Below are 45,341 nucleotides of genomic sequence, written 5' to 3' on the forward strand. Positions count from 1 at the left end.
GAGTCCCCCATCGCCCCGCCTCCAGGACGCGACGCGTCCCCACCATGCCTCGGCGCAGCACCGGCGGGTGGCGTGTCTCCGCCGGGCCTTCCTCGCGGAGGTTCGTCCGGCGCGGCGGCTCCGGGGGTCCAGCCCTGGGTCAGGGCCCAGTCGGTGAGGGCGGGGCCGCGGGCGACGGCCTCCAGGCAACCGTGGCCGCCGCAACCGCAGCGCGGCCCGCCCACCGGCTCGACCACCACGTGGCCGATGTGCCCGGCGTTGCCCGTCCTGCCGTTCACCAGCCTGCCGTTCAGGACGAGCCCGCCCCCCACCCCGGTCGAGACGACCATGCCCAGCATGTCGGCGACGCCCCGCCCGGCCCCTTTCCAGTGTTCCGCCACGGCCAGGCAGATCGCGTCGTTGTGGAGGCGTACCGGTAAATCGGGGAAGCACGCGGCCAGCCGGGCGCGCAGGGGGAAGCCGCGCCAGCCGGGGATGTTGAGCGGCGAGACCTCGCCCTCGGGCCAGCGCATCGGCCCGCCGCACCCCACCCCCACTCCTTCGGCCCGCTGCGACAGCGGCTCGATGAGGTCCACGAGGGTCTTCCACAGGGTGCCGGCGTCCGTGTCCTGCGGGGTGGCGGCGCGCCGGGCCTCGACTACCGTGCCGTCGTGGGCGACCAAACCCGCGGCCATCTTGGTGCCGCCCACATCGATCGCGAGGATCACCGGCGGCCCGCCGTACCCGGGTGGCTCATGGCCCGCCCGCTGTGGTGGAAAACACCAGGACGGAGGCGGTGAAGCCGTGCACGTGGTTGTGGCCCGCGACGGGCCCGACCTCGCCGGCCGCGAAGAAGCCCGCCACGCCGATGGGCCCCAGCGTGTCGCGCAGGGCGACCGGGTCGTGGTCGGCGGTGCCGAACATGGCCGAGCCCCGGCCGTTGCAGGAGAACAGCAACGCCCCGTCCACCTTGCCGATCTCCTCGCGGTGGGCGTCGAGCAGGTCGTACAGGTCCTCGTCGGCGGTGGCCGCGTCGCGCACCTGGAAGCGCACGGTCCTGCCGATCTCCACGATGTCGCCGATGGCCACGGCCTCGCGTTCGGGATCGATGCCGATGACCCCTCTGATGAGGAAGTCGCCGCGTTCGTGGCGCTCGGCGTATTCGTCCATCGCCACGCCGATCTGCAACCCGGAGGCGACCAGCTCGCGGTCGTCCTCGTCCAGCTCGCTGACGATGTCCTCGAGCCGGGCCAGCGCGGGCTGCCCGGCCAGTTCGAGCAGCAAGTTCTCTTCGGCCGCTGTGACCACCATGCTGGGGCCGATCGGGCGGCAGCCCTGGCTCACCACGGTGCTGATCTCGACCTGCCCGCTGATCAGCACGCCGATCGCGCCCTCGGAGTAGATCTCTCCGTCGGCGAACAACCGTACGGAGCCCCGGCCCTGCAGCCCGTTGGCGAGCCCGCCGATCAACGGCAGGTCACCCAGCACGTCGGCCGAGCGCTCGACGAAGGCGTCGGTCGGGAACGTGTACGGATCGGCCAGCAGGATCGCCACATGGTCGTCCCCGTTGCGCTCCGGCAGCCCGACCACCACGAACCTGTCCTCGGCGGCCAGCGTCTCCAGTGCGAACGTGGTCAGTCTCGCCCCGTCCAGGGTCGCGACCCAGGCGCTCACGGAGGGCGTCAGCTCCACTCCCTGCCCGTCGCCGATCACTCCCGTGGCGCTGCATCCGATCACGTGTGCTTCGGGCGCGAGCTTCATCGCGGCCTCGCCGGCGCGTGCGACGTCGTCAGGGTCGTCGCCGCAGATGAAGAAGCAGACCAAGTCGGCTTGGCCGCTGAGCCTCGACAGTGCCCGGCCGACGGCACTCTCCGCGGCCTCCACCAGGTCGGAACCCACGGCGAGGCCGTCGGCGAAGCGGCTTGTCATCAAGGCCACGCGTCTCGCCTCCCCTCGACATGTCCAAGTTCCCTAGGCCCGATTCTCCCCACTAAAGGGACAAGCACGCGCACGAACCGTCACGCAATAGTCAAGATCCGAAATCTCCGCCAGATGCGAAAGACTCTGCCGCATTCCCCGCGGGGGACGTAGTCTCGATCCCGTGCATCAGCCACGTATTCTCCGCACGTTGCGAGAGAGCGGCCACGTTCATCGCACCGTCAAAGCCGAGGTCCGGGAAAATCTGCTGGCCAAGCTGCGGGCGGGTGAGACCCGCTTCCCTGGCATCGTGGGCTTCGACGACTCCGTGCTCCCCCATCTCGAACGGGCCCTGCTGGCCGGCCACGATCTGGTCCTGCTCGGCGAGCGCGGCCAGGGCAAGACCCGGCTCATCCGCACCGTCACCGGGCTGCTCGACGAGTGGACGCCGGTCGTCGAGGGCTGCGAGATCAACGACCATCCGTACGCACCGGCCTGCACACGCTGCCAAACGCTGGCGCGCGAGCTGGGCGACGAGCTGCCGGTCGCGTGGAAACACCGGGACGAGCGCTACGGCGAGAAGCTCGCCACACCCGACACCTCCGTGGGCGACCTGATCGGCGACGTCGACCCGATCAAGATCGCCGAGGGACGCACGCTCGGCGATCCGGAGACGGTCCACTACGGCCTGGTCCCGCGCACCAACCGCGGCGTGTTCTCCGTCAACGAGCTGCCCGACCTGGCCGAGCGCATCCAGGTGTCGCTGCTCAACGTGCTGGAGGAGCGCGACATCCAGGTCCGCGGCTACAACCTGCGGCTGCCGCTCGACATCCTGCTCATCGCCAGCGCCAACCCCGAGGACTACACCAACAGGGGCCGGATCATCACGCCGCTGAAAGACCGGTTCGGCGCCGAGATCCGCACCCACTACCCGCTGACGGTCGAGGACGAGCTGACGCTGATCCGCCAGGAGTCCATGCCCGACATCGGGGCCGACATCCCCGAGCACCTGGTCGAGGTGATCGCCAGGTTCACCCGGCTGGTCCGCGAGTCGACCGCGGTCGACGCCCGATCCGGCGTGTCCGCGCGTTTCTCGATCGCGGCCGCCGAGACCGCGGCGGCCTCGGCGGTGCGCAGGGCGGCTCTCGCGGGCGAGGAGCAGGCCGTCACGCGCGTGGTCGACCTGTCCTGCGTGGTGCACAGCCTGCGGGGCAAGGTGGAGTTCGAGGTCAGCGAGGAGGGCCGGGAGACCGAGATCCTGGCCCACCTGTTGCGCAGGGCGACGGCGGAGACGTTCAGGAGCCGGCTGGGCGGCATGGACCTGTCGCCGGTGACCGACAAGTTCGCCGAGGGCAACCAGGTCGAGTCGGGCGAGCTGGTCTCCGCCGGGGAGTTGTTGCACCGGATCGGGCCGGTCACCGGGCTGGCGAAGGTCATGTCGAGGCTGGGCATGGGCGCGGGCGAGGAGTCGCCGGGTCATGCGGCGGCGGCCCTGGAGTTCGCGCTCGAAGGCCTTTACCTCATGCGCCGCCTGTCCAAGGAAGATCTTGACGGAGTGACCGTCTACCGGACGTGAACATCTGGGCGGTCTCCCGCGTCTTACGTGATAGCAGCTCACGACGTCGGGGAGACCGTCCATGCGCCCGCTTGCCTGTGCCACCGCAGCCGCTCTCGCTCTCAGCGGCATCGCCGCGCCCGCCGAAGCCGCCACCACCGCCACCGTTCACGGGTACGCGTGGTCCGACGGCCAGGGCCGCCTGCGCATCACTCCCCGATCCGCCTCGTTCGTGAAGCGGAAGGGTTTCCTGGGCTACCGGCTCAAGACGGCCCCGGGCGCCAAGGAGCTCAGGCTCGACTACTCCCGGGCCGCCTACGGGCGGATCACGGTCGCCTGCGACCTGAAGGAGACCGAGGGCCGGGTGGCCCTCGACCGCAAGGGGCTCGGGCGCACCAGGTGCTCGCCCCGCGACCTGTCCACCGAACTGGGTCGCGGCCCCGTGCCGGTGCGGGTCGAGCACCACAGGGGCAAGGCCACCAGGGTCAACGAGTTCGTCGTCGCCGACCGGCCCGACCAGCGCTCCGCGCGCGGCACGATCAAGCGGATCGACGACACCACCGTCGTGTTCGCGTCCGGCGGGAAGAAGATCAAGCTGGGCTACACGTACGCCACGAGCTTCTCCCGCACCACCGCCCAGTGCGGGAGCGGCTGGCTCGCGGGCCGGCCGGTCAACGCGGACGCGAACGGCCTGGGCACGAAGCCGTGCACCCCGGCCCATCTGACGAAGGCGCTCAGGACGGTCCGCCACCCCGTGCTGGTAAGGATCGAGTACACACCCGGAGCCGACTCCCTCGACCAGGTGTGGGAGGTTTTCGGGGACGCGTGACCGCACTTCTGGGGTTAGCGTGGTGTCGTGATGGCCTTTCGCTATGGCGAGTACCACGATGGCCCCGATCCCCTGGCCCCGCCCTACGACGTGCGGGCGGCCCTCGACGAGATGGGCGATGCGATCCTGTCGGGCTCGACGCCCGTCCACGCGCTGCGCGACCTGCTCAAGCGCGGTCTGCCCGGCGCGCAGGACCGCCGGGGCCTCGACGACATGCTCAAGCAGGTCCGCAGGCGCCGCCGTGACCTGCGCGAGCGGGGGCGGCTCGACGGCACGCTGGAGAAGGCACGGGCGCTGCTGGACAAGGCCATCGGGCAGGAGCGGGCCGAGTTGTTCCCCGACCCCTCCGACGAGGCGCGGCTGCGGGAGGCGGGGCTCGACGCGCTGCCCGAGGACACCGCCGCCGCCATCCAGGAGCTGAGCACGTACGAGTGGCGTTCGGCCGCCGCGCGCCAGACGTTCGAGGAACTGCGTGACCTGCTGCGGCGGGAGGTGCTCGACAGCCAGTTCAGGGGCCTGCGCGACGCGCTCGCGAACCCGGACCCCGAGGCGATGGAACGTGTCCGCCAGATGATGTCGGACCTGAACGACATGCTCGACAAGGACGCCCGTGGCGAGCACACCCAGGCCGACTTCGACGCCTTCATGGCCAAATATGGCGACTTGTTCCCTGAGAAGCCGCGCAATCTGGAAGAGCTCGTCGACATCCTGGCCCGCCGCGCCGCCGCCACGCAGCGCATGCTGGCCTCGATGACGCCCCGCCAGCGCGAAGAGCTCGCCGGCCTCATCAACCAGACCCTCGACCAGGCCGGGCTGGCCGAGCAGATGCGCCGCCTCGGCGAAGCCCTCCACGCCCGCCGCCCCGACCTCGCCTGGAACGCCCCTGAACGCCTCACCGGCGAGGAGCCGCTGGGCATGGGCGACGCCGTCACCGCCCTGGAGGAGCTGGCCGACCTCACCCAGTTGGAGACCGCACTGCGCCAGGACTACCCGGGCGCGCGGCTCGACGACATCGACGAGGCCGCCGTACGCCGTGCTCTGGGCCGCTCCGCGGTCGACGACCTGGAGGCGCTCAAGCGCATCGAACGCGAGCTGGAGGAGCAGGGCTACCTCCTGCGCCGGCGCGGCAAGCTGGAGCTCACCCCGAAGGCGGTGCGGCGGCTCGGCGAGACGGCCCTGCGCCGCGTCTTCTCCTCACTCGACGCGGGCCGTCGGGGCGACCACGACCAGCACGACGCGGGCTCGGCCGGTGAGCTCACCGGTTCGTCGCGGCCGTGGCGCTTCGGCGACGAGCAGCCTATCGACGTGGTCCGCACCCTGGTCAACGGCGTCCGCAGCGGCGGCGTCGCGATCCGTCCCGGCCAGGAGAACGCGCGGACCGGACAGGCCGGTGGGCGGGCGGGCGTGCGGCTGTCGGTGGACGACTTCGAGGTGGCCGAGACCGAGCGGCGCAGCGCGGCGGCCGTGTGCCTGCTCGTCGACCTGTCCTACTCGATGGCCTTGCGCGGCACCTGGGCCGCCGCCAAGCAGACGGCGCTGGCCCTCCAGGCGCTGGTGGCCTCCAAGTTCCCGCAGGACGCCGTGCAGATCATCGGCTTCTCCAACTACGCCAGGGTGCTGCAGCCCGACGAGCTGGCGGGCCTCGACTGGGACATGGTCCAGGGCACCAACCTGCACCACGCACTCCTGATCGCCGGCCGCCACCTCGACCGTCACCCCGACTTCGAGCCCGTGGTGCTGGTGGTCACCGACGGTGAGCCCACCGCGCACCTGATGCGCAACGGCAGGTCGGCGTTCGAGTGGCCGCCGTCGAGCGAGACGCTGGAGCTCACGCTGTCCGAGGTCGACAAGATGACCCGGCGGCGGGCCACCCTCAACGTCTTCATGCTGGCGGCGGACGACCGGCTGAAGGAGTTCGTGGACGAGGTGGCCCGCAGGAACGGCGGCCGCGTCTTCTCTCCCAGCGCCGAGCGGCTGGGCGAATACGTGGTCAGCGACTTCCTCCGGCTGCGCCGGGCCCGCTGAACTGTCGGTGCTCTCTGCCACACTCGCAGACCATGAGCGAAGACGTGCACCTGCGCGACGTGGAGACGGCCGACCTCCAGGTGTTCCTGGCCCACGAGCACGATCCTGAGGCCGCGCGGCGGTCCAGGTTCGTGCCCAGGGAGCGAGAGGCGTTCATGCGCCACTGGACCACGCGGGTCCTCGGCGACCCGGCCGTCCTCGTCCAGGCGGTCACCGTCGACGGCGACCTGGCGGGCAATCTCGTGGCCTGGTGGGAGGATGACAGGCGCTTCATCGGTTACTGGTTCGGCCGGGAGTTCTGGGGCCGGGGCATCGGCAGCCGGGCCATGGAGCTCTTCCTGCGCCAGGAGCGCATCCGCCCGCTCCACGCCGACCCCTTCCACGCCAACACCGGTTCGGTCCGGCTGCTGGAGAAACACGGTTTCCAGCGCACGGGCACGGTCAGGCACGGCGACGACGAGCACATCCTGCTCGTCCTCCACACCCCGCCGGCGCCGCTCTGACGGCCCCTGCGCCTCCCGGCCCCGACCGGTGGGGCGTAGCGGCACACCCTGGGTCACCGGCTCACGCCGACCGGTTGACCAGGTTCCTGAGCGGTCAGGCGTCGACGAGGCGGCAGTAGAAGTCGAGGGCGACGTCGAACCCGTCGCGGCAGTTGCGGTGCGAGCGGTAGCACGGCCGCCAGGCCGAGCTGGCCCCCACGCCTGCCCTGGCGTCGCTGAGCGCCGACGGCACCCGCTCAGGCTTGGGCAGCAGCCCGTGGCCCAGATAGCGCGCCCCGGCCAGCTCGCTGTGCAGGCCCGGCCCGCCGGAGACGAAGGTGCCGAGGCGCCAGCCGCTCTCTTCGTCCCAGACCAGCGCGCTCCCGTCGGCCAGCTTCAGCGTGACGTCACGCGGGTCGCACGGGCCCTCCCACCAGTCGGCCACCTCTGATCCCAGCACGTCGATGACCTGCTGCACATAGCTGACCGGCTGCTGCAGCCACTCGTCGGTATACGGCTCGACATGCCTGATGGCCACGGACGGCACCCCCTTGTGCCCTTGCGGTAAGAAAAAACGAACGGTGACCAACCATACCCGCGCTGAACTTATTCCGTTGCAGGCTCGTCTAGTCATTACGGACGATATTTACGGTCCAGACGGGGAAGGAGGAGGTTCCATGATTGCGGTTCTCCTCATCGTGCTTATGGTCGTCGCCATCGTGATGACCGAGCTGGTCATGCGTTGTGCGGAAGACGGCAAAGAGAGTGTCGACTCCCCGGCCGAGATCGCCGGGGACTAGTCTCTCCCGCATGTCGTCCCTGCTTCTCTGGTTGCACATCGGATTCTCGATCTTCACGATCGGCCCGATCACCGCCGCGACGATGGCCGCTCCGCGCGTCATCCGCACCAAGAACGTGCCCGTGCTGCAGAACATCCAGCGCATGACGAGGGTTTACAGCCTCGGCAGCCTGGGCGTCTTCGTGTTCGGGCTGATCCTCGGCATCGTCCTGGGCAACGGGCTGCTCGGCCGGTGGTATATGACGGCGTCGATGACGCTGTTCATCGTGGCCGCCGTGCTGCTCGTCATCATCGACCGCGACCTGCGCACCGCCGTCCGCGCGCTCTCCAGCGAGGGCACGGACGACGACGCGCAGGTGCAGAACGGCCGGATCGCCGCGATCAGCGGGCTGCTGTCGGTGATCTGGCTGGTCATCCTCTTCCTGATGGTGGTGCCCGGCTAACCGAGCGCCTGGGTGAGGTCGGCCAGCAGGTCGTCGGCGGTCTCGATGCCGACCGACAGCCGCACCAGGTCGGCGGGCACCTCGAGTGGCGACCCGGCCGCCGAGGCGTGGGTCATCCGGCCGGGGTGCTCGATGAGCGACTCGACGCCGCCGAGCGACTCTCCCAGCGTGAAGAGCTTGGCCCTGTCGCACACCGCCACAGCCTCCGCCTCGCCTCCGGCGACGCGGAACGACACCATGCCCCCGAACCTCTTCATCTGCTTGACCGCGACCTCGTGCCCGGCGTGCTCGGGGAGACCCGGGTAGAGCACGCCGGTGACGCGCGGGTGGGCGAGCAGCAGGTGGACGATGCGCTCGGCGTTGTCGCAGTGGCGGTCCATGCGTACGCCGAGGGTCTTGAGCCCGCGCAGCGTCAGCCAGGCGTCGAACGGCCCGGCCACGGCGCCGATCGCGTTCTGGTGGTAGGCGAGCTCCTCGCCGAGCCCTCTCTCGGCCGCGATCAGAGCTCCGCCGACCACGTCGGAGTGGCCGCCGACGTATTTCGTGGTCGAGTGCACGACGACGTCGGCGCCGAGCGACAACGGCTGCTGCAGGTAGGGCGAGGCGAAGGTGTTGTCGACCACCAGCAGCGAACCGTTGTCATGGGCCAGCTGCGCCAGCGCGGCGATGTCGGCGATGCCGAGCAGCGGGTTGGTGGGCGTCTCGACCCAGACGATCTTCGTCTTCTGCGTCATGGCCGAGGCCACGGCGTCGAGGTTGTGCAGCGGGACCGGGTCGTAGTGGAGGTCCCAGCGCTCGTTGACCTTGGCGAACAGCCGGTAGGTGCCGCCGTAGGCGTCGTTGGGGATGATCACGTGGTCCTGCGGCTTGCACACCGTGCGCAGCAGGGTGTCCTCGGCGGCCAGACCCGAGGCGAACGCGAGCCCGCGCGCCCCGCCTTCCACCGCCGCCAGCGCCTCTTCGAGCGCGGTCCTCGTGGGGTTGGCGGAACGGCTGTACTCATATCCAGAACGCAGGCCGCCCACGCCGTCCTGCTTGTAGGTGGACGTGGCGTAGATCGGCGGCACGACCGCGCCGGTCAGCGGGTCGGGCTCTTGACCTGCGTGGATGGCCAGGGTCTCAAAACCGTTGCTCATACAGGCCACGTTAACGGAAGTCGGCCCGCGATCCGTTCCCCTCCGGATCGCGGGCCGCCGACGGGACGCCGTCCCCAAAGGGCTCCCGTCGAGACTCACGCACCATGCCCGCGCGAGCCACGGATGGGTCAGGCGGCCCTGGGCTCCTGACGGTCCCCGCCTGAACGGGGCGGGAGCCGTACCACGTCCGCCTTGACGAACCGGCCGCTGCCGCCCTCCGCGTGCTCCCCATTGATGCGGGAGAGCAGCACGGGGTCGGCCAGTGCGAGCAGCACCCCGACGACCAGCCCGATACCCAGCAGTGCGAACCCGATTGCCACCATTTCCTGTCCCCTTCCGACATCTCCAGCATCGGCGACGGGCTCGGCTTCCGCCTCCGCTGAAGGGCTGGTCTCGTACGCGGCCGCTCGGCCGAACGGCTGATACGACCTGTCCGACTTGCGGCTTAGGCTCGGGGCGTGGGGGATTCCAAGCGCATCGTGTACTGGGTCCGCCGGCTGAGCGAGGTCGCGATGCTCGGCTGGCTCGGCCTGATGTGGATGATCGACCTGGTGCTCGCCTATTCCATCGGGGGGTTCCAGTGGCTGGTCCCCGTCTGCGGTGCGGCCGGCATGGCGGCCGTGCTGCTGCGGCGCCGCTACCGCCTGCGGGGCTTCTGCGTCATGCTGGCCACGTCGTTCGGCGCCTCGCTGACGATCGGCGCCACGGGGCTCGCGGGCGTGCCCGGCATGGCGGAGACCGGGTCGCTGCTCATCCTGCTCATCGGCGTGCTACGGCACGTGGAGCCGGTGCGGCGGGCGGCGGTTCTGGCGTGCGTGGCGCTGGTCGTCCTGATGTCGGAGGCCGCCGGGCGCGACTACAACAGCTCAGGGCTGGCGTTCTCGTTCCTGCTGTTCGCGGGCTGGTCGATGGCCGCCGGCGTCGGCGGCTACCTCCGCTTCCAGCAGGAGCGCCGCGTGGAGGCGGTCCATTCGGTACGCAGGGCCGAACGCCTGGAGCTGGCCAGGGAGCTGCACGACCTGGTCGCCCACTACATCACCGGCATCGTGGTCCAGGCCCAGGCCGCCAGGACGGTCGCCCAGACCAGTCCTGAGGCGGTGGCGCCCGCGCTGGACGCGATCGCCACGGCCGGTTCGGAGGCGCTGACCTCGATGCGGCGCATGGTGACGGTGCTGCGCACGGAGGACGACCCGTCCCGCAAACCCGGCGTCGCGCTGGCTGACCTGCGGATGCTGACCGAGACGTTCTCCTCCGACGGGCCGAAGGTGGCGTTCGAGATCGGCCAGGGGATCGACGATCACACGCTGCCTCCCGAGGTGATGACCACCCTGCACCGGGTGTTGCAGGAGTCGCTCACGAACGTGCGCAAGCACGCATCCCGCGCCGCCTGGGTGGAGGCCGACTTACGGCGGCATGCGAAGGTGGTGACGCTGCGGGTGCGCAACTTCGGGGCGGCCTCGGATCCGCGGGTCGCCCGCCTCGGCGGCGGGTTCGGGCTGGTCGGGATGGCCGAGCGGGTCGAGGCTCTGGGCGGCAGGCTCTATGCGGGCCCCTCCCCCGAGGGGGCGTGGACGGTAATCGCCGAGTTCCCGCTGCCCTGAGCCGGCCTTGTCGAACCCGCCTCGGGCCGCCGTCCGGACGGCGGCCCGAGGAAAGAGGGTCAGTGGTTGGCGAGGAAGGAGAGCAGATCGTGCCTGGTGATCAGGCCGGCGGGCTTGCCGTCTTCCAGCACGACGGCCGCATCGGCCTTCTCCAGCGCTTCGACCGCACGCGCCACAGGTTCACCGCTGCCGATCGTGGGTAGCGGCGCTGACATGTGATCGGCGATGGTGTCGTCGGAGGAGAGCCGGCCGTGGTAAAGGGCTTCGAGGAGATCGCGTTCGACGATGGAGCCGACCACCTCGGCCGCCATGACGGGTGGCTCCTCCTTCATCACGGGAAGCTGCGACACCGAGTATTCGCGCATGATCGCGATGACCGTGCTGACCGACTCGTACGGATGCGCGTGCACGAACTCCGGCAGCCCCGCCCCCTTGCGCGCCAGCACGTCGCCGACCAGCCCTTCCTCGGACGACGTGGTCAGGAAACCGTAGTCGGCCATCCAGTCGTCGTTGAAGATCTTGGACAGGTAGCCGCGGCCGCCGTCGGGCAGCAGCACGACGATCATGTCGTCGGGCGCGGCGGTGGCCGCCACCCGCAGCGCCGCCACCACGGCCATCCCGCAGGAGCCGCCGACCAGCAGCCCTTCCTCGCGGGCGAGCCTGCGGGTCATGTTGAACGACTCCTTGTCGGTGACCGCGATGACCTCGTCGCAGATCTTGGTGTCGTACGTGGCCGGCCAGATGTCCTCCCCGACCCCCTCCACGAGGTAGGGACGCCCGGACCCGCCCGAGTAGACCGACCCCTCGGGATCGGCTCCGATGATCTGCACCCGGCCGCCGGACACCTCCTTGAGGTAGCGCCCCGTGCCGCTGATCGTGCCCCCGGTGCCGATGCCGGCCACGAAGTGGGTGACCCGGCCGTCGGTCTGCTCCCAGATCTCGGGACCGGTCGAGTGGTAGTGGGAGTCGGGGTTGTTGACGTTGGTGTACTGGTTCGGCTTCCAGGCGTTGGGCACCTCGCGGGCCAGCCGGTCGGAGACCGAGTAGTAGGAGTCGGGGTGGTCGGGCGAGACGGCGGTCGGGCAGACGACGACCTCGGCCCCGTAGGCGCGCAGCACGGAGATCTTGTCCTGGGCCACCTTGTCGGGCACCACGAACAGGCACCGGTAGCCCTTCTGCTGCGCCACGATGGCCAGGCCCACGCCGGTGTTGCCGGACGTCGGCTCGACGATGACGCCTCCGGGACGCAGCTCGCCGGACGCTTCGGCGGCCTCGATCATGCGTGCCGCGATGCGGTCCTTGACCGAACCGCCGGGGTTGAAGTATTCGACCTTCGCGACCACCTGGGCGGGCACTCCCGCGGTGACTTTGTGCAGCCGGACGAGCGGAGTGTTCCCCATCAGATCGACCAGGGAATCGTAAACGCGCACCGAGGTGTTCACCTTCTTTGCCGAAGCTTGATCAGCTTGCCTGTGGCCGAGGTCCCAAGGGGGTGGCGGGGCCTCGGTTAGTTTTCAAGGCAAACGCTACCGCCGAGTTCGACCGGGGAGGTCACGCACGTGGTGTGGGCAGCTGGCGTGGCGCGCGCGGCGCGGAGGATCGCGACGGCGGCGGCTCTCGGAGGTGGCGGGCTGACCGCCCTGGGAGCGACGGCATACGGGCTGCTGATCGCCGAGGGGTTGCTCGCGCGCAAGGTCATCGGGCAGCCGCACGGCCTGGACGGCCCGGTCTCCGACGGCACGTACGGCGACTTCCCCGGCGTGCCGCTCAACCTGGCCATGCTCGGCGACTCCACGTCCATGGGGCTCGGGGTGAGCGCGCCCAGCCACACCCCCGGCGTCCTGCTGGCGAACGGCCTGGCCGCGGTGGCGGAGCGGCCGGTACGCCTTCTCGTGGCCGGCAAGTCGGGCACCCCGTCGGCCGAGCTGGGCGAGCAGGTCGACGCCGCCCTGGCCATGGGCCCCGACGTGGCGGTGATCTTCGTGGGGGCGAACGACATCATCACGCAGACGCCGCCCGCGGTGGCCGTACGCCATCTGACCAAGGCCGTGCGGCGGCTGCGGGACGCGGGGGCGGAGGTGGTCGTGGGCACGTGCCCCGACCTCGGCACGGTGCGGCCGATCGCGCAGCCGCTGCGCTGGGTGACGCGGCGGTGGAGCCGGCAGCTCGCGGCGGCGCAGACGGTGGCGGTGGTGGACGCGGGCGGTCGTACGGTGGCGTTCGCCGACGTCCTGGGGCCAGAGTTCGCGACAAATCCGACAGAAATGTTCGGACCGGATCGATTCCATCCATCTGACCGAGGTTACGCACAGGCCGCTTACGCGGTGCTACCGTCAGTGTGCGCTGCGTTGGGGCTGTGGCCTGAGCCCAGACCCGCACGTGGCGAAGCACTGCAACCGATTTACCTTGCGGCGGCTACGGCCGCGGAGGAGCCTGGCGCCGAGGTCACCGCGACCCGGGTCGACGGGCGGGCGACGGGCCTGCACGGCAAGTGGGTGACGTTGCTCCGCCGGCGGCTCGGCGAGCCGCTCAACGACGGCTGACCATGGTCACCCTCCGAGCCTGAGCCGTCACTCTCCGTCCATTTTGGAGTGAATTGCCTGTGCTCCGGCCCTTGTGGAAATCGTCTATCGCCCTCGCGGGAATCCTCGCCGCGACCGCATGCTCCGGCAGCGACGCGGCCACGACGAGCTTCCCGACCTGGCACAACGCCGACGTCAACGCCGTCAGCCGGATGGCGGTGGCCGGCGGGGTCGTCGCGACCACGTCGCTGAAGTCCGGCGGCACGCTCGAGACCGTCGCCATCGGCCTGCGCGACGGCAAGCGCCTGTGGACCTACCCCTCCACGATGGCCGGCCGCCTGCCCGGCATGGGCGTCTCCACCCCCGCGGTCGTGGAGACCTCCGAGGGGCAGAGCGTGGTCGTCGCCCTCGACCCCGCCAAGAAGGGCGGCTGGAACGCGACCCTCGTCGCCCGCGACGCCTACTCCGGGGTACGCAAGTGGACCAGGCCGGTGCACTCGACGTTCGGGCCGCAGCGCTGCGGCCCCTACGTCTGCCTGTCCGAGCACACCGCCCTGGCCAAGGCCCGCATGGTGGTGCTCGACCCGGCCACGGGCAAACAACTGTGGAAGCTGCCCGGCATCGCCGAAGTGGAGTGGTCGGACGCGCACCGGGTCCTGCTGCTCCGGCTGTCCGCCAACCCCATGATCGAGTCGTATGAGCTCAAGTCCGGCAAACTCCAGTGGCAGCAGCCGATCGAGCAGGCGCTCGGCCCCGGCATCGACATGTCGGGCGGGTGGGCGTTCGGCTCGACGGGCGGCAACCTCGTCGGCTACGTCGCCCCCTACACCAACCCACGGACCAAGAAGATCTCCACGTTCGGGCTGTTCTCCATCGAGATCAGCGACGGAACGATCAACTGGATGCGGCCCTCTGTGGTGCGTGTCTATCCCAGCGGCAACCCCGGCTACGCCCCGGTCGTCCGCCCGGTCGACCGCCAGGGCGCCTATGGCGGTTTCGCCCGGCTCGACTCGGAGACCGGGCGGGTGGTCGGCCAGATCACGGCGGCCGACGTGCCCGGCTCCGGCTGGTGGCTGGCCTTCCCCAACCAGATGGACAAACTCGGCTTCCTCCAGCACAACGCCAAGGGCTCGGCCTTCGACCTCGCCACCGGCAAGCAGGTGCCCGTGGAGGAGCAGCGCGGGTGGTCGTTCTGCGTCACCGACCCCAAGCCGCTCACGCTGCGCGGGCAGGCGCCGGGCTTCTACTCGACGGCCGCCGTCTGCCAATACGACCTCGGCACCGGCAAGCGCGTCTCGCCCGCGTCCGCGCCGCCGGCCTGGTTCACGGGCAGCCAGGACGGGTGGCGGTTGTGGCGCGACGAGAAGGGGGCGATCCACGCCGTGAACGACCACACCGCCACGGCTCCGGGAATGTATGGATAACCGGGGGCCACTCGGGGCTTGCGCGCAGAACTGGAATATAGTTCTACTATTAGCGCCGAAAAAGGAGGGGCCATGCCCGAGGCAGTCATCGTCGCAACCGCGCGTTCCCCCATCGGACGAGCCTTCAAAGGGTCGCTCAAGGAGATCCGGCCCGACGACCTGACCGTGCAGATGATCCAGGCGGCGCTGGCCAAGGTGCCCCAGCTCGATCCCACGTCCATCGACGACATCATGCTCGGGTGCGGGCTGCCCGGCGGCGAGCAGGGGTTCAACATGGCCCGGGTGGTGGCGGTGATGCTCGGGCTCGACAACGTGCCCGGCACCACCGTGACGCGCTACTGCTCCTCTTCCCTGCAGACCACCAGGATGGCCTTCCACGCGATCAAGGCGGGCGAGGGCGACGTGTTCGTGTCCGCCGGGGTCGAGACCGTGTCGCGCTTCACCAAGGGCAACTCCGACTCACTCCCCGACACCCACAATCCGGTCTTCCTCGACGCGCTGGCCCGTACGAAAGCCTTCACCGAGGGCGGACGCGAGTGGCACGACCCGCGCGAGGACGGCGAGGTGCCCGACATCTACATCGCGATGGGGCAGACGGCCGAGAACCTCGCCCAGCTCAAGGGGGTCACCCGCCAGGACCAGGACGAGTTCGGCGTACGCTCACAAAACCTCGCTGAGAAGGCTCTGGCCGACGGGTTCTGGCAGAAGGACATCACGCCCGTGACCCTGCCGGACGGCACCGTGGTCGGCAAGGACGACGGCCCGCGCCCTGGCACCACCTACGAGAAGGTCTCGACCCTGGCGCCGGTGTTCCGTCCTGACGGCACCGTCACGGCGGGCAACTGCTGCCCGCTGAACGACGGCGCCGCCGCCCTCGTCGTGATGAGCGACGTCAAGGCGGCCGAGCTCGGCATCACGCCGCTGGCCAGGATCGTGTCCACCGGCGTCACCGGGCTGTCGCCGGAGATCATGGGCCTCGGACCGGTGGAGGCCTCGAAGCAGGCGCTGTCCAGGGCCGGGATGGCGATCGACGACATCGACCTGGTGGAGATCAACGAGGCGTTCGCCGCGCAGGTGATCCCGTCATACCGTGACCTCGGCATCGACCTCGACCGGCTCAACGTCAACGGCGGGGCGATCGCCGTGGGGCATCCGTTCGGGATGACGGGGGCCCGGATCGCGTCCACGCTGATCAACAGCCTGCAGCACCACGACAAGAACATCGGGCTCGAGACCATGTGCGTAGGCGGCGGGCAGGGTATGGCGATGGTCCTGGAGCGCCTGTCCTGATCTCGTCCGTACGGCAGGCGGCGGTTCTCCAACCGCCGCACGTGGCCGGGCGCCTCCAGGGAAACGGCCGCTGACCGGATGACGGTGGCCCGCCGTGACGCGAGCCTCCGTCGCCCGGTCGCCGTGGCCGGCCCCTCGGGCCGCCGCCTGACCGTGCCGAACTGGGCCTTACTGTGCCGAACTAGGCCTAACCATGCCTAAACGTGCCTAACCGTGACGGTCGGGGCCGGCGTCGGTGGGGGCGATGCGGAGGATGACGCGGCGTTCGCGGATCATGGCGTCGCGATAGTCATCCCAGTCGGGGTGTTCGCCTGAGATTTCGCGGTAATAGGCGATCAGGTGGTCCATGGCCTCGGGCAGCGAGATGACCTCGGCCGTGCCGCCCACCTGGATCCACTCGCCGTAGAAGCGGTCCGTGAAGGCGCACAACGAGACGTTGGGATCGCGGCGGGCGTTGTGCACCTTGGTCGCCGTCTCCCTGGTGCTGATGACGACATGGCCGTCCTGAACCCCGGCCAGCACCGGCGACATCTGCGGACGCCCGTCTCGGTGCCTGGTGAGGAGGATGGCGTGATGGTGGGTGCGGAGGAAGGCGAGTGCCTTGTCGACGTCCATCCCCTCATGATGGCGCGCCCGTGTTCAGAACACGGGCGCGGGGTTGGTAGGGCTTAGACAAAGCCCATGCGGTTACGGCGGTGCCGCTCGTGCTCGTGTACGATCGCGGCGGCGTAGCCGTGGGTCAGCCCGTGCTCGTCCGCGAGCCAATTGGCCCGTTCGTCGCACCTGAGGAAAGCCGGGCCGTTGTCGATGGCTTGGAACCACTCTGGGAGTTCGCGTCCCGTTATGGACGGGACTCTTGCGATCAGCTTCGTCTGCGTCTCCGGTGAGTGGTTCAAGGACATGGGCACCTCCGCGGATAAGGGTCCTTTCGTTGACACTGCAACACCATCGTGCGAATGGCAAGCCCTAAGTCAGGCATCATTTTGTGACGGCGGGTAGATTTTCGGTCGCACACAGAGAGGGCCCCGCCTGAACGGCGGGGCCCTCTCGGTGACGACGGGGTGAACGATCAGTCGCTGCTGGAGAAGTAGCTGACGAACCGCAGCACCTCAAGGTAGATCCACACCAGGCTGAGCGTCAGCCCGAACACGCACTGCCAGGCGAACTTCTCCGGGGCGCCCTGCTTGACGCCCTGCTCGATCGAGTCGAAGTCGAGGAGCAGGAAGAAGCAGCCGATCAAGATCATGACGATGCTGAAGGCCCAGCCGATCGGGCTGTCGGTGCGCAGGCCGAGCCCGCCGTCATTGAACAGGCCGACGAGCAGGTTGACGAGCAGCAGGCCGATGGCCGCGATGGCGGCGGCGATGCCGAACTTCACGAGCTTGGGTGTGACGCGGACGATGCGCAACGAATAGACGGTCAGCACCGCGCCGAACGCGAATGCCGTCCCCAGCACCGCTTGGAGCACGATGCCGCTGATGGCGCCCTCGAACACGGCGCTGATCTTGCCGAGGAAGATGCCCTCGAACACCGCGTAGCCCAGGATGAGCGCCGGGTTGGTGCTCATCGTGAACGAGGCGATCAAGCCGATGATCAGTGCGATGACGGCCGCGCCGATGGCGACCATGGGTGGGACGTTGAGGACCCAGGCCGCGGCAGCGGCCAGGACGAGCACCCCGAGCGTGAGGAACCCGCGCACCACGACGTCATCGAGGGTCATGGTCCGGTGTGCGGGCCTGGCCGGCGGTGCGTACGACGGGGCGTCGTACATGTTCTGCAACTGGTCGGGGGACGGGGTTGGACCGCCCCAGCCCGCGGCCTGCTGCCGCGACCTGCTAAATACGGGGTTCTTGCTCTCCATCGCTGCCTCCTGTGACGCCGAGCCTACGGGGCCTGGCGGCACCTTGGTCAACTGACACGTCAGATCGATGTTCGTTCGGGACTTCGGCAGCGTTGACAACGAACGTGCCAGGCGCCGAGTTCCCGAGGCTGGCCACCAGCTCGCGAGATCATCCCGGCCCAGCCGGAGGGAGCTCTCCCGCGGGGTCCGTGACGGAGCGCTTCCGGTGCGTGATGACCTTTTTCAAGGAGAAAAGGGCGACCGGTTGTATTCCGTAGTCAACCATTCACACTAAGAAACTCCGGCGGGCCTGGAAAGCAGAAGGCGGGCGGTTTGTCAATATGGCCGCGGCGGCTTGGAGAGTTTCCAGGGAGGCAAACGCGGACCCGGGTCCGCGGGTGGGATCGCCTGCCCCAGGACAGGGCCTCCACCAGCGGTGGAGCGCCGGTAACGCGACAAATCCATAACAAGTCGATATCGACCGGGAAACAACCGCAGGGGCCCGTTCGACGATCGCGGTGAACCTCCAGGTCAGAGCCCTAAAGGCGGCGAAAGATGGCAGTGCCCCCGGCGGGATTCGAACCCGCACGTCAACCCTTTTAAGGGGTTTGCCTCTGCCATTGGGCTACGGGGGCGCCGCAATCATACGAAACGGACCATGCTTCCGAGGAGCACAACTTCGCATCAGGCGTCACAACTGTGATGACTGCGGTGAAGTGATAGTGCTCCCACCACTCTGTCCAAGAAGAGTAGACCGTCCAGATGGTCCAGTTGGTGCTGAATGCAACGGGCTTCCACGGCATCCGCCTCGATGGTGACCGGATCGCCCGTGCCTGGCAAATGCCCATGTACGGTGATGCGCGTCGCACGACGTACGTCGGCGATGAGCCCGGGGACGGACACACACCCCTCACGCAGATGGTCCCAGCGGGCGGCCGTCGCGAGCCGTGGATTGGCCACGACGAGCTCTCCGGTGCACGACCGGCTCCTGGGGTGGCGCCCGGCGTCAAAGGCGATCAGCCGCCAGCTCAGGCCGATCTGGGGGGCTGCCAGGCCGGTCGTGGAGGGCTCGTGGCGCAGGGTGGCCAGCAGATCGGCGGCGGCGGCCACGACCCCGGGGTCGGTCGGGTCCACCGGCTCGGCGGCGGTGGACAGCAGCGGGTGCGGGGCGTCGATCACCTCGCGGGGCATTCCGTCCGCCGGCCGGGTCACAACAGATCCGGTTCGACGGGTCGAAACGTTATCTCGGAGTCGAGTCCGGCGCCGACCGCGGCGAGCCTGCGCATGAGCGCCGCCACGTCCACCTCCTTCGGCAGCTCGACGTCGGCGATCAGCACGTAGAGCCGCCCGGTGAGCCGGGTGCTCATGCCGGTGATGTTGCCGCCGTCGGCCGCGAGCACGGCGCTGATGGCGGAGACGATGCCGGGCCTGTCGGGACCGTGGACGGTCAGCACGTAGCCGAGGCCGCCGCCGTCGTCGCAGAAGTGGCGGCGCGCCTCGATCGCCGAGGCGGTCACCACGAGGTCGGGTGCGCACAGGCGCTTGCTCAGTTCGGCCGCGTCCACCTCGCCCGACACGAGCAGCATCATCGCCACGTGGCCGCCGAGGAGCGTCATGGTCGAGTCCTGGATGTTCGCCCCGCAGTCGGCGAGCGAACCGGTGACCGCGGCGATCACGCCGGGCCGGTCCACTCCGAGCACGGTCACCGCTGAGAGCCCCACCCGTGGTTCCCCTTCCGCTCATGCGACCAGGGGCGCCGCACGCCCCGGCGAGGCTCACCGGGGCGCTGCCGTTCCCGGGCTAGCGGCGAGCCGTCGCCACCGCGGCCCTGAAGCCCTCTCGCGGGTGCTCCATCTCACCCAGCGAGATCGTCTCCCGCTTGAAGAACAGGGCCAGGGTCCAGTCGACGACGACGCGGACCTTGCGGTTCAGCGTCGGCACCCGCGACAGATGGTAAGTGCGGTGCATGAACCATGCAGGGAATCCGCGAAGCTTGACGCCATAGACGTTCGCGACGCCTTGGTGCAGGCCCAGCCCCGCTACCGATCCGACATACTTGTGGCGATATTGCGCCAGTTGCTGCCCACGCAGATACCGCACGATGTTGTCGGCCAGCACCTTGGCCTGGCGCACGGCGTGCTGGGCGTTCGGCGCGCAGTATTGACCGGGGTTGGTCACGTCGGGGACCCCGGCCGCGTCGCCGGCCGCGAAGGCGCCTTCCGTGCCCGCGACGGTCAGCATGGCCGTGGCCTTGATCCGGCCGCGCTCGTCGAGCGGCAGGTCGCTGTCGTTGACCACCGTGCTCGGCTTGACGCCCGCCGTCCACACGAGGGTCTCGGCGTCGAACTCCGAGCCGTCGGAGAGCACCACGTGGCCGCCCTCGCACGACTCCAGACGGGTCTCGAGCCTGACGTCGATGCCGCGCTCGCGCAGCTGCTCCAGGGTCCACTTGCCCATCTCGGGGCCGACTTCGGGCAGCACCCGGCCGGTGGCCTCGACGAGCAACCAGCGCAGGTCCGACGGCTTGATGTTGCGGTAGTAGCGCGTCGAGTGCCTGGCCATGTCCTCCAGCTCGGCCAGCGCCTCCACGCCCGCGAAGCCCGCGCCGACCACGACGAAGGTGAGCGCCCTGCGCCGCACCTCGGGGTCGTCGGCCGACTCGGCCACGTCGAGCAGGTGCAGCACGCGGTTGCGCAGCGCGATGGCCTCGCCCACGGTCTTGAACCCGATGCCGATGTCGGTCAGCCCGGGGATGGGCAGCGTGCGGGAGATCGACCCGGCGGCCATGACGATCACGTCGTAGGCCACCTGCCGCGGCTCGCCCTCGGCGGGCTGGAAGGTGACGGTGCGCTCGGCGTGGTCCACCTTGGTGACCGTGCCGTTGAGGATGTGCACCTTCGGCAGCACGCGCCGCAGCGGCGCGACCATGTGCCGGGGGGAGAGGTTGCCGGCCGCCGCCTCGGGGAGGAACGGCTGGTAGGTCATGTAGGACTGGGGATCGATGATCGTGATGCGCGCCTCACCGCTGCGCAGCTCACGGTGGAGTTTGCGCTGCAGCCTGAGCGCTGTGTAGAGGCCGACGTATCCTCCGCCGACGATGAGAATGTGCTGGTTCATCCTGAGGCCACATCCCTCGTGGAGTGCTTGTGAAAGCATTCACAAGCCTACGCCAAGGGGGTTCGATGAAGCCATTCCTGGCATGGTGCGACGCGTCACACAGCCAGTGACCTGGCACGGGTGAAGAGATCGTCCAGCATCTGGGCGGTGACGCGGCCGGTGAACGTGTTCTGCTGGCTCGGGTGGTAGCAGCCGAGCAGCGTGACGGGCGCGCCGTCGTACGCGATCTCGACCTCCGCCCCGTGCCCGAACGGCGGCCTGCTGCGCGGCAGCGTATAGCCCGTGTCCTTCAGCGCGGGCCACACCGCCTGCCAGGCGTAGCCGCCGAGCGCCACCACCACCCGCACGTCCTGCGCGACCAGCGCCAGCTCCCGCGCCATCCACGGGAAACACGCGCTCTTCTCCTCCGGCGTCGGCTTGTTCGCCGGCGGGGCGCAGCGCACCGGCGCCACCACCCGCGCGCCGATGAGCCGCTGCCCGTCGCCCGCGTGCGTGCTCGTCTCCTGCGTGGCCAGGCCGGTGCGGTGCAACGCGGCGAACAACCAGTCGCCGCTGCGGTCGCCGGTGAAGATCCGGCCGGTCCTGTTGCCGCCGTGGGCGGCCGGCGCGAGCCCCACGATCAGGATCCTCGGATGCTCGTCACCCCAGCCGGGGACGGGACGGCCCCAGTACGTCTCGTCCGCGAACGCGCGCCGACGCACCCTGGCGACCTCCTCGCGCCACTCCACCAGGCGGGGGCAGGCCCGGCAGACGGACTGCCTGGCCGTGAGCTCCGCGAGGGTGTCGCTGGTGGCGGCCAGGCGGCGCACGTCCGCGGCGTCGAGCGCGACGGGAGTGTCAGGGGTCGCCGGGTCGCCGGGCCATCCGGTGCCGGGAGGTACGAAGCTCATGACACCGATGGTGCCCGATCAGCCCGTCGCCTCGGGACTCGGCGTCGCCCTGGGCGTCGATTCTTGATCGGCGGACGACGGGGTGGCGCTCGGCGCCGGATCGGCGCAGGAGGGCGACGGCGACGGCGAGCCCGTGCTGGAGAAGTCCGGTCTGGTCAGCGGCAGCGGGTAGCGGTTGAGTATCGGCTCGCCGCACGACCGGTCGACCGTGTAGCCGTATCTCTCGGGGTCGGTGGTGAGCGGGCTGCCGTCCTGGTCGTAGAGGTAGACGTCGGTCAGCGGGGTGCCGTCCTTGGCGTACGGCTTGATGTTGTAGACGCCGTCCGACGACGCGTTGCGCACCCACGTGGGCTCGGCCATGTAGACCGACCTGGGGTCGGGCGACGGCGACTGCGCGACCATCGTGCCGAACAACACCAGCCCCGCCACCGTGTTGGCGGCCACCGCGAGCAGCACGACAAGCCTGCCCCTGCGCCTCCTGCCGAACCACACAGAGGCGAGGACGCAGGCCACGACCACGGCCCAGTTGGCGGCGGTCGCCGGAGCGAGCCTGCCGTCGCCGGCCATCGACACCAGGACCATGGCCAGCACGTAGCCGCGCAGCACCCACCATCCCGGCCGCAGCTCCGGCAGGAAGCCCACAAGGCTCCTGTAGGGCGTATATCCCATAAGGAAGGCATGCGCCCTCAGCGCCTGCTCCCACGGGCCGCGACGGCGCCTAGGCTGGCGCTCAGGGCGCTCTCCGTAGGCCGCGGCCAGTTCGTCGGCGTAGGCGGCGGGCGGCCCCAGCCGGTCTTCCAGCGGCATACCGGACTCCGCCGCGATCTCGGCCAGATGGTCGTCGAGATCGTCGAGCAGCTCCTCCCGCTCCGGATGATCGGCCAGAGCATCGCGTACGGCCTGCGCGTATTCTTCTGGAGTCATTCTTGGCCCTCCTTGAGCAGGGATGCCATGGTCTCCGAGAAGGAGGACCAGGTCTTCGCCGAGGCGGCGTACATGCTCAGGCCGACCTCATTGAGCCCGTAGTACTTACGGTGCGGGCCCTCGTCGGACGCCATCACATATGAGGTCAGCGCACCGGCCTTGAACAGGCGGCGCAGTGTCCCGTAGACCGAGGCGTCGCCCACCTCGTGGAGACCCGCCTCCCTGAGCCTGCGCACGATGTCGTAGCCGTAGCCGTCGCGCTCCTTGAGCACGGCCAGCACGGCCAGGTCGAGCACGCCTTTGAGCAGCTGGCTGCTATCCACGCCATGAACACTACTGTGCAAAGCGTAATAGCGGCAACAAGAAACCGGGTGGCGCCAGGAGGCACCACCCGGTTCTTCGTTCAGTCGCTCACTTGGACGGGTTCTCCGCGACCGGGACCGAAGGCACCGGTGACGGCGAAGCGGTCGGCACCGCCTTGGAGGCCGGGAACTCCGACGTGCAGGGCGCGTAGCCACTCGTGGAGGAGTCGCTGTTGTTCGGGCCCGTGACCGACAGCGTCACGTTGCCACCCTTCGCGTGCCGGCCCGTCAGCTTGTCCGCGGCGAACGAGACACTCTCGGAGCCGCCGTGACGGCCGAACGTGGCCACACCACTGGACACGGTCGCACCGTTGAGCGTCCAGCTCCACTTCACCCGGGCGGCGCCGGTCGAGCGGATGGTGCCGGAGGCGCTCAGCGAGCACGCGTTCGTGGTCGACGCCGAGCTGGACGCGCTCACCTTGGCGTGGGAGTCAGGCACGGGCGCCGGAGCCTTGTCCTTGCACCAGACCTTGTAGTAGGCGCGGTTGGAGTAGGTGGCGTCCGGACGGAGCACCTGCAGCTGCGCCCAGCCACGCTGGCTGTGACGCGGAGCGAAGCTGAAGCCGACCTTGCGCGCGTCGTAGACCTTGACCTTGCCGTAGTCGACGACGTCACCGTTGAGGACCCAGCGGTAACGCACCCACGTCGGGCGGTCGGTCTTGATGACGCCGGCGACGCCGATCCTGTCACCGGGAGTGCAGGAGCCGACGTACCTGCTGGGGTTGACCCAGGCACGCGCCGACACCGACCGGTCGAGGTGCGTACGCACCTCCTTCAGCTTCTCCTCCTTCTCACAGGAGACGGAGAAGTAGCCCTTCTTCGAGGTGACCTTCTTCGGGCCGAGGACCTGGACGGCCTCCCAGCCCTTCTTGATGTCGTCCTTGAAGGTGATGGACTGCTTGACGGTGACCGTCTTGGTGCCCTTGCCCTTGAGCGTGATCGTCTTGACCTTGCCCTTGGACCCGTCGCCGTGCAGCCAGCGGTAGGCCAGCTTCGTCTTGCCCTTGACAGGCACCTTGACCCGGGCCGAGAAGGTGATCTTGACCGGGCAGGAACCTTCGTAGTTGCGGGTGGAGGCCTTCGGCCGCGCAACCGTGACCTTGGAACCCGCCTTCGCCTTGGCAGCGGCGGCCGTGGCCGTGGTCGCCGCCTGCGCGGGGCTGGAGGCCAGGCCCGCGGCCAAGGCGGCCAGCACCGCGGCCGACGCACCGATCGCCGCCGCCTTACGTGCTAACCCAACAGACATCATGTGAGAGTGCTCCATTCCTTGAGGGAAGAGGCGCGCTCGGGAACGGTCGCCACGCCGGCACCTTCCGTGCACAGCGATATGGCAAAGCCCCCGTATGCACCTTTACTCAAGCACAATACTGATCGCGCCCTCAACTCGATGCATAGACCGGAAATGTCCGGATTTCTTCAGCTATGCGGCGATAGACCACGCAATACCGTCAAGGATGTCATGCTCACTAACAACGACCTGCGAAAATGCGAAACGGCGTACGATCCGGTCGAGAATAAGCGCTCCCGCGCCAATGACATCCACGCGCCCCGGATGCATGACCGGAACAGCGGCACGATCACCATGCGTCATGGCGAGCAACCGCCGCGTCACGTCGTGCACCTGCTCGGCGGAGATCCGCGAATGGTGGATGCGGGACGGGTCGTAGGCGGGCAGATCGAGCGCCATGCCCGCCACCGTCGTCACCGAGCCCGCCAGGCCCACGAGCGTATGCGCCCGGCGCACCGGCACCGCCGCCTCGACCCGGTCGAGCGCCGCCTCGATGTCGGCCACCACGGCCTCCAGAGCGGGCGCCGCCGGCGGGTCACCGGCATCACGCAGGTGCCGCTCGGTGAGGCGCACGCAGCCGATGTCCACCGACAGCGCCGCCTCGGCGTGCTCGGAGCCGACCACGAACTCCGTGGACCCGCCGCCGATGTCCACCACCAGGTAGGGGGGCAGCGGCCCCTGCGGCACCTCGGTCTCGGGCGACAACCTGACCAGGCCCCTGGTCGCGCCCGTGAACGACAGCTCGGCCTCCTCGTCGCCCGTCACGACCTCCGGCTCCACCCCGAAGATCTCGCGCACGCCGACCACGAACTCCTGCCGGTTGGCCGCGTCTCTGGTGGCGCTCGTGGCCACCACACGGGTCGCGGTCGCGCCGTGCCTGTCGATCAGCTCGCGGTAGGCGCGCATCGCCTTGAACGTACGCTCCAGCGCGTCGGGGGCCAGCCTGCCGGTGCGGTCGACCCCCTGCCCCAGGCGGACGATCTCCATCCGCCGCTCGACGTCGTCCAGCACGTCGTCGCCGGCGTCGGCGATGAGCAGGCGTACGGAATTGGTGCCGCAGTCGACGGCGGCTACACGCATGGTCCGTCACTCCACCATTCGGGGAGGGCGTCGAGCGCCTCCCTGCCGATCGGGTTGACGCCGGGCACCGCCAGCTCGTGAGCGACGAGCGCGTGCAGGCACTTGACCCGCCGCGGCATGCCGCCCGTGCTCTGCATGTCGCGCGGCAACGGATCCAGACCCTGCTCACGCGCGGCCTGGTCACGCCTGGCGACGTAGTCGTCGTGCGCGGCCTGGTAGGCCTCCGCCAGCTCGGGCTCGGTGGCCAGCCTCGCCTGCATCTCGCGCATCAGGCCGGAGCCTTCCAGTGTGCCGATGGCCGAGGCCGCCTTCGGGCAGGTCAGGTAGTAGAGAGTTGGGAACGGCGAGCCGTCGGGTAGCCGCGGCGCGGTCTCCACCACGTCGGGGTTGCCGCACGGGCAGCGGTGCGCCACCTCACGCAGCCCTCTGGGCGGCCGCCCGAGCTGCCGGCGTACGACCTCGGCGTCTTTACCGTCCAACACTCTCCTTCCCGGTGACCGCCCGGCGCCCGGTGCCCTTGTCGGTGGCCTCGACGGACTCCCAGAGCGTTTGATACCACGGCGGCACCGCCGCGGGCTGCTTCACTTGCGTCTGCTCCTTGCCCCGGTCGGGCGCCATCACGACGTAGCACTTCTCGCCCGGGCCGCAGTAGTGCAGCCGTTCCTTGGCAGTCTTCTTGATCCAGTTGGGATCGTTGCTCTGCTGGTCACGGGCCAGCAGGGCCTGCTTCTCCGCCTCGACCCTGGCCTTCTCCTCGCGCAGCTCCGAGATGCTGCGGCGCAGGCTGATGTATTCGCGGACGGGGTAGGCCAGGCTCATCGCGATCGCGCACACCACGACGGCCAGGATGGCGGCCCGCCCGGTCAGCTGCGGTCTCTTCGCCATGTGCTGCACCCCCTGCTCGTCGCCTCACCTCGGGAGGCGGCTCGGTCGCCGTGCGGAGCCGCCACCCCGGGCTTCGGTGTTCCTCGCTCGAAACTAGCGCCGGAAACGCGGGAAAGCCGCGCGACCCGCGTAACGGGCGGCGTCGTCCAGAAGCTCCTCGATGCGCAGCAGCTGGTTGTATTTCGCGACCCGGTCGGAACGGGCAGGGGCGCCGGTCTTGATCTGACCGCAGTTGACCGCCACCGCGAGGTCGGCGATCGTCGTGTCCTCGGTCTCGCCGGAACGGTGGCTCATCATGCACCGGTAGCCGCTGCGGTGGGCCAGGTCGACCGCGTCGAGCGTCTCCGACAGCGTGCCGATCTGGTTGACCTTGACCAGCAGGGCGTTGGCCGTGCCCTCCTTGATGCCGCGCTCCAGCCGCTCCGGGTTGGTGACGAACAGGTCGTCGCCGACGATCTGCACCTTGTCGCCGAGCGCCTCGGTGATGGCCTTCCAGCCCGCCCAGTCCTCCTCGTCGAGCGGGTCCTCGATCGAGACGAGCGGGTAGCCGGCCACCAGGTCGGCGTAGAACTCGATGAGCTCCTGCGCCGACAGGCCCTTGCCGTCGATCGTGTAGACGCCGTCCTTGTGGAACTCGGAGGCGGCCACGTCGAGCGCCAGCGCGACGTCCTCGCCCGGCACGTAGCCGGCCCGCTCGATCGCGACCAGGATCAGGTCGAGCGCGTCGCGGTTGGACGGCAGGTTGGGTGCGAAGCCGCCCTCGTCGCCCAGCCCCGTGGCGTAGCCCTTCTCCTTGAGCACGCCCTTGAGCGCGTGGTAGACCTCGGTGCCCACGCGCACCGCCTCGCGGAACGTCTCGGCACCGATCGGCGCGATCATGAACTCCTGGATGTCGACGTTGGTGTCGGCGTGGGCTCCGCCGTTGAGGATGTTCATCATCGGGACGGGCAGCACATGGGCGTTGGGGCCGCCGACGTAGCGGAAGAGCGGCAGGTCGGCGCTGTCGGCGGCGGCCTTGGCGACGGCCAGCGAGACGCCCAGGACGGCGTTGGCGCCCAGCTTGGCCTTGTTGGGAGTGCGGTCCAGGTCGATCATGATCTGGTCGATGATGCGCTGGTCCTCGGCCTCGACCCCGTTGATCTCCTCGAAGATCTCGTCGGTCACGGCGAGCACGGCCTTCTCGACGCCCTTGCCGCCGTAACGTTTGCCGCCGTCACGCAGCTCGACCGCCTCGAACTGGCCGGTGGACGCCCCGCTCGGCACGGCCGCACGGCCACTGCTGGCGTCGTCGAGCACGACCTCGACCTCGACCGTCGGGTTGCCCCGGGAGTCGAGGATCTCGCGGGCGTATACGACCTCGATGGTAGCCACGGGATGCGCTCCTAAATCGAAAGGCAATATGCCATCAGAGCCTATCGGTACGCCCGCTCAGCGGGACGACTCCCACGTGCGTACCCGGTCTCGGTAGGTGCGGGCGGCGGCCCGCAGCTCGGCCTCGGCGTCGAGCCCGGCCTCCACCGTCCTGCGCACGAGGTCGAACAGCTCCCTGGCCACTCCCTGGCCGACGGCCGCCGACAGCGCCCCGGGCGCCCCCGCGCGCTCGGCCCTGCGCAGGAGCTGGGCGGCGAGCGACAGCGCCGGCTGGCCCATGGGCACGCCGTCGAGCGCCGACTCGCTGCCCTTGGCCGCCCGCTCCGCCGCCTTGATCGTCTCCCAGTTGTCGTTCACCTCGTCGGCGCTCTCCGCCCGCACCGAGCCGAACACGTGGGGGTGGCGGCGTACGAGCTTGCCGACGATGCCCTCGGCGACGTCGTCCATGTCGAAGCCTTCGGCCACCCGCGCGTGGAAGACCACCTGCAGCAGCAGGTCACCGAGCTCCTCGCGGAGCGCGGGGTAGTCGCCCTGCTCGATCGTCTCCAGCACCTCGTAGGCCTCTTCGAGGAGGTACGGCACCAGCGACTCGTGCGTCTGCTTACGATCCCACGGGCACTCGGTGCGCAGCCGGTCCATCACCGCGACCAGGTCGAGCACCCGCGCCCCCGGCAGGTCGTAGGACCCCGGCACCACCTCGATCAGCGGCGGCTCGTCGAGCTCGATGGCCGCGTTGCCCACCGCCCGCATGAAGGCCTCGTCGTCCTCGGCCAGCCACACGACCGTCTCGGCGACCGCCCTGACGGCCAGCTCCCGCGCGCCGGGCTCGACGACCTCGACCTCGATGCCGGCTTCGGCCAGGTAGGGGAGCTGGGGATGCGCGGCGGAGCCGGTCAGCACCGGACCCGAGCGCAACGCCTGCCAGGCCTGGTGGCTCAGCAGGCCCGGCGGGACCCTGGGCGAGGTGGTGACGACGATCAGCGGCACGGGCTAGCCCTGCTGCTGCTGCGGCGGCGGCTGCTGCTGCTGCTCGGCGACCTTGCCGAACCTGCCGTTGTCGACGAACATCGCCGGGTTCTGCTGCGAGCGCTGGGGGTTGAGCGTGCCGTAACGGGGGCTGTAGACGACCTTCACCGCGTTCAGCTCCTGGTTGAGCCGATCCGCCCCGCTCTGGCCGCTGCCGAACTGCTGGCGCAGCTTCGCCAGGCCGGCCACCGCCAGGCCGTAGTCGCGCGCGTTCTGGGGCGCGATGGCGGCGCTGCCGAGCAACAGGTTGAGCTCGGCGGACGGATATTGGCCGGGGTCCTTGAGCACGCCTTCGATCTCCGACGGGCTCACCTGCACGTTGTAACGCTCTAGGAGCTGCTTGGTCGCGCTGACCTCGGCCATGCGCCGCAACACGCGCTGGCTGGCCGGTGTGCCCTGCTCCTGCTCCAGCGCCTCTTCCAGGCTCCTGCCGGCGAGTGCGGCCTCGAGTTCCGGAGGCAGCTTGGCGTTCCGCAAGGCGGCGGAGTAGGCCCGCGTCTCCTCATTCAGCCGGCTCGCGGAGATGCGCTCGTTGCCCACCACGGCGGCGGCGCCGGCCTGCATGGGCGAGGAGCAGGCGGTCAGCGCGATGCCCGCCGCCGCGGCGGCCGCAGCCACTCGTATCGACTTCACGTACGTCCCTTTCCGACCGTAAACCGCCGCTAGCTTACCCGTGCGGGCTCGAGGAACATCGCCTCGACCAGATCGCCACACCATTTGAGCAGGTCGAGATCGCGCAGCGGCTGCCCTCCCAGCGGCTTGGTCTTGGGAACCGGGACCAGCAGAGTCTCCGCCGCCTGCTTGTATATCGCCTTCTTGTAGAGCCGGTCGAGCCGGACCTGCTGCGACTCCTGCAGACGTACCGGCCCGAACTTGATGTTCTGGCCCTGCAGCGTGACGTCCGTCAGCCCGGCCGAGCGCGCCTTGATGCGGAACCTGGCCACCTCCAGGAGGTTCTCGACCTCCATCGGCGGCCTGCCGTAGCGGTCGGTGAGCTCGTCGCGCACCTCGTCGATGTTGACGGGCGAGGCGATGGCCGCGATCCGTTTGTACGCCTCCAGGCGCAGCCGCTCGGAGGTGACGTAGTCGTGCGGGATGTGGGCGTTGATCGGCAGCTCGACCTTGACGTCGTGCTGCTCCTCCGGTGCCTCGGCGCCCGACAGCTTGGCCTTCTGCTCCTGCACGGCCTCGGCCATCAGGCGTACGTAGAGGTCGAACCCGACGCCCGCGATGAACCCGGACTGCTCGGCGCCGAGCACGTTGCCGGCGCCGCGGATCTCGAGGTCCTTCATCGCGACGTACATGCCCGCGCCCATCTCGGTGTGCTGCGAGATCGTGGCGAGCCGCTCGTGCGCGGTCTCGGTCAGCGGCTTCTCCGGCGGATAGAGGAAGTAGGCGTAGCCGCGCTCCCTGCCTCGCCCGACCCGCCCTCTGAGCTGGTGGAGCTGCGACAGGCCGTAGTTGTCGGCCCGGTCGACGATCAGCGTGTTGGCGTTGGGCACGTCGAGCCCGGACTCCACGATCGTGGTGGAGACGAGCAGGTCGTATTCGCGTTCCCAGAAGCCGACCATGATCTTCTCGAGCTGGTGCTCGTTCATCTGCCCGTGGGCCACCGCGATGCGCGCCTCGGGAACCAGCTCGCGCAGCCGCGCGGCGACGCGGTTGATCGAGGCCACCCGGTTGTGCACGAAGAAGATCTGGCCGTCGCGCATCAGCTCGCGCCTGATCGCCGCCCCGATCTGCTTTTCTTCGTACGGCCCCACGAACGTGAGGATCGGGTGCCGCTCCTCCGGCGGCGTGAGGATCGTCGACATCTCGCGGATGCCGGTCAGCCCCATCTCCAGCGTGCGCGGGATCGGCGTGGCCGACATGGCCAGCACGTCGACCTGCGTGCGGAGGTGTTTCATCGCCTCCTTGTGCTCGACGCCGAACCGCTGCTCCTCGTCGATGATGATCAGACCGAGATCCTTGAACCTGACCTCAGGGCTGAGCAGCCGGTGCGTGCCGATCACCACGTCGACGGCTCCGGTCCTGAGCCCTTCGAGGGTGCCCTTGACCTCGCCGTCGGTCTGGAAGCGCGAGACGGCCCTGATCGCGACGGGGAAGCTGGAGAACCGCTCGGCGAACGTCGACATGTGCTGCTGCACCAGCAGCGTCGTCGGCACCAGCACCGCCACCTGCTTGCCGTCCTGCACCGCCTTGAACACCGCCCGCACCGCGATCTCGGTCTTGCCGTAGCCGACGTCGCCGCAGATCAGCCGGTCCATCGGGACGCCGCGCTCCATGTCGCGCTTGACCTCGTCAATGGCCTCAAGCTGGTCACCGGTTTCGGCGTAGGGGAAGGCGTCCTCCATCTCCCGCTGCCACGGCGTGTCCGCCCCGAAGGCGTGCCCCGGCGAGGCCATGCGGGCGGAATAGAGTCTGATCAGCTCGCCGGCGATCTCCTTGACCGCCTTCTTCGCCCGCGACTTGGCCTTGGCCCAGTCGGCGCCGCCCATGCGGTTGAGCGTGGGAGCCTCGCCGCCGACATAGCGGGTGACCTCGTCGAGCTGGTCGGTGGGCACGTAGAGGCGGTCGCCCTTGGCATATTCGATGACCAGATATTCGCGGGTGGCGCCCTGGACCGTGCGCTGCACCATCTCGACGTAGCGGCCCACGCCGTGCTGCTCGTGCACCACGTGGTCGCCGACCTTGAGCTGCAGCGGATCGACCATGTTGCGGCGCCGTGACGGCAGGCGCCGCATGTCCTTGGTGGACGCCTTCTGCCCGACCAGGTCGAGATGGGTGAGCACGGCCAGACCCGGCGTGATGAAGCCGTGCTCGATCAGGCCCGTCGTGACGTGCACGACCTTGGGCTCGGGCGACTGGTCGATGAATTCCCGCAGCCGCGCGGGCACGTCGACGCCCTTGAGCAGCTCCACCATGCGCTCGGCGGGCCCGTGGCCCTCGCTGAGCAGCACGACCGCCTTGCCGTCGGCCAGCCAGCCCTTGATGTCGGCCAGCGCCCTGGCCGTGTCTCCGCGGTAGGCCTCGGAGTCGTGCGCGTCCAGCTCGACGCCGGCACCGAACGGCGCCATCGTCCACCAGGGCTGCCCCAGCACGTCGGCGTGCGTGCGGATCTCCTCCAGCGAGCGGAACGCCGCCGCCCCCAGGTCGATGGGCGCCTCGCCGCCGGCCGCCGCGTTGATCCACGAGGCCTCCAGGAACTCCTGCGAGGTGCGGACGAGCTCCTCCGCCCGGCCCCTGATGCGCTCGGGGTCGCACACGAACACCGCCGACCTGGCCGGCAGGTGGTCGAGCAGCAGGTCCATCTCCCCGGCCAGCACGGGCGCGAACGCCTCCATGCCCTCCACCGGCGTGCCCTCGGCGAGCTGGTCGAGCACCTCGGCCAGCGCCGGGTGCTCCTCGGCCAGCGCGCGGGCCCTGCTCCTGACCTCGTCGGTCAGCAGCAGCTCGCGGCACGGGGGCGCGAACAATCCGTCCTCGGCCGCTTCGAGCGAGCGCTGGTCGGCCACCTTGAACCAGCGGATCTCCTCGACCGTGTCGCCCCAGAACTCCAGCCGCAGCGGATGCTCCTCCGTCGGCGGGAAGACGTCGAGCAGCCCGCCGCGCACGGCCACCTCGCCCCGCTTCTCCACCATGTCGACCCGGTGGTAGCCGTTGTTGACGAGATTGCCGACCACGTCGTCGAGGTCGGCGTCGTCGCCCGCGCGCAGCCTGATCGGCTCCAGGTCGCCGAGCCCCTTCACGATCGGCTGCAACAGCGCCCTGATCGGGGTCACGATCACGCTGAGGGGTCCGGCGGCGGTGTCGCCCTTGACCGGGTGGGCCAGCCGCCTGAGCACCGCGAGCCGTTGCCCGACGGTGTCGCTGCGCGGCGAGAGCCGCTCGTGCGGCAGCGTCTCCCATGCCGGGAACACCGCCACCGAGCCGAGCTCCGCGGGCTCGATCAGGCTGGTCAGCGCCGCGGCCAGGTCTTCGGCCTCGCGCCCCGTCGCGGTGACCGCGAGCACGATGCGCTGGTCGTGCCCCGCCAGCGCGGCCACGCCGAACGGACGCAGCGCGGACGGCGCGACCAGCGCGACGTCGCCGCCCTCTTCGAGAGCGGCGGCCAGTTTCGGGTCAGCGCGAACAAGGTCAAGCAGTCCGGAAAGACTCATCAGATACGCCCACAGCCCCATTTGCGGCAACACGACTACCCCCGGCCGGGACAGGTCGCGGGGGTTCCTCACCCAGGGTACTCGGCGCGCCGGCTCACCCGAGCTTGTAGCCGGGCACCGAGGGCCAGCGCACGGTGAGCACGGTCGACGCCGCCTCCGCTCGCCACGAATGGTCGACGCCCTTGCCCCAGACCACGTAGTCGCCCGGCTCGGTCAGCAGCACGTCGCGGCCTCGGAACTCGACCACGAAACGCCCGCTGATCAGGACGAGCAGGGCGGTGCGCGTCTCGCCGACGGCCCACGCCGCCCGCTGGTCGCCCGGCGGGTGCACGCCCCACTTGATCTCGACGTCGTCGCTGTGGCGTGGATCGCCCGGGGGCTTGAAATGGCCGAGAAGCCAGCCGGCGTCACCGGCGCCGTCGACGCCCGCGTTGCCCACGTAGATCCCCGGCTCGGGCACCTCATCGCTCACGGGCCAGGACGCTAGCAGGGAAATACGCTACGCATAACGATTGGTTGATTACTGTAGGTGACATGTCTGAGGTGCGATCTGTCGCCCAGCGAGGCGACCTTTTCGGTCAGCGGGTCCGCGAGCACTGCGCGATGCAGCCGCACAAGCGGCTCGACGTGCTGGTCGCCGGCTGCGCGCAGGACGGGCCGCTGGTGCTGGAGCACATCGAGACCAGGGCCACGGGAGCCGACGAGGACCACCCCGTCATCAGGCGGCTCCTCGAGGAGCGGGGTGACCTGGCCTCGTGGTCGCTGGGTGACCTGCGCTGCGTTCCCATGCCGCCCAGGGCCTACGACGTGGTGCAGGTGTCGTTCCTGCTGGAGCGGGTCAGGCACGCCGAGCTCGTCTTCGACCGCCTGCTGCAGTCGCTCCGCCCCGGCGGCCTGGTGCTGCTGCGCATGCGCGACCGCGGGTCCGCCTACGGTCTGCTCGACCGGATGACGCCGTCGTGGTTGCGCGGCCTGCTGTGGCGCCCGCTCGTCCCGCCGGGGTGGCCGGGCCCGCTGCCGACCGTCTACGAGCCGCTGACGTCGAGCGACGGCCTGCACGCGTTCTGTCTCAGCCGCGGCCTCATGATCACCGACGAGATGCGCAACATCAGCGGCCCCGCGCGCTCCCGCCGCATCGGCGCCGCAGCCATCGCGGCGATCTCCAGGCTGACCAACGACCGCTATCCCGCCTCCCACGACGAGATCACCATGGTGATCAGGAAACCCCAGCACCACTTCGCCAGGCTCATCTAGTGACAGACTGGTTCCACCCGCTAGGATTCTTTCCTACCAATTCAATCGGATTAGTTGGGATGGAGAGAACGTGGAGTGGACCCCCGACCCGCGCGAGCTGGCCGATCTCGAGCTGATGCTCTCCGGCGCGTTCGAGCCGCTGACCGGGTTCCTCGGCCACGACGACCTGCACGCCGTGCAGGAGCGCGGCACTCTCGCCGACGGCACGTTGTGGCCCGCTCCCGTCACCCTTCATCTGCCCGCCGACGTCTCACCCGGCGACGAGGTCACGCTGCTCGACCCTGAAGGGTTGCCGCTGGCCACGCTGACGGTGAGCGCCCACGAGCCCGACGGGCTGACCTCCGGGCCCGTCCACGCCCTCGGCACACCCGAGCACGGGCCGTTCGCGCACCTGCGGCGCACGCCGTCCGACGTGCGGGCCGAGCTCGGCGGGCGGCCCGCGCTCGCCGTCACCATGCGCGGGCCACTCGAGGACCTCTCCGAGATCGTCGCCACCGCCAAAGAGCTCGACGCGGTGATCCTGCTGCTCCCCCTCGCGTACGGCGAGGCGGGCCCCGCCGTCGTACGCGCCGCGCTGCGCGCAAGAGATCAGTTGCCCCAGGGCACGCTCGTCGTCTCCGTCCCCCTGGCGCCACGCGACGAGCCGGAGATCGATCTGGAGCTGCGCGAGCACGTCGCCACCGCCTACGGCGCCACCGAGCACCTGGCGGGCCCCGACCCCGTGCGCATCCCGGGCCCACCGCACCGGCGCGGCCTCGTGGTCTTCTTCACCGGGCTGTCCGGCTCCGGCAAGTCCACCATCGCCCGCGGCCTGCGCGACGCGCTGCTGGAGCTCGGCACCCGCACGGTCACCTACCTCGACGGCGACGTGGTGCGCCACCTGCTGTCCAAGGGCCTGACCTTTTCGAAGGCCGACCGCGACCTGAACATCCGCCGCATCGGCTTCGTCGCCGCCGAGGCCGCCCGGCACGGCGGTCTGGCCATCTGCGCGCCCATCGCCCCCTACGCGGCAACCCGCGCGGAGGTGCGCGAGGCGGTGGAGTCCGTAGGGGCCGACTTCCTGCTCGTGCACGTCGCCACGCCACTGGAGGAGTGCGAGCGGCGCGACCGCAAGGGCCTGTACGCCAAGGCCCGCGCCGGGCTCATCCCCGAGTTCACCGGCATCTCCGACCCGTACGAAGAGCCGGACGATGCCGACCTCACGATCGACACCACGCACATCACGATCGAGGCGGCCGTCTCCCAGGTGCTGGAGACCCTGAGGTCCGAGGGCCGGGTCCGTTGACAGCGCCCGTGGTGGTGAGCGACCGATGAGCAGGGAGCGAACCCGACGCAGTGAGCGGAGTGGAGGGCCGAGGAACGAGGCACTCCGCGCAGCGAATGAGGAGCCGGTGAGTGACCGATGAGCAGGGAGCGAACCCGACGCAGTGAGCGGAGTGGAGGGCCGAGGAACGAGGCACTCCGCGCAGCGAATGAGGAGCCGGTGAGTGACCGATGAGCACAGACGTGGCGCTGATCGGCGGGTCGTTCCTCGTCGCGATCGTGGTGGGCCTGACCGGCATGGGCGGCGGGGCCCTCATGACGCCCATGATGATGTTGTTCTTCAACGTCCCGCCCCTGGCCGCCGTCTCCAGCGACCTGGTCGCCTCGGCCGTGATGAAGCCGGTCGGCGGCGTGGTGCATCTGCGCACCGGCACGGTCAACCTGCGCCTGGTGGCCTGGTTGTGCGCGGGTTCGGTGCCTACCGCGTTCTGCGGGGTGTTCCTGGCCCGCGCGTTCGCGGTCACCGACACGGTCAAATATGCGCTCGGCGTGGCGCTGTTGCTGGCCATGGCGGGCATGGCGGTCAAGACCTGGCTCGGCGGGCGGGGCGGCACGTCGAGCACGCATGAGATCGTCGTACGCCCGATTCCGACCCTACTGGTCGGTATGATAGGCGGGCTGGTCGTCGGCGTCTCGTCCGTCGGCTCGGGATCGCTGATCATCGTGGCCCTGCTCGTGCTCTATCCGGCGCTCAAGGCCAACCAGCTCGTCGGCACGGATCTCGTGCAGGCCGTGCCGCTGGTCGTGTCCGCGGCGCTCGGCCACCTGCTGTTCGGCGACTTCCAGGCGGACCTCACGCTGTCGCTGCTCATCGGCTCGATCCCGGGCGTCTATCTCGGCGCCAAAATCTCCTCGCGCGCGCCCGGCGGCCTCATCCGGGCGATGCTGGCGATCGTCCTGCTCGCCTCCGCCCTCAAGCTGCTCGACGTGGACGACACCCTCACCGTCTGCGTCCTCGCCGCCGCCACCGTGGTCACCGTCGCGGGCTGGCGCCTGCGCGCCAGAGCCGAGGCTCCCCAGCCGCGGGGCGAGAAGGTCGGCGCCCGCTAGGGCCGCGGCACCGGGGTGGCGCGGAAGTAGGGGTCACGGGCGAGGGCGGTGAACGCGCGGTCGGCCGCCTCGTCGGAGTCGAAGCTGGTGTCGCCGCGCGGCGCCTGCGGCGAGTCGAAGTAGATCAGCGCCTTGATCTGGGGATAGCGCTTGATCTGCCGGCGTACGGACTCGAAGAAGGCCCGCTTGAACGACCGGTCGAGCGGCCGCGAGAACGCCCCCCACTCGGCCACCATGACCGGCTTGCCGGGGAAGCGGGCCTGCATCCACCGGTAGAAGCCCGGCCAGTCGGGATATTCCTTGCGGGTCTTGTTGACCAGGCTCTCGAAGTCGTCGACCCGATGGTCGGCATAGGGGTCCATGGCCACCCAGTCGACCACGTCGTCACCTGGGTAGAGGTCCTCGAACCAGGACTTGGCCGCCCAGTTGGGCGCCCCCATGTACGTCATCACCATGACGGCGTTCTTCACGCCCCGCTCCCGCAGCCGGACAACGATGTGCCGGAACATCGCCGCGTAGTCGGTGGCCTGCATGCCCGAGCCCGACGAGGCGTCCACGTCGTTCTCCGGCTCGTGGTGCAGGGTGAGGAAGAACCGCTCGGGGAAGGTGCGCCGGAGGTAGCCGGCCAGCCGGTCGATCCTGGCGTCGAGCGCCCCGTCGGCGATCTCGGCCCAGGTGTGGTCGAACGACGGCTTCCAGTTGATAAGGAGCAGCCTCGGCCTGGCCGGGTCGCGGGCCAGCCTGATCTCGGCTTCGGTCGGGAACAACTCGCTGCCCCGGTGGTAGACGTGCAACACGTCGGCGCCGGCGTCCATGCGCGACTCCGCGCCGCGCAACGCCTCCTCCACCGGGGCGCCGGTGAAGATCTCGGGCGCGATGCCCCACCAGGCGCCGCACGACGGGATGAGCTTGCTGGTCGCCGTGCACGCGGGCGGGCCCGCGACGTCACGCGCCGGCTCCTCGACCGCGATCGACGCCCCGGCGTTGGAGCCGGCCACGGTGGAGCAGGCGGCCATCGTCGCGGCCACGGCCAGGATCAGGCCGGCGAATGCCGTGTTCGCCGCGTTTTGAGAAATGCCCCGTTGCCGCAAAGCCTTCCAACCCCCCTTGTCGAACGACCCTGCCTATCAAACCTGAACCTTGCCATGTCATTCCGCGAACTTCAGCCAGTGTGGAAGTCTCCCCACGTCACCACGGCCAACAATTCGTCCGAATTTTCCGAATATTTCGATTTATGGAGGGGCTTCTTTGTGGCCGTACCGGAGAAAATCTTGTGTATTCAGCCAAGGTAAAGGCGGGCGGCCCTATAGTGGGCGCACACCCGGCCGGTGACGCAGAGTCGCTGATCGATGACGACGCGCACATGATCCAGGAGAGCCCTCATGAGCCTGCCGCCGGACCCTCAGGTCCCCCGCTCCGGCGCCCACCTGGGTGAGCATCTCGCGCCGCTGCGCCGGCGCTGGGCGATCCTCGTCGGCTGCGTCGTCGCCGGGGGCGCCGCGGGGATCGCGCTGCTGTGGTTCACGCCGGCCTCCTACACCGCGACCACGCAGGTGCTCGTCATGCCCGTCGGCACGCAGGAGCCGGGCAACCAGGTGACCAACCGCCAGCGCGAGGCGCTCAACCTCGACACCGAGGCCCAGGTCGCCCAGTCCGCCGTGGTCGCCGCGCGGGCCGCCATGGCGCTGCGGGGCGCCGAGCCCGAAGAGGTCGAGGTCTCGGTGCCGCCCAACTCCGCGGTGTTGTGGATCGCGGTGACCGCCGCCGAGCCGGCCGCCGCGGCCACCCAGTCCCGCGCGTACGCCGAGGCCTACCTCGCCCACCGCCGCCACAACGCGCTGACCGCGATGGCCGAGCAGCAGCGGACGGTCCTCGCCAAGCTCAAGCACGTCAACTCCGCGATCGAGCTGACGATCAAGCGGCTGCACACGCTGCCCAGGGGCAGCGCCGAGCACGCGATCGCCACCCAGCGCCAGAACGTCCTCAACCGGCAGGCCGCCAACCTCGCGCTGAAATACGACGAGCTGCGGACCGTCGCGGTGACCCCCGGCGCGATCATCAGCAAGGCCGAGCCGCCGGCCGAGCCCAGCAGCCCCGTCCTGCCGCTCTACTTCGGCACCGGGCTCATGGCCGGGCTGCTCGCCGGCGCGGCCGCCGCCCAAGCCCGCGACCGGCTCGACACGCGGCTGCGCACGGCCGCCGACATCGAGCGCCTGACCGGCCTGCCCGTCCTCGCCGACCTGTCGAGGCCGGGCGAGCACGACCTGCCCCTCGACCGGCCCCACGACCGGCCCCACGACCGGCCCCACGACCTGCGCCGCGATCGGGCCCACGACCTGGCCAGCGCCGTGGTCGCCGCATGCCCCGGCAACCGGCTGCTGGTCAAGGCGCTGCCCGCGCACCTCTACGTCTCGTCGCCTGCCGAGCCGCTCATGATCGGCGCGCCGCTGACGGTGCTCGACGGCTCAGATGTGCGCGACCTGTCCAGGGCGGACGCGGCCCTGCTGCTCGTCGGGCTCCGCCGGGTCACCTCCACCGAGGTCGCGGCCACCGTACGCCGCCTCGCCCGGCACGACGTGCCTGTCATCGGCGCGGTGGCCGCCACCGATGCGGTGCCGTCGTTCGTCCCCTTCATCGAGGCGCACCCGCACACCTCGCTCGGCAAGCTCGTCGCGACCGGCGAGCTGGAAGTGAGCGTGCCGGCGGAGAGCACGCGCATGCAGGCGCTGCACCGGCCCCGGCGGCGGGGCAAACCAGCGTGAAAGGCCCCGCGTGGCCCATCGCCGCGCTGCTCGTCGGCTATCCGGTCTGGTGGGCGCTCGGGTTCGGCGGCCTGTCGGTGATCGTCGTGGCGGCGCCCATGGCGGTGATCCTCTGGCGGCGCCGGCCGATCAGGGTGCCGCGCGGGTTCGGGCTGTGGCTGCTGCTGCTGGCCGGCTATCTGGTGAGCGGGCTGATGCTGGCGGAGATGCCGCCCGGCACCTACGGCGAGCTCGGGTCCGGCAGGATCATCGGCTACGGCATGCGGCTGGCGCTCTACACGGCGATCCTCATCGTGGTGCTCTACCTCGGCAACCTGACCGAGCGCGAGCTGCCGCAGCTGCGCCTGGTGCGGATGATGGGCGCGCTCTTCGTCACCACGGTCGCGGGCGGGCTGCTCGGCGTGCTGTTCCCGTCGTTCTCCTTCACCTCGCCGGTGGAGCTGCTGTTGCCCGGCTGGATCGGCGAGAACCCGTTCGTCCAGAACCTCATCCACCCCACCGCCGGCCAGACGCAGAAGGTGCTCGGCTACGCCATGCCCAGGCCGGAGGCGCCCTTCGAATGGGCCAACGCGTGGGGCAGCAACGTGTCGGTGCTGCTGGTCTGGTTCGTGGCCGGCTGGTGGGTGCACGGCGGGCGGCGGCGCAGGGCTTCCGCCGTCGTGCTGATCGCTCTGGCCGCCGTCCCCATCGTCTACTCCCTCAACCGCGGCCTGTGGATCGGTCTCGGCCTGGCCGTGCTCTACCTGATCGTCCGGGTGGGCGGGCGCACGCGGGTCGCGCTCTGCGCAGGCGTGGCCGTGGCGGCGCTGGCGTTCGCGCTCAGCCCGCTCGCCCCGCTGTTCGCGCAGCGGCTGGACAAACCACACTCCAACGACATCAGGGCCTTCACCGTGACCGCGACGCTCGCCGCCGCCACGCACTCGCCGGTCATCGGCTACGGCAACACGCGCAACGCGACGGGCAACCACCGCACGATCACCACGGGCAAGACCCAGTGGTGCACGGGCTGCGGGCATCCGCCGCTGGGCAGCGACGGGCAGCTCTGGCTGCTGATCATGACGCAGGGGTTCACCGGGGCGGCCCTCTACGTGGCGTTCTTCGCGGGCGCCATCCGGCGGCACTGGCGTGACCGCAGCCCCATCGGGCTGGCCGGGGTGCTCGTGATGGGGCTCGTGCTGCTCTACATGTTCGTCTACGACGGGCTGGTCACGCCGCTCAGCCTGTATCTCATCTCGTTCGCCATCCTGTGGAGGAACGCATGACCGACGCCGCCGTCCGCCTCGGCTATCTCGCGGAGACCGTGCGGCTGCTGTATCCCGGGCCGGGCTCGCCCCGCCCGTACACCGTGCTGCCGCACGCGGCCCTGCCGCGCCGGCTCGCGCCGCGCCGCTGGTGGCATGTGGGGTCGCAGGTCGTGGTGCCGGTCGAGGGCTCGATCGCGGCGCACCTGAGCGAGGTCTTCGCGCGGCCGGTCGAGACGGTCCTGCACGTGCGTCCCGCGCGGCGGGCCAACCGCAAGCCCATTCTGGAGGTCCGCTCGGGAGCGCGGCGGCTGGCGTTCGTGAAGATCGGCGACAGTCCGCGCGCCCGCGAGCTGGTCGCCGCCGAGGCGGCCGCCCTGCGCCGGCTGGCCGGGATGTCGCTGGACACAGTGGTCGCGCCCAGGGTGCTGCACCACGGCTGCTGGAAGGGGCTCACGGTGCTGGCGCTCGCCCCTCTGCCGGTCCGGCGCGGCCGGGTGAGCGAGGCGCTGCGGCTCGCCGCGATCAAGGAGATCGCGGCCACCGGAGGGCCGTCCCCGGCCTGGCACGGTGACCTCGCGCCCTGGAACATGTGCCCCTCTCCCGACGGGCGGCTGCTCGTGTGGGACTGGGAGCGGTACGAAGTCGGCGCGCCCTACGGGCTCGACGCCGTGCACCACTTCTTCCAGCGGGCCCTGCGCAGGATGAGCCCGCCGGTTGCGGCGCGGGCCTGCCTGGCGCAGTCCGTACGCGTGCTCGCGCCCCTGGGGGTGTCGGCGTCGGTGGCGAGGCAGACCGCCCTGCGTTACCTGATCGCGCTGGCCGACAGGCACGCGGCCGACGGCCACGCCCCGCTCGGGCCTCCCGAGACCTGGCTCTGCCCGGTCGTCGACCACGAGGAGCTGCTCACGTGAAGGCATTGAAGGCGCCGGTGTTGTCGTTGTCCAGGAACACGGGCAGGTTCACGTCGGGCGCTCGGATGTTGCCGTCGTTCCTGATCGCGGGGGCGCAGCGGTGCGGCACCACCTCGCTGTACCGCGCCCTGGAACAACACCCGCTGCTGCTCAAGCCGGTGCTGCACAAGGGCGTGCACTACTTCGACGTCGGCTACGAGCGGGGAATGTCCTGGTACCAGGCCCATTTCCCGCTGCGGGCCGGCGCGGCGCTGCTCGGCCGCCGGTACGGCGCGCGGGCGCTGGCGTTCGAGTCGTCGCCCTACTACCTGTTCCATCCCCTGGCCGGGCGGCGCATCGCGGCCGACCTGCCCGGTGTGAAGCTGATCGTGCTGGTGCGCGACCCGGTGGAGCGGGCCTGTTCCGCGCACGCCCACGAGCTGGCCAGGGGGTTCGAGACGGAGTCGCACTTCGAGCGCGCGGTGGAGCTGGAGGAACGGCGCCTGGCGGGGGCGGAGGAGCTGCTGCGGAATGAGCCTTTCGCGGTACACCACGCGCATCGCCACCAGGCGTACCTCGCCCGGGGCCGCTACGCCGACCAGCTCGACCGGCTGGAGCCGTTGTTCGGGCGCGAGCGCATCCTGGTGCTCGACAGCCACCTGTTCTTCGCCCGGCCGAAGGCCGTCTACGACCGGGTGCTGGACTTCCTGGAGGTGCCCCGGCTGGGCTATCCGGAGTTCGAGCGGCACAACGGCCGGTCGTTGCCGCGCCGGGTGCCGCCCGATCTGGCGCGGGCTCTGCGGGAGCACTTCGCCCCGTACGACGCCCGGCTGGCGCGGTGGCTGGGCGGTGAGCCGTCGTGGCGTCAGTGACCGGTTCGGTGGGGCGGCGTGGGGTCGCCGGGGTCATGGGGGCCGTGTTCAGCGCGCTCGCGCAGTTCGCCCTGGTCGTGGTGGTGACGAGGGCGTTCACGGCGGCGGAGGCGGGGGCGTTCTTCACGGTGACCGCGCTGGCCCTGATGGCGGCCGGGATCGCCAAGCTGGACGCCGGGAACGGGCTGATCTACTTCATCGCCCGAGCGAAAACCTACGAGTATCGCGGCATTTCGGGATATATCCGGGCGGCGCTCCTCCCCAGCGTGGTGGCGGCCTGCGCCGCGGGCGCGCTCCTCTACCCGCACCTCGGCCTGCCCGCCGCGGCAATCCCGCTCATGGTGGCGGGCGACGTCCTGCTGGCCGCCACCAGGGGGTTCGGGGCCATGCGGCCCACCGTGGCGCTGGACGGCGTGCTGGTGCCGGGGTGCCAGCTCGCCTTGGTGACCGCCGTGGCGCTGGCCGGGGCGGTGTGGTGGTTGCCGGTGGCGTGGGCGGCGCCGTACGCGCTGCTGCCGGTCCTGGCCGCCACCACGTTGCGGGGACGGGCGCCGCGCACGCCGTACCTGCCGGGTACGGGCCGCGACCTGTGGCGGCACACCGCGCCCCGCTCGGTCGCGGGGGCGATCCAGGCGGTGTTCCAGCGGGTGGACATCGTGATCGTCGCCGCGCTCGGCGGGCCCGCGCAGGCCGCCGTCTACACGGCCGCCACCCGGTTCAAGGTGATCGGGCAGCTCGCCAACCAAGGGCTGGCGCAGGCCGTACAGGCCCGGCTGGTGAGGGCGCTCACCGAGGGCGAGCGGGCTCGCGCAGGGGAGCTCTACCAGACCGCCACGGTCTGGCTGGTGCTGATGACCTGGCCGGTCTGGCTGGGGTACGCGGCGCTGGCGCCCTGGCTGCTGCACCTGCTCGGCCCTTCCTACGGCCAGGCGGCGCCGGTGGCGCTCGTGCTGGCGGGGACGATGATGGTGGCCACGGCCTGCGGGATGGTCGACGTGGTGCTGACCGCCGCCGGGCACACCGGCGCGAGCCTGCTCAACCTGCTGGCCGCGATCGCCTGCACGCTGACCCTCGACCTGGCCCTGATCCCCTCGTACGGGGCGCTCGGAGCGGTCATCGGCTGGTCGGGCGGCGTACTGGTGAAGAACCTGCTTCCCCTGTGGCAGCTCCACCGCCGCTACGGCCTGCACCCGTTCGGGCGTCACACCCTGACGGCGCTTCGCCCTCGCACGTGGGCGGCCGCGTGACACGAGCCCCCGTGCTGGTGACCGGCCTGCCGAGAAGCGGCACGAGCTGGACCGGCAAGATGCTCGCCGCGGGCGGCGATCTCGTCTACGTCAACGAGCCGCTCAACCCGCAACACCCGCCAGGACGCTGCCCGGGAGTGCTCAGGGCCGAGGTGACCCACCGGTTCCAGTACATCTGCGACGACAACGCCGCCACCTGGCTGCCCGCCTTCCGCGACACGGTCGCCCTGCGCTACCGCTGGCTGTCCGAGCTGCGGGCCAACCACTCGCCGTACGACCTGGCCCGCCTCGTCCGTCACGGCACCACCTTCACGCTCGGCCGGCTGGCGGGCCGGCGGGCGCTGCTGGACGACCCGTTCGCGGTGCTGAGCGCCGGCTGGTTCGCCCGCCGCCTGGGGTGCCGGGTGATCGCACTGGTGCGCGATCCGGTGTCGTTCGTGGCCAGCTGGCACCGGCTGGGGTGGACCGTCTACTTCCACGAGCTGCTGGAGCAGCCGCTGCTCGTGCGCGACCACCCCGGCCTGCTGGAGCTGCGCGCCCTGGTCGGCTCGCAGGACCGCATCGCCAAGGCCGCCGCGCTGTGGCGGGTGACCCGCTCGATCCTGGCCCGCACGCCGGGCATCCTCATCACGTCGTACGAATCCCTGGCCGCCGACCCGCTCCCCCGCTTCCGCGACCTGTACGACCACGCCGCCCTGCCCTGGACGCCCGCCGCCGAACGCCGCATCCTCAGGGCCTGCACCGGACCCTCGGCGCCTGGGAAGGGGCCCGGGAAGGGGCCCGGGAAGGGGCCCGGGAAGGGGCCCGGGAAGGGGCCCGGGAAGGGGTTCGCCTGGTCGGGCCTGTCACGCACGGCGTACCGGCCCATGGACTCCCGCCAGGCCCTGCGCGACGCGGCCCGCGGCCTCACCCCCGAGGACGTCGCCCGCGTACGAGCCCTCACCGCCACCTGACCCGGCCATCCGGCGCTCACACGTCGGCGTCAGCCGCTCTGCCGGGGTGCCGGATGTGAACGGGCGCCGGACCTGACCCGTGCGGTGAGCGAGCCGCCCAGCAGCCGGGCCGCGAACGGCAGGTCGTCGATTAGGTAGCGGCGCGCCAGCCGGCCGGGCTCGACGGCCAGCCGGAACGCCCATTCCAGCCCGGCCCGCCGCATCCACTCCGGAGCCCTGGCGACCGTCCCCGCGGCGAATCCGATCGCCGCGCCGCACCCCAGGAACCACGTCCCCGGCAGCTCGTGCCGCAGGTCGGCGATGAGCCGGTCCTGTCTCGGGAATCCCAGCCCGGCGAACACGAGCCGCGGCCGTGCGCCGACCACCTTCCGCAGGACTCTCTCCCTGCCCTCGGGGGTCGCGTCGAAGCCGTACGGCGGACCATGGGCACCGCATATCGGGAGTCGCGGACAGCGACTGGTGAGCGCGGTCGCGGCCCTGCGTGCGACGCCGGGCGGGCCGCCGAGAAGGTAGACGGGCCAGCCGTGACGGGCGGCGCACCGGCTGAGCGACCAGATGAGGTCGGCTCCCGTGACGCGCTGGGGCAGCGGGGTGCCCTGCAGCCTGGCCGCCCACACCAGCGGCATGCCATCGGCCACGACGAGCTCCGCCGAGCGCACCAGGTCGTGCAGCTCGGGATCGGCGACGGCGGCTCTGCAGATGTCGACGTTGGGGGTGACGATCCGGCCGCCCCTTCCCGCCTCCAGCTCGGCTGCCACCCACGCGACCACGTCATCCTCGGTGAGCGGGTCAACCTCGACC

The 45,341-nt window shown here is 70.3% G+C and carries 45 protein-coding genes and 1 tRNA gene; 19 read left to right on the forward strand and 27 right to left on the reverse strand.

Features of this window, described 5'->3' with window-relative positions:
• Nucleotides 1-707 (reverse strand): ROK family protein (locus tag E1294_RS25435; RefSeq protein WP_132512283.1); only part of this gene is annotated, 707 nt, incomplete at its 3' end.
• Nucleotides 708-732: 25 nt separating this feature from the next.
• Entirely contained in the window at nt 733-1,908 is a 1,176-nt protein-coding gene (locus tag E1294_RS25440; RefSeq protein ID WP_132512357.1) for an FIST signal transduction protein, read from the reverse strand.
• A gap of 172 nt (nt 1,909-2,080) precedes the next feature.
• On the opposite strand from E1294_RS25440, the gene E1294_RS25445 reads away from it, so the two are divergent.
• The 4 genes from E1294_RS25445 to E1294_RS25460 all read left to right on the forward strand — a co-directional run bounded on the left by E1294_RS25445 (nt 2,081) and on the right by E1294_RS25460 (nt 6,808).
• Complete coding sequence (locus E1294_RS25445; RefSeq protein ID WP_220447931.1) at nt 2,081-3,472, forward strand: sigma 54-interacting transcriptional regulator; 1,392 nt, start codon at nt 2,081-2,083, stop codon at nt 3,470-3,472.
• A gap of 61 nt (nt 3,473-3,533) precedes the next feature.
• Entirely contained in the window at nt 3,534-4,280 is a 747-nt protein-coding gene (locus E1294_RS25450; protein WP_132512287.1) for a hypothetical protein, read from the forward strand.
• Nucleotides 4,281-4,310: 30 nt separating this feature from the next.
• Nucleotides 4,311-6,305, forward strand: coding sequence for a vWA domain-containing protein (locus E1294_RS25455; RefSeq protein WP_132512289.1), 1,995 nt, complete (start codon nt 4,311-4,313; stop codon nt 6,303-6,305).
• A gap of 32 nt (nt 6,306-6,337) precedes the next feature.
• Nucleotides 6,338-6,808, forward strand: coding sequence for a GNAT family N-acetyltransferase (locus E1294_RS25460; RefSeq protein WP_132512291.1), 471 nt, complete (start codon nt 6,338-6,340; stop codon nt 6,806-6,808).
• A 94-nt stretch (nt 6,809-6,902) separates the two neighbouring features.
• On the opposite strand, the gene E1294_RS25465 is transcribed toward E1294_RS25460, so the two are convergent.
• Entirely contained in the window at nt 6,903-7,325 is a 423-nt protein-coding gene (locus E1294_RS25465) for a DUF6292 family protein (protein ID WP_246083267.1), read from the reverse strand.
• Between the two features lie 139 nt (nt 7,326-7,464).
• Between E1294_RS25465 and E1294_RS57305 the strand changes: the two genes are divergently transcribed.
• Nucleotides 7,465-7,587, forward strand: a complete 123-nt coding sequence (locus tag E1294_RS57305; protein ID WP_281284502.1) for a hypothetical protein — start codon at nt 7,465-7,467, stop codon at nt 7,585-7,587.
• 10 nt (nt 7,588-7,597) lie between these two features.
• Entirely contained in the window at nt 7,598-8,029 is a 432-nt protein-coding gene (locus E1294_RS25470) for a hypothetical protein (protein WP_132512295.1), read from the forward strand.
• Here the strand turns inward: E1294_RS25470 and E1294_RS25475 are convergent.
• On the reverse strand, nt 8,026-9,165 hold the full coding sequence (locus tag E1294_RS25475; RefSeq protein ID WP_132512297.1) for a cystathionine gamma-synthase: 1,140 nt from the start codon (nt 9,163-9,165) through the stop codon (nt 8,026-8,028). The genes E1294_RS25470 and E1294_RS25475 overlap by 4 nt on opposite strands.
• A gap of 128 nt (nt 9,166-9,293) precedes the next feature.
• A complete protein-coding gene (locus E1294_RS25480; protein ID WP_132512299.1) occupies nt 9,294-9,488 on the reverse strand; it encodes a hypothetical protein in 195 nt (64 codons plus the stop codon).
• A 135-nt stretch (nt 9,489-9,623) separates the two neighbouring features.
• Here E1294_RS25480 and E1294_RS25485 point away from each other — a divergent pair, with 135 nt between their 5' ends.
• Complete coding sequence (locus E1294_RS25485; RefSeq protein ID WP_132512301.1) at nt 9,624-10,766, forward strand: sensor histidine kinase; 1,143 nt, start codon at nt 9,624-9,626, stop codon at nt 10,764-10,766.
• Between the two features lie 59 nt (nt 10,767-10,825).
• On the opposite strand, the gene E1294_RS25490 is transcribed toward E1294_RS25485, so the two are convergent.
• Nucleotides 10,826-12,196 (reverse strand): cystathionine beta-synthase, encoded by a 1,371-nt coding sequence (locus E1294_RS25490; protein ID WP_132512303.1) that lies wholly within the window; start codon nt 12,194-12,196, stop codon nt 10,826-10,828.
• A 129-nt stretch (nt 12,197-12,325) separates the two neighbouring features.
• On the opposite strand from E1294_RS25490, the gene E1294_RS25495 reads away from it, so the two are divergent.
• The 3 genes from E1294_RS25495 to E1294_RS25505 all read left to right on the forward strand — a co-directional run bounded on the left by E1294_RS25495 (nt 12,326) and on the right by E1294_RS25505 (nt 16,002).
• The gene (locus tag E1294_RS25495) at nt 12,326-13,309 is read left to right on the forward strand and encodes an SGNH/GDSL hydrolase family protein (RefSeq protein ID WP_246083268.1); all 984 of its coding nucleotides are present in this window, start codon (nt 12,326-12,328) and stop codon (nt 13,307-13,309) included.
• A gap of 71 nt (nt 13,310-13,380) precedes the next feature.
• Complete coding sequence (locus tag E1294_RS25500) at nt 13,381-14,712, forward strand: PQQ-binding-like beta-propeller repeat protein (protein WP_246083269.1); 1,332 nt, start codon at nt 13,381-13,383, stop codon at nt 14,710-14,712.
• 72 nt (nt 14,713-14,784) lie between these two features.
• Nucleotides 14,785-16,002, forward strand: coding sequence for an acetyl-CoA C-acetyltransferase (locus E1294_RS25505; RefSeq protein ID WP_132512307.1), 1,218 nt, complete (start codon nt 14,785-14,787; stop codon nt 16,000-16,002).
• Between the two features lie 207 nt (nt 16,003-16,209).
• Here the strand turns inward: E1294_RS25505 and E1294_RS25510 are convergent, their stop codons facing one another.
• The 19 genes from E1294_RS25510 to E1294_RS25600 all read right to left on the reverse strand — a co-directional run bounded on the left by E1294_RS25510 (nt 16,210) and on the right by E1294_RS25600 (nt 33,417).
• Nucleotides 16,210-16,617, reverse strand: coding sequence for a PPOX class F420-dependent oxidoreductase (locus E1294_RS25510; protein WP_132512309.1), 408 nt, complete (start codon nt 16,615-16,617; stop codon nt 16,210-16,212).
• A gap of 53 nt (nt 16,618-16,670) precedes the next feature.
• On the reverse strand, nt 16,671-16,904 hold the full coding sequence (locus E1294_RS25515) for a DUF4287 domain-containing protein (RefSeq protein WP_132512311.1): 234 nt from the start codon (nt 16,902-16,904) through the stop codon (nt 16,671-16,673).
• 167 nt (nt 16,905-17,071) lie between these two features.
• Complete coding sequence (locus tag E1294_RS25520) at nt 17,072-17,863, reverse strand: Bax inhibitor-1/YccA family protein (RefSeq protein WP_132512313.1); 792 nt, start codon at nt 17,861-17,863, stop codon at nt 17,072-17,074.
• Between the two features lie 541 nt (nt 17,864-18,404).
• Nucleotides 18,405-18,477: transfer RNA gene (locus E1294_RS25525), tRNA-Leu, on the reverse strand.
• A 49-nt stretch (nt 18,478-18,526) separates the two neighbouring features.
• Nucleotides 18,527-19,054, reverse strand: a complete 528-nt coding sequence (locus tag E1294_RS25530) for a peptide deformylase (protein ID WP_220447932.1) — start codon at nt 19,052-19,054, stop codon at nt 18,527-18,529.
• Nucleotides 19,051-19,563 carry a glycine cleavage system transcriptional repressor gene (locus E1294_RS25535; protein ID WP_132512315.1) on the reverse strand — a complete coding sequence of 171 codons (513 nt, stop codon included), beginning with the start codon at nt 19,561-19,563 and terminating at the stop codon, nt 19,051-19,053. The genes E1294_RS25530 and E1294_RS25535 overlap by 4 nt, the downstream gene beginning before the upstream one ends.
• A gap of 79 nt (nt 19,564-19,642) precedes the next feature.
• Nucleotides 19,643-20,959, reverse strand: coding sequence for an NAD(P)/FAD-dependent oxidoreductase (locus tag E1294_RS25540; RefSeq protein WP_132512317.1), 1,317 nt, complete (start codon nt 20,957-20,959; stop codon nt 19,643-19,645).
• Nucleotides 20,960-21,054: 95 nt separating this feature from the next.
• Nucleotides 21,055-21,849, reverse strand: a complete 795-nt coding sequence (locus tag E1294_RS25545; RefSeq protein WP_132512319.1) for a uracil-DNA glycosylase — start codon at nt 21,847-21,849, stop codon at nt 21,055-21,057.
• Nucleotides 21,850-21,867: 18 nt separating this feature from the next.
• Nucleotides 21,868-22,773, reverse strand: coding sequence for a hypothetical protein (locus E1294_RS25550; RefSeq protein ID WP_132512321.1), 906 nt, complete (start codon nt 22,771-22,773; stop codon nt 21,868-21,870).
• Nucleotides 22,770-23,096 (reverse strand): PadR family transcriptional regulator, encoded by a 327-nt coding sequence (locus tag E1294_RS25555; RefSeq protein ID WP_132512323.1) that lies wholly within the window; start codon nt 23,094-23,096, stop codon nt 22,770-22,772. The genes E1294_RS25550 and E1294_RS25555 overlap by 4 nt, the downstream gene beginning before the upstream one ends.
• Nucleotides 23,097-23,184: 88 nt before the next feature.
• Nucleotides 23,185-24,381 (reverse strand): hypothetical protein, encoded by a 1,197-nt coding sequence (locus tag E1294_RS25560; RefSeq protein WP_132512325.1) that lies wholly within the window; start codon nt 24,379-24,381, stop codon nt 23,185-23,187.
• A gap of 174 nt (nt 24,382-24,555) precedes the next feature.
• Nucleotides 24,556-25,503, reverse strand: coding sequence for a Ppx/GppA phosphatase family protein (locus tag E1294_RS25565; RefSeq protein WP_132512327.1), 948 nt, complete (start codon nt 25,501-25,503; stop codon nt 24,556-24,558).
• The gene (locus tag E1294_RS25570; RefSeq protein WP_246083270.1) at nt 25,494-25,982 is read right to left on the reverse strand and encodes a DUF501 domain-containing protein; all 489 of its coding nucleotides are present in this window, start codon (nt 25,980-25,982) and stop codon (nt 25,494-25,496) included. Before E1294_RS25570 ends, E1294_RS25565 begins: the two co-directional genes overlap by 10 nt.
• On the reverse strand, nt 25,972-26,388 hold the full coding sequence (locus E1294_RS25575) for an FtsB family cell division protein (RefSeq protein WP_132512331.1): 417 nt from the start codon (nt 26,386-26,388) through the stop codon (nt 25,972-25,974). The genes E1294_RS25570 and E1294_RS25575 overlap by 11 nt, the downstream gene beginning before the upstream one ends.
• 93 nt (nt 26,389-26,481) lie before the next feature.
• Nucleotides 26,482-27,759, reverse strand: coding sequence for a phosphopyruvate hydratase (gene eno, locus E1294_RS25580; RefSeq protein ID WP_132512333.1), 1,278 nt, complete (start codon nt 27,757-27,759; stop codon nt 26,482-26,484).
• A 57-nt stretch (nt 27,760-27,816) separates the two neighbouring features.
• Complete coding sequence (locus tag E1294_RS25585) at nt 27,817-28,746, reverse strand: nucleoside triphosphate pyrophosphohydrolase (protein WP_132512335.1); 930 nt, start codon at nt 28,744-28,746, stop codon at nt 27,817-27,819.
• A gap of 3 nt (nt 28,747-28,749) precedes the next feature.
• Nucleotides 28,750-29,418, reverse strand: coding sequence for a hypothetical protein (locus E1294_RS25590; RefSeq protein ID WP_132512337.1), 669 nt, complete (start codon nt 29,416-29,418; stop codon nt 28,750-28,752).
• Between the two features lie 29 nt (nt 29,419-29,447).
• Nucleotides 29,448-32,945, reverse strand: coding sequence for a transcription-repair coupling factor (mfd, locus tag E1294_RS25595; protein ID WP_132512339.1), 3,498 nt, complete (start codon nt 32,943-32,945; stop codon nt 29,448-29,450).
• Nucleotides 32,946-33,039: 94 nt separating this feature from the next.
• A complete protein-coding gene (locus E1294_RS25600; RefSeq protein ID WP_132512341.1) occupies nt 33,040-33,417 on the reverse strand; it encodes a cupin domain-containing protein in 378 nt (125 codons plus the stop codon).
• Between the two features lie 62 nt (nt 33,418-33,479).
• On the opposite strand from E1294_RS25600, the gene E1294_RS25605 reads away from it, so the two are divergent.
• The 3 genes from E1294_RS25605 to E1294_RS25615 all read left to right on the forward strand — a co-directional run bounded on the left by E1294_RS25605 (nt 33,480) and on the right by E1294_RS25615 (nt 36,572).
• Nucleotides 33,480-34,199 carry a class I SAM-dependent methyltransferase gene (locus E1294_RS25605; RefSeq protein ID WP_132512343.1) on the forward strand — a complete coding sequence of 240 codons (720 nt, stop codon included), beginning with the start codon at nt 33,480-33,482 and terminating at the stop codon, nt 34,197-34,199.
• Nucleotides 34,200-34,269: 70 nt separating this feature from the next.
• The gene (gene cysC, locus E1294_RS25610; protein ID WP_132512345.1) at nt 34,270-35,484 is read left to right on the forward strand and encodes an adenylyl-sulfate kinase; all 1,215 of its coding nucleotides are present in this window, start codon (nt 34,270-34,272) and stop codon (nt 35,482-35,484) included.
• Nucleotides 35,485-35,693: 209 nt separating this feature from the next.
• Nucleotides 35,694-36,572: a sulfite exporter TauE/SafE family protein gene (locus E1294_RS25615; protein ID WP_132512347.1), complete on the forward strand. Its 879-nt coding sequence runs from the start codon at nt 35,694-35,696 to the stop codon at nt 36,570-36,572.
• On the opposite strand, the gene E1294_RS25620 is transcribed toward E1294_RS25615, so the two are convergent.
• On the reverse strand, nt 36,569-37,600 hold the full coding sequence (locus E1294_RS25620) for a glycoside hydrolase family 26 protein (protein WP_246083271.1): 1,032 nt from the start codon (nt 37,598-37,600) through the stop codon (nt 36,569-36,571). The two genes, E1294_RS25615 and E1294_RS25620, sit on opposite strands and share 4 nt — an antisense overlap.
• Nucleotides 37,601-37,954: 354 nt before the next feature.
• Between E1294_RS25620 and E1294_RS25625 the strand changes: the two genes are divergently transcribed.
• From E1294_RS25625 to E1294_RS25650, 6 genes are read left to right on the forward strand one after another with little or no spacing between them, the layout of a single operon-like run.
• Nucleotides 37,955-39,334, forward strand: a complete 1,380-nt coding sequence (locus E1294_RS25625) for a Wzz/FepE/Etk N-terminal domain-containing protein (RefSeq protein WP_132512349.1) — start codon at nt 37,955-37,957, stop codon at nt 39,332-39,334.
• The gene (locus E1294_RS25630; protein WP_132512351.1) at nt 39,331-40,596 is read left to right on the forward strand and encodes a hypothetical protein; all 1,266 of its coding nucleotides are present in this window, start codon (nt 39,331-39,333) and stop codon (nt 40,594-40,596) included. Before E1294_RS25625 ends, E1294_RS25630 begins: the two co-directional genes overlap by 4 nt.
• Nucleotides 40,593-41,489, forward strand: coding sequence for a hypothetical protein (locus tag E1294_RS25635; protein WP_132512353.1), 897 nt, complete (start codon nt 40,593-40,595; stop codon nt 41,487-41,489). Before E1294_RS25630 ends, E1294_RS25635 begins: the two co-directional genes overlap by 4 nt.
• 5 nt (nt 41,490-41,494) lie before the next feature.
• A complete protein-coding gene (locus E1294_RS25640; RefSeq protein ID WP_425465223.1) occupies nt 41,495-42,340 on the forward strand; it encodes a sulfotransferase domain-containing protein in 846 nt (281 codons plus the stop codon).
• Complete coding sequence (locus tag E1294_RS25645) at nt 42,337-43,587, forward strand: lipopolysaccharide biosynthesis protein (RefSeq protein ID WP_246083273.1); 1,251 nt, start codon at nt 42,337-42,339, stop codon at nt 43,585-43,587. The genes E1294_RS25640 and E1294_RS25645 overlap by 4 nt, the downstream gene beginning before the upstream one ends.
• A complete protein-coding gene (locus E1294_RS25650) occupies nt 43,584-44,540 on the forward strand; it encodes a sulfotransferase (RefSeq protein ID WP_132512355.1) in 957 nt (318 codons plus the stop codon). The genes E1294_RS25645 and E1294_RS25650 overlap by 4 nt, the downstream gene beginning before the upstream one ends.
• Nucleotides 44,541-44,569: 29 nt before the next feature.
• Here the strand turns inward: E1294_RS25650 and E1294_RS25655 are convergent.
• Nucleotides 44,570-45,341: WecB/TagA/CpsF family glycosyltransferase (locus tag E1294_RS25655; RefSeq protein ID WP_246083274.1), on the reverse strand; the 772-nt coding region annotated here is incomplete at its 5' end.

The organism is Nonomuraea diastatica (assembly GCF_004349015.1).
GTDB classification, from domain to species: domain Bacteria; phylum Actinomycetota; class Actinomycetes; order Streptosporangiales; family Streptosporangiaceae; genus Nonomuraea; species Nonomuraea diastatica.

Bases quoted from the DNA above. Each gene is read 5' to 3' on its own strand.
- E1294_RS25440 (WP_132512357.1), bottom strand. From the start codon at position 1,908: ATGACAAGCCGCTTCGCCGACGGCCTCGCCGTGGGTTCCGACCTGGTG.
- E1294_RS25450 (WP_132512287.1), top strand. From the start codon at position 3,534: ATGCGCCCGCTTGCCTGTGCCACCGCAGCCGCTCTCGCTCTCAGCGGC.
- E1294_RS25455 (WP_132512289.1), top strand. From the start codon at position 4,311: ATGGCCTTTCGCTATGGCGAGTACCACGATGGCCCCGATCCCCTGGCC.
- E1294_RS25460 (WP_132512291.1), top strand. From the start codon at position 6,338: ATGAGCGAAGACGTGCACCTGCGCGACGTGGAGACGGCCGACCTCCAG.
- E1294_RS57305 (WP_281284502.1), top strand. From the start codon at position 7,465: ATGATTGCGGTTCTCCTCATCGTGCTTATGGTCGTCGCCATCGTGATG.
- E1294_RS25470 (WP_132512295.1), top strand. From the start codon at position 7,598: ATGTCGTCCCTGCTTCTCTGGTTGCACATCGGATTCTCGATCTTCACG.
- E1294_RS25475 (WP_132512297.1), bottom strand. From the start codon at position 9,165: ATGAGCAACGGTTTTGAGACCCTGGCCATCCACGCAGGTCAAGAGCCC.
- E1294_RS25480 (WP_132512299.1), bottom strand. From the start codon at position 9,488: ATGGTGGCAATCGGGTTCGCACTGCTGGGTATCGGGCTGGTCGTCGGG.
- E1294_RS25505 (WP_132512307.1), top strand. From the start codon at position 14,785: ATGCCCGAGGCAGTCATCGTCGCAACCGCGCGTTCCCCCATCGGACGA.
- E1294_RS25510 (WP_132512309.1), bottom strand. From the start codon at position 16,617: ATGGACGTCGACAAGGCACTCGCCTTCCTCCGCACCCACCATCACGCC.
- E1294_RS25515 (WP_132512311.1), bottom strand. From the start codon at position 16,904: ATGTCCTTGAACCACTCACCGGAGACGCAGACGAAGCTGATCGCAAGA.
- E1294_RS25520 (WP_132512313.1), bottom strand. From the start codon at position 17,863: ATGGAGAGCAAGAACCCCGTATTTAGCAGGTCGCGGCAGCAGGCCGCG.
- E1294_RS25540 (WP_132512317.1), bottom strand. From the start codon at position 20,959: ATGAACCAGCACATTCTCATCGTCGGCGGAGGATACGTCGGCCTCTAC.
- E1294_RS25545 (WP_132512319.1), bottom strand. From the start codon at position 21,849: ATGAGCTTCGTACCTCCCGGCACCGGATGGCCCGGCGACCCGGCGACC.
- E1294_RS25550 (WP_132512321.1), bottom strand. From the start codon at position 22,773: ATGACTCCAGAAGAATACGCGCAGGCCGTACGCGATGCTCTGGCCGAT.
- E1294_RS25560 (WP_132512325.1), bottom strand. From the start codon at position 24,381: ATGTCTGTTGGGTTAGCACGTAAGGCGGCGGCGATCGGTGCGTCGGCC.
- E1294_RS25565 (WP_132512327.1), bottom strand. From the start codon at position 25,503: ATGCGTGTAGCCGCCGTCGACTGCGGCACCAATTCCGTACGCCTGCTC.
- E1294_RS25575 (WP_132512331.1), bottom strand. From the start codon at position 26,388: ATGGCGAAGAGACCGCAGCTGACCGGGCGGGCCGCCATCCTGGCCGTC.
- mfd (WP_132512339.1), bottom strand. From the start codon at position 32,945: ATGAGTCTTTCCGGACTGCTTGACCTTGTTCGCGCTGACCCGAAACTG.
- E1294_RS25605 (WP_132512343.1), top strand. From the start codon at position 33,480: ATGTCTGAGGTGCGATCTGTCGCCCAGCGAGGCGACCTTTTCGGTCAG.
- E1294_RS25615 (WP_132512347.1), top strand. From the start codon at position 35,694: ATGAGCACAGACGTGGCGCTGATCGGCGGGTCGTTCCTCGTCGCGATC.
- E1294_RS25625 (WP_132512349.1), top strand. From the start codon at position 37,955: ATGAGCCTGCCGCCGGACCCTCAGGTCCCCCGCTCCGGCGCCCACCTG.
- E1294_RS25635 (WP_132512353.1), top strand. From the start codon at position 40,593: ATGACCGACGCCGCCGTCCGCCTCGGCTATCTCGCGGAGACCGTGCGG.